The following is a 50,417-nucleotide window of genomic DNA, read 5'->3' on the forward strand; positions in this document are numbered from 1 at the left end:
GGGCGCTACTTGGCGACGGGGGAGGACGACGGGACGGTGCGGCTGTGGGACGTGGCGACAAAAAAATTGCCGGGCGCTACTGTGTCACCTGCCCGAAGGGGAATCCGCCAGCGCCGATCTCGATCGGGGCCGTTTCATCGCCGCCAGCCCGGACGCTTGGCGTTATCTCGGTTACGGCGGACTGATCGACGGCGAATGGCGAACCTATCCAGCGGAAGTGTTTGGCCCAATCCCGGACATGGCGACCGCCAGCGGACAACGCGAAGCCCAGCGCGGCGCTATTCCCTGAAAACCGCCTCCAGCGTTGCGGCGTCCAGCACTTGTTCGGCCCATTGCTCCAACTGGGCCGACGTTCCTTCCCGTAGTCGCGTTTCCACCCAGTCCGGCAACGCGCCGAAACGCTTCCGCAGTTGTCGCAGCAAGAGTGTCCTGCCCTGTTGCAAACCTTGTTGCAAGCCCAATTCATGCCCGCGTTTCATGCCGAGCCGCTCGGCGCTGCTGATGTAACGCATTTTCGCGTCCTCCTCCAATTCCTGAACTTCATCAAGATACGCCGCTTCCAAGGTTTCCGGCAAGACCAACAACCAATCCATGAACTCATAAAGATCAACGACTTCCTGCTTATTCCAACCGCGCTGATACAAACGCCGGGTCAGCGCCAGCTTGCTGGAAAAACGCTGCTGTTCATCGTGGCGGGTCGCCTGCGCCAACAGATGCGCCGCCGTCGCCAGCGCAAACGGATTGGCGGCGGTTTCCAATTCCGCCATGCGCGACTGGTAATCGAGTAGTTTGACCGTCGGGAATTGCATCTTGACTTCGCATCCCCACAGGTCGCGCTGATAACGATCAGGTCGCCATTGAGGCCGATCATCGGCCAACACCGCCAGACTGGCCAACGGCAGGCGGTAGCGGTCGAACAGGCGGTAGTAGTAAACGAACATCCGTTCGGCAAATTCCGCCTCGTAACCTGCCTGAATTTCGATATGAATCAGCACCCAGGTTTCCGTGCCGTCCCGCCGCCAGACCTTCGCCAACTTGTCGGCATAGCGGCGCTTTTCCTTCGCACGCCGGGCGATTCGTTGCAATTCCTTGTCGAGAAATTCATGGCCGCGCGTCCAGTCGATATCGGCGGCAATCGATGGGAAAAACCATTCCAGGAACGCCTTGAAGTAGCGTTCCAACAAGGTTTTCCAGGGTGAATCGTAATCGTTTTGGAAAAAAGGCGACTTTCCTGCATTCGGTTTATTTTTCACCCGCCAGCGCCTCCAATGTTTCTTTCTCCGGTCATTGCTTTCAACTGGCGAACAATTGAAGGCGCGGCTCCACTCGGGCAATCGCTTCGAAATCGCGGTCATCGTGCAACAACACCACGTCATGCTCGATGGCTTGGCACGCGATCAGGCAATCGTTTGAACTACGTGGGGTTACGCCCGCCCAGCGGCAACGACAATACAGATGGGCGGCGGCGATATGCGTTGCGGTCAAGTTGTTGGATGCGAGTAAAGGAAGGTCGGCAAAATACCGTTGCAGGGTGGCGAAATGAGCATCGGAACCCGCGCCTTGCAGGATTTCCTGAAGAATCAGCGGTGTCAGGGCGACGGTCGTTTCCGAATCCAATATCCGTTTCAAGTGATGGACCGCTGGCCGGTCAACATTCCGTAGCAGACCGATCCACGCCGAGGTATCAACCAAAATCATCGCCGGCACGAGCCGCTTTATGGTCGTAATCGGGATCGATGAGTTCCTGACCAACCAGTTCGAGAATCCGCCGCTGTTTCTGGCTCGCCACGAACCGCCGTAAGGCGATGTCTACTGCTTCCCGCTTGGTTTTGACTTTGGCCAGCCGCATGGCTTCATTGATGAGATCATCATTGAGTACGATATTGGTACGCATATGTACCTCCTAATGTGTGCAGTGTAAGTGCCTGAATGAGCGAGCACAATTGTCGATCATTCTTCACTCGCCAGTGCCTCCAACGCCTCCTGTGCCTCCAGCCATTCGCCTTCGATTTCCTCCAGTTCCTTGTCTACCTGCGCCTTGCGCAACAGTAATTCCTTCAGCCGGTTTTTGTTGGCATCCTCATACAGCGCCGGTTCCAATAGTTCATCATGCAAGCGGGATTGTTCGCCGTGTAACTTTTCCAGCCGTTGCTCCAGTTTTTTGATGCGCTGCTCCAGTGGTTTGCGCTTGACCGCCGCCTGCTGGCGGCGTTCCGCCTCCTGCCGCTTCTGTTCGCGACGTTCGACGGCGTTGCCGCCGTTGCCGGTGGTGCGTGGCGCGGCGTCTCGGTTGGCGGCCCGCTGCTGTTCGTTCAGCCAGTTGCGGTAATCATCCAGATCGCCGTCGAAGGGTTGCGCCCGGCCTTCCGCCACCAGCAGAAACTCGTCGGTGACGGTGCGCAACAAATGCCGGTCGTGCGAAACCACGATCAGCGCGCCCTGATAGTCCTGCAAGGCCAAGGTCAGGGCATGGCGCATGTCGAGATCGAGATGATTGGTCGGCTCATCCAGCAGCAATAGATTAGGCCGTTGCCAGATCAGCAACGCCAGCGCCAGCCGCGCCTTTTCCCCGCCGGAGAAGGGTGCCACCGGTTCCAGCGCCCGGTCGCCGTTAAAGCCGAAGCCGCCGATGAAATTGCGCAATGCCTGCTCGCTGGCGCGTTCGTCCAGCTTTTGCAGATGCCGCAGCGCGCTCCAATCCGGCCGCAGTTGCTCCAACTGGTGTTGGGCGAAATAGCCGACGGCCAGACCCTGACCAACGGTTATCCGCCCGGCTAGCGGTGGCAATACCCCGGCCAGCAGCTTGATCAAAGTCGATTTGCCGGCGCCGTTCGGGCCGAGCAGGCCCAACCGTGCCCCGGAACCGATGACCAGATTCACCTTGTCCAGTATCTTGCGCTCGCCGTAGCCAGCGGCCACTTTCTCGACCACCAGCAACGGATTGGGCAAGCGTTCCGGTTCGGCGAAACCGAAGGTGAACGGCGAATCCACATGAGCGGCGGCGATGCGCTCCATCCTCTCCAGCGCCTTGATGCGGCTCTGGGCTTGTCTGGCCTTGGTGGCCTTGGCGCGAAAGCGGGTGATGAAGCTTTCCAGGTGGGCGATTTCCCGCTGTTGTTTCTCATAGGCCGCCTGTTGCAAGGCCAGCCGCGCCGCGCGCTGGTCCTCGAAGGCGGCGTAGTTGCCGGTGTAAAGCGTGATACGTCGCTGGTCGATGTGGACGATGTGATCGACCACGTTGTCCAGCACGTCGCGGTCGTGAGAGATCAGCAACAAGGTGCCCGGATAGGTGCGCAGCCATTGTTCCAACCACAGCACGGCGTCGAGATCGAGGTGGTTGGTCGGCTCGTCCAGCAGCAGCAGGTCGGAACGGCACATCAGCGCTTGGGCCAGATTCAGCCGTACCCGCCAGCCGCCGGAGAATTCGGCGACCGGCCGTTCCAGTTGATCGGCGGCGAAACCCAAACCGGCCATCAGCTTGCCGGCGCGGGCGCGGGCGCTGTAACCGTCGATGGTGTCGAAATGCGCATGTAACTCCGCCTGCCGCGTGCCGTCGTGAGCGGCCTCGGCGGCGAGCAGATCGCGTTCGATCTGGCGCAACTCGGCATCGCCGTCCAGCACGAATTCCAGCGCCGGCGTCGGCAGGGCCGGGGTTTCCTGGGCGACGTGAGCCGGCGTCCAGCGCGATGGTATGTCGAGATCGCCAGTGTCGGGGTGCAGTTCGTCGCGCAGCAGGGCGAACAGAGTGGATTTGCCGCTGCCGTTGGCGCCGGTCAGCCCGACCTTCCAGCCGGGATGCACGGTCAGCGACACGTTGTCGAACAGCGGCTTGCCGCCGCGTTGCAGAGAGAGTTGGCGTAGGGTGATCAAGACCGGGATGATCCTGGATGTCGATGGAAAAGAGACAAGGGAAGATACCATGATTTGGTATCATTCCGAGCATGAAACGCCAATGCCAGCGTACGCTTGAGTCGTTGTTTGCACGTCCGATCAGCGCCAACATCGCGTGGCGGGACATTGAGGCGCTATTCCGCGAGTTGGGGGCGGAGGTCAGCGAACGAGAAGGGTCCCGTATTGGCGTGCGATTGTTTGGTGAGCGGCGGGTGTTTCACCGGCCGCACCCATCCCCCCATACCGACAAGGGGGGCAGTGGAGAGCATTCGCAAGTGGCTGGAACAGCACGGGGTAGTGCCATGATCAACTTGCTGGATATCGATGGCTACCAGGCCGTCGTCAGTTTCGACCCGGAACTCGGCCTGTTTCGTGGCGAGTTCGTCGGTCTCAGTGGTGGAGCGGATTTCTATGCCGACAACGTGGCGGATTTGCGCAAGGAAGGCGCCACTTCTCTCAAGGTGTTTCTGGACATGTGCGCCGAGGACGGAGTCGAGCCGCGCAAGACTTATTCGGGGCGCTTCATATTGCGGCTCGACCCCGAACTGCACGCCAGGGCGGTCGCGCGGGCGCAGGCCGAGGGTAAGAGCCTGAACGAGTGGGCGAAAGAAACCATCAAAGCGGCGGTCTCGTCTTAAGATCCTCGTTGACAAGCCGGCCTGAGGGCAATATGACCGACGACGAATTATTGCGCTACAGCCGGCAAATCCTGCTGCCGGAGTTCGACATCGACGGGCAAGAGCGCTTGCGCCGCTCCCGCGCGCTGATCGTCGGTCTGGGCGGATTGGGTTCACCGGTGGCGATGTATCTAGCCGCCGCCGGGGTGGGGCGATTGACGCTGGTCGATTTCGACCGGGTGGATCTGTCCAACTTGCAACGGCAGATCGTCCACCGTACCGCCGACATCGGCCGGCTCAAGGTCGAATCGGCTCGCGATACCCTGTTGGCGCTCAATCCCTCGGTTGCGGTGGCGACGCTTCCGCAAGCCTTGGACGAGACCGAATTGCGGGAGCAGGTCCGTCGGACCGACGTGGTGGTGGATGCCTGCGACAACTTGCCGGCTCGCTTGGCGATCAATGCCGCTTGCGTGCGGGCCGGCGTGCCGCTGGTCACCGGCGCGGCGATCCGGCTGGAAGGACAGGTGCTGGTCTGGCGGCCGGGCGAGGAGGGTGCCTGCTATCGCTGCTTGTACCGCGATGCCGATACGGCCCCCGAAACCTGCGCCCAGACCGGGGTGCTGGCGCCGGTGGTCGGGATCGTCGGCAGCATTCAGGCGCTGGAAGCGATCAAGGTGTTGACCGATTTCGGGAAGACGCTCGCCGGTCGGCTGTTGCTGTTGGATGCCAAGCGGATGGAATGGCGGACGCTGAAGGTACGTCGCGATCCGGCTTGCCCGGTCTGCGGCGGCGTGTCATGACCGCCGACGATTGGATCGCCCATCTGCGGCTGGCCCCGCATCCCGAGGGAGGCTATTTCCGTCGCGGCCACACCGCCGAACTCACTTTGGATCTCCCGGACCGGACCGGGCCGCGCCCGGTGGCGACCGCGATTTTCTACCTGCTGAAGGGTGGCCAGCATTCCCGCCTGCATCGATTGAAGTCGGACGAACTCTGGCATTTCCATCTGGGTTCGGCGCTGACCCTCCATCGCCTGGGCCGGCGGGAAGGTTACGTCGCGACGAAGCTGGGCGCCGATCCCGCCGCCGGCCAGCATCTGCAAATCGTCGTCCGCGCTGGCTGCTGGTTCGGGGCGACCGTCGACGATCCCGCCGGCTTCAGTTTGCTGGGCTGTACCGTGGCTCCCGGTTTCGATTTCGCCGATTTCGAACTGGCCAACCGCGCTACACTCATCCATCAGTATCCCCAACATGCCGCGCTGATCGAACGGCTCACCTGAACCGCGAGGAGAACTCCATGACTTTTTCCATCGTCGCCTTCGACCCGGCCAACGGCGATCTGGGCGTGGCCGTGCAATCCAAGTTCCCCAATGTCGGCATTTCCATCCCGTTCGCCAAGGCCGGGGTAGGCGCGGTGGCGACCCAGTCCTATTGCAACACCAGTTTCGGCCCACGCGGGTTCGCGTTGTTGGAAAACGGGGCTTCACCCGAACAGGCGTTGGAAATCCTGATCGGTGGCGATCCTCAGCGCGATTATCGGCAGGTGGGGATCATCGACGCGCAAGGGCGCACCGCCAGTTTCACCGGCGCGCGCTGTTTCGACTGGGCCGGTGATTACCATGGCGAATATTGCTCGGCCCAAGGCAATACCTTGGCTGGGCTGGGTGTGGTGGAAGGCATGGTGCGGGCGTTCGAGGAGACGCGCGGGCCGCTGGCCGAACGCTTGCTGGCGGCGCTACAGGCCGGTCAGGCCGCCGGCGGCGACCGGCGCGGCCAGCAATCGGCGGCCTTGCTGGTAAAACGGGCCGGTGGCGGCTATGGCGGTTTCGACGATCGCTACGTGGAAATTTCGGTCTGCGACCATCCAACCCCGATCACCGAACTCGAACGCCTGTACGCCATCCACCGGCTGACCTACTTGCGCAGCGATCCCGACAAACTGGTCAGGATCGATACCGCCATCGCCAACGAACTGCAACAGATCCTGCATGCTCGCGGCTTTTACAAAGGCGCGGTCACCGGCGTCTACGACGAGGAACTGCTCCGCATCCTGCGCGATTTCATGGGGTGGGAGAACTACGACGAGCGCATCCGCGACGATGACCGGATCGATCTGGAAGTGTTGGAAGACATGCGCCGGAAACACGCGCTCTGGCTCAAGCAACCCGGCCACGCTCGCTGACCGTCACCAGGCGTCAAGGTGGCGGGATGGGTGCTCGGCTGGCCCGTGGACAGCGGGCCGGCTCGTATCACTCCGCCAAGGCGTCCTTTTCCAGGGTGTCCATGCTGACGTGGCGCACGTCCTTGCCCTTGACCAGATAAATGATGTACTCGGCGATGTTCTTGGCATGATCGCCGATTCGTTCCAGCGCCTTGATGATGAACAACACGCTGATGGCATGACCGATAGTGCGCGGGTCTTCCATCATGTAGGTGATCAGTCGCCGCAGCGCCGACTGGAACTCCTGATCCAGATTATCGTCGCCTCGGGCGACGTTCACCGCCATCTCCACATCCACACGGGCCAAGGCGTCGAGGCAGCCGTGCAGCATGTCGGTCGCCAGCTTGGCCATCGGCGTCACGTCGCGCAACAGTTTGGCGCTGGGCGGGCTGCTGACGACATCGTAGGTCTTGATGGTCATCCGGGCGATTTTTTCCGCTTCGTCGCCGATCCGCTCCAGGTCGGTAACGGCCTTGGACAGCGACATGATCAGCCGCAGGTCACTGCCGACCGGCTGGCGCGTGGCGATCAGGGTGATGGTGTCTTCGTCGATCTTGACTTGCAGGCCGTTGATGATCTGGTCGCGGGCGATCACCTCGCGGGCCAGGGTCAGATCCTCGTCATCCAGGGACTTGACGGCATTCTTGATCTGGTCCTCGACCAGCCCGCCCATTTCCAGCACCAGGTTGCGCAGGTTGGCGAGCTGTGCGTCGAACTGCTTGACGGTATGGGCATCATGACTGATGGGCATTTTGGGGTACTCCCGATGGAGAGCGGGTATCAACCGAAGCGGCCGGTAATGTAGTCTTCGGTCAGTTTGTGCCGGGGATTGGTGAAAATCTGGTCGGTTTCACCAACTTCGATCAGATCGCCCAGGTGAAAATAGGCGGTGCGTTGGGAGACGCGGGCTGCTTGCTGCATCGAGTGGGTCACGATGACGATGGTGTAGTTCTCTCGGAGTTCGTCGATCAGTTCCTCGATCTTGGCGGTGGCGATGGGGTCGAGCGCCGAACAGGGCTCGTCCATCAGGATGACCTCGGGATTGACGGCGATGGCGCGGGCGATGCAAAGCCGCTGTTGTTGGCCGCCGGACAGGCTGGTGCCCGGCTCGTCCATCCGCTTTTCGACTTCCTTGATCAGTCCGGCCCGTTCCAGGCTGGCGTAGACCAGCTCGTCGAGTTCCGCCTTGCCGTTGATCATGCCATGGATGCGTGGCCCGTAGGCGACATTCTCGTAGATCGACTTGGGAAAGGGGTTGGGCTTCTGAAACACCATGCCGACCCGAGCCCGCAGTTGCACCACGTCGATGCTCTTGTCGTAGATGTTGTCCTGGTCGAGCTGGATATGCCCGGTGATCCGACAGGAAACGATGGTGTCGTTCATCCGGTTCAGGCAACGCAGGAAGGTGGATTTGCCGCAGCCGGACGGGCCGATGAAGGCGATGACTTCGTTGGCGCCGATGTCGAGGCTGACCTGCCGCAGCGCGTGTTTCTCGCTGTAATAGACGTTGACTTCGCGGCAGGCCATTTTCGGGTTATCCGCCGTGATCCTGCCGACGGTCTGCCGGTGATCGTAGTCGGTGATCTGGGCGCTGGACAGCGGAGCCTCCCGGACATCGGGATTCACTGCGCCATCCAGGGCGGTCTTGGTTTCGATCGTCGTTGTGTTCATTGCAATGAATCCTTGGGTTTTGGCGGCGCTTACCAGCGTCGTTCGAAGCGTTTGCGCAGGACGATGGCCAGTCCGTTCATGAGAATCATGAATCCCAGCAAGACCATGATGGCGGCCGAGGTTCGTTCCACGAAGGCGCGTTCCGGCAGATCGGCCCAAAGGTAAATCTGTACCGGCAGCACGGTCGCGGGATCGGTGAAGCCGCGCGGCACGTCGACGATGAAGGCGACCATGCCGATCATCAGCAGCGGCGCCGATTCGCCCAGGGCGCGGGCCATGCCGATGATGGAACCGGTCAACATGCCGGGCATCGCCAGCGGCAGTACATGGTGGCTCACCATCTGTAATTTGGACGCACCCATGCCCAGCGCCGCCTCGCGGATGGAGGGCGGTACCGAGGTCAGGGCGGCACGGCCGGCGATGATGATGACCGGCAAGGTCATCAGACTCAATACCAGGCCGCCGACCAGCGGCGCGGAGCGCGGCAGACCGAAGAAGTTGATGAATACCGCCAGCCCCAACAGGCCGAACACGATCGACGGCACCGCCGCCAGATTGTTGATGTTGACCTCGATCAGATCGGTCCAGCGGTTCTTGGGGGCGAATTCCTCCAGATACACCGCCGACGCCACGCCGATGGGAAAAGACAGCAGGAAGGTGATCAGCAGGGTGTAGAAGGAACCCATCAGCGCGCCACGGATGCCGGCCTGTTCCGGTTCGCGTGAATCGCCGTTGCTGAACAGAATGGTATTGAAGCGCTTTGTCAGCCGGCCGTCGGCGGTGAGCTGGTCGATCCAGGCGATTTCCTGATCGGAGATCGGCCGCAGCGATTCGTCGAGGGCACGATTGATGTTGCCCTTGACCAGGGTGTCGACCTCGGCGCTGGCCAGTACCTGGATCACTTGCGTGGTGCCGATCAGGGCGGGATCGGCCAGTATTTCGCCGCGCAGTCGATGCGGCGCGTTGGAACTGATCAGCCCATACAGCGCCCGCAGGTCGCGCCGGCCCTCGACCTGCGGGAACAGCCCGCGCAGGCTGGCGCGAATCAGCGCGGCGTAGTCGGCGTTGGCCAGCGTTTCCGGATCGCGGGTACCGGCGGGGTCGATCACCGCCGCATCGAAGGTGATCGGCAGCTCGATGTAAGTCTGCCAGAACGCCGGGTAGCCCTTGCCGATGATGTTGGCGAACATCAGCACCACGAAGGCTAGCCCCAGGCTGATGGCGGTCAGCCCGTACCAGCGAAAGCGCCGTTCGGCGGCGTGGCGGCGCTTGAGTCCGGCGTTGACCAGGGCCTTGATGTCGCGGCGTGGCGGCGTGGCGGCGGAATCGTCTGACTTATTCATACTGTTCTCGGTATTTGCGCACCACGCGCAGGGCGATGATGTTGAGGATCAGCGTGACGACGAACAGCATCAGCCCCAGGGCGAAGGCCGCCAGGGTTTTGGCGCTGTCGAATTCCTGATCGCCGGTCAGCAGGGTCACGATCTGCACGGTGACGGTGGTGACCGCCTGCAGCGGGTTGGCGGTCAGATTGGCCGACAGGCCGGCGGCCATGACCACGATCATGGTTTCGCCGATGGCGCGCGAGACCGCCAGCAGGATGCTGCCGACGATGCCGGGCAGGGCGGCCGGCAGCAGGACTCGCTTGATGGTCTCCGATTTGGTCGCGCCCAATGCGTAGGAACCGTCGCGCATCGATTGCGGCACGGCGTTGATCACATCATCCGACAGCGAGGACACGAAAGGGATGATCATGATGCCCATCACCAGCCCGGCGGCCAGCGCGCTTTCCGAGGCGACCTGCAAGCCCAGCGCGGTGCCGGTATCGCGGATCAGCGGCGCCACGGTCAGGGCGGCGAAGAAACCATAGACCACGGTGGGGATGCCGGCCAGGATTTCCAGCAACGGCTTGGCGGTGGCGCGAAACTTCGGGCTGGCGTATTCGGACAGGTACAGCGCCGACATCAGCCCGATCGGCACGGCGACCAGCATGGCGATGCCGGAAATCAACAGCGTGCCGGCGAACAGCGGCACCATGCCGAAGGCGCCGGAAGAGCCGATCTGATCGGCGCGGATGGCGGTCTGCGGGCTCCACTGCAAGCCGAGCAGGAAGTCGGTCAGCGGCACCTTGTGGAAGAATCGAATGGATTCGAACAGCACCGATAGCACGATGCCGATCGTGGTGAAGATGGCGACGGTCGAACTGACGATGAGCAACAGCGTGACCACTCGTTCGACCCGGTTGCGGGCACGCAGCTTTGGCGAGATTGCGCGCCAACTGTGAACGATGCCAACGGTGGCCAGGAGCAAGGCGACGATCCACAAGCAAACATGGCCGGTCAGTTGCAGGTTTCGGTAATGCTCGGCGGCGGCCAGGATGGTGGGGTCGGGCGTGCCGGACACGATGTTGCCACTGACCAGATTCTTGATGTCGTTGAGGACCAGACCGAGCCGATCCGGCGGTAATTCGCGCAGTTCCGGCGGCAGTCCGGCCACGACCAGTTCGAGGATGATGCCCGGTTGCAGCACCGCCCAGACCGTGACCACGATCAGTGCCGGGAGACCGCACCACAGGGCGGTGTAGGAACCGTAGAAACTGGGCAGGGAATGCAGGTTGCGAATATGGTCGCGGCGACCCTGAAGGCGCGGTTGCGCCCCAGATAGTAAGCGGCGCTGCTGAGCAGCAACAGGATAAGCAGGAGATAGGACAGCATGGGGCGGTCACCGGGATGCGAAAACGCCGCCGTCGTCGCGGAAAAGATCCGCGGCGACGGGCGGCGTTGCGGAAAGGACCGTTACGGGGTCATGGTCTTGAGGCTGTTGGCGTCGGCGGCGACCTGCTTGCGCTCGGCCGGCGGCAGGGGAATCAAGCCCTTGTCGGCGAGATAGCCTTCATTGCCGGCGGCTTTCTCACTGGTGAATTCGGCGATGTATTCCTTCATGCCGGGAATGACCGCGACGTGGGCCTTCTTGACGTAGAAGAACAACGGCCGCGAGACCGGGTACTTGCCGGAGGCGATGTTCTCGAAGTTCGGGGGGACGCCGTCGATGGTTTCGCCCTGAATCTTGTCCAGGTTCTCGTCCAGGAAGCTGAAACCGAAGATGCCCAGGGCGTTGAGGTTGGACACCAGCTTGTTGACGATCAGGTTATCGTTCTCACCGGCCTCGATGTACGCGCCGTCCTCGCGAATGGCGCCGCAGGCCGCCTTGGCTTTCTTGTCGTCGCTCTTTGCCAGATCCTTAATGGCGGGGAAATCCTTGCAGCCCTCGTCCATCACCAGTTCGACGAAGGCGTCGCGGGTGCCGGAAGTCGGGGGTGGACCCAGCACTTCGATCTTCTGGGCCGGCAGTTCCGGGTTGACGTCCTTCCAGGTCTTCAAGGGATTGGCCACCAGCTTGCCGGTGCCCGGCTCCGGAATTTCCTTGGCCAGCGCCAGCCACAGGTCCTTGCGGGTCAGCGACATCGGCTTGGTCTTTTTGGAGGACGCGACCACGATGCCATCGTAGCCGATCTTCACTTCGACGATTTCCTTGACGCCGTTCTTGGCGCAATTCTCCACTTCGGACGATTTGATCTTGCGGGAAGCATTGGTCATGTCAGGGTATTGCACGCCGACGCCGCCGCAGAACAGTTTGAGTCCGCCACCGGTGCCGGTGCTTTCGACCTTGGGGGTCTTGAATTTGCTGTTGGCCTTGCCGAAATGCTCGGCGACCGTGGTCGAAAACGGATAGACCGTGGACGAACCGACGATGCTGATATAGTCGCGGGCGGACTGAGCGTGGGCCACGCCAGCCAGCGCGCAAGTCGCGGCCATGGCGAGGATGATATTTTGTTTGCGCACGAATAGCCTCCGGGTACCTGATTTAGGGTGGGTAATTTGCTAGGGGTGACCTCATCCTGAGGATCGGTTGGAAACCCTAAAACAACATTACTACCGCAAGACGGCCTTTATATTTCATTTATATGTCAGTTTTATTGCAATGTAGGGATTGGCGGGCCATGACGAGCGGCGCGGGCGGCGGTAACGAACCAACGATGAGAGCCGTGGGTTTGCGGTTCCATCACGCGAGGTGGCGATGAGCAGTGGAAGTATTTTGATCACGGGTTGTTCTTCCGGCATTGGATTCCAGGTTGCCCAGGGTTTGCGGGCGCGGGGCTGGCGGGTGTTCGCCTCGGCGCGTCAGCCGGCTGACGTGACTCGCCTGCAAGCCGATGACTTGGAGAGTCTAGTATTGGATTTGCGCGATTCGGTGTCCATCCACGCGGCGGTGACGGCGGTGCTGGAGCGCACCGGCGGCCGATTGGACGCCCTGTTCAACAATGGTGCCTACGGTCAGCCGGGCGCGGTCGAAGATTTGAGCCGCGAGGCGCTGCGGGAGCAGTTCGAGACCAATCTATTCGGTACCTTGGAACTCACCAATCGGCTCATCCCGGTCATGCGCCGGCAGGGCGGGGGACGGATTCTATTTAATAGTTCGGTGCTGGGGTTGGTGGCGTTTCCCTATCGGGGCGCATATGTCGCCAGCAAGTTCGCGCTGGAAGGCTTGGCCGATACCTTGCGGCTGGAACTGACCGGTACCGGCATTCACGTTTGTCTGATCGAACCGGGGCCGATTCTCAGTCGGTTCCGCGACAACGCCCATGCGGCTTATCGACAGCACATCCGTGCCGAGGACAGTCCGCACCGGGAAAAATACGCGGCAATGGAAACACGCTTGCGCAAGCAAGGACCAGCGGTGCCGTTCACCCTGTCGCCGGAAGCGGTGCTGAAGCGGGTGATTCACGCGCTGGAAAGCCCACAGCCGAAAGCGCGCTACCCGGTGACCGTGCCGACTTACTTCTTCGCCGTGCTGCGACGTTTGCTACCGACCCGCGCATTGGATGCGATCCTGCGACGGGCCGGCGGCGAGGGCCGGCGCTAAAGAGCGCAAATCCGGGTCTGCCCGGAAACTGGCCGGTCATCGCCGGTTAAGCCATCGGTTGCGCCATGATCTGCATGATCGAGCGCAAATCCAGCCCCCGCTGTTTCGGTGGTCGGCGGTGCTTTAGATCGACCACATCAAGCATGTGCTTGAGCGGAGAGACCACATCACCTTGCCATCGACCAGACAGATGTGGATCCCGGTCGCCAAACCCCGCTCCAGGTCTCAGCTCAGGAAATCGATGGATGCAGCGCAGCGCCCCGCCAGCCGGGTCGCCAGCATGCGGTCGAAGGGAGCTTCTCCTTGACCGATCAAATTTTAGCCTTCTGTCCTGGTTGTTTTACTAAGCAGATTTTTTTGCTTCAATAGTGACTTTTTTTTTGTCACATTTGGTCATTTTTGGCGCGATTTGAGTTTATGACGTTTAAATAAAATATATATAAAACATGTAATTAATAATACTTGTTAATATGGTCCTATTTTTTGCTAATACACGATTTTGACCAAGACGGACTTGCCTGTGAAGGCGCTAGGGCGAGTTGGTTTGTGCTGATTAGTCAAAATTCGGCTAAAGTAATATATAGGTTATATATGTATTATTATTTATACAAAAAAATGATGTTTTTATTAATATTTATGGTGGCTTAAGCCAACAAATAACTCATTGTTATGTATTATAATTATACAATTGACAAAATTTAAAGGCAATCGTAGTCTCGCAATAAGAACTATGAGGCGTTCATGTACGCTCTTCAATACTCGAAAGGAATTCCTGTGCAGCAAGAGAATCAACCAACCTTCTTTTGTAAGCTTGTCTGGGAATTACAACGGCTATGCGAGGAAAAGCAGAGCGGTACTTTATTTATCACCACCGAAGAGAATCAAGCAGCCAGGTTTGTCATTAAAAATGGAGTTATTATTGGCATAACTTACAGGGCTAAACATGGGGCCAGCACCATACCATTTATTAGAAATATAACGGGCGGTACCTATTCTTTTGCGAGCAAGCGTATTTTCCTATCCTATGCCGAGTCGAGCATAGGGCCTTTGCCGAGTACGTCCGAAATAATTCGCTTATTAAGTGTTGCTATTGAAACCCCTGCTCAACCCACTCTTTCGCAACCGGCGCAACCGGCCGTTTCCGCGCAACCCACGCTTTCTCGGACGACAGACGATCCAATAACCAGACACTTCGGTGGCATTACCACGGCACCGGCCAAGAAAATTCTGATAGTGGAAGATAGTGCCGTTACTCGAAAATTGATCGGGAAGACCCTGCTTGATAATGGATACGTTGTTGTGGAAGCGGAAAACGGTTTGGCTGCCTTTGCCCGGTTGAACGATGAAAAACCGGACCTGATGTTGCTCGATATTATCATGCCGGGTATAGATGGTTATAAAGTTCTTTCCATGGTCAGAAAACACGATAAATTTAAAAACCTGCCTGTCATTATGTTGACCTCCAGAGATGGTCTGCTCGACAAATTGCGAGGAAAAATGGGTGGCTCGGATGAGTATTTGACCAAACCCTTTACTCCTGATCAATTGTTGGAAAAAATTAACAAGTATTTGTCGAACCAGTAGGTCTCTTTATGAACGATCCCTGTAAACTGCTGGTGGTTGATGACTCAAAGATCATGCGCAGGCTCATTACCGATCTTTTCGAGTCAGATGATAAAATTCATGTTGTTGGAGAGGCTGCCGACGGCCTCGAAGCGCTGGCCAGCGTTTCCCGACTTGTTCCCCGACGTGATTACGTTGGATATCAACATGCCGGGCATGGATGGATTGACCACGCTCAAGCATTTGATGATTCGCAGTCCAACACCCACCGTGATGCTGAGTACCCTGACTCGGGAAGGGGAGAAGACCACATTCGACACCCTGCGTTATGGAGCGGTTGATTTCATCACGAAACCGACTCGACTGGATGGTGGCGAATTGGAAGCGCAAGCTCAGGACATCATCGTCAAAGTCAATCATGCCGCAGCCGTGGCGCTTGATGCGGTGCGCTACATTCGCGCCGTTCCACGTAACCATGCCATCGCACCTTCCGAATTGCAGTCTTGCGACTGTGTGGTGGCACTCGGGGCGGCCGAAGGTGGCTACGGCGCTTTGTTGAAAATCATTCCGCAATTCCGCCCGGATTCGGCGGTCGCTTATGTGGCCGTCCTCTACGCCGCGCCGCGGCACGTCGATGCCTTCGCCCGCTACCTGGACGATCACAGTGGCGTACGGGTCAAGCGGGCGATCGATGGCGAACCGGTGGAGGGTGGCGTCTGCTACCTCGGCGCCGGCGTGGAGTATCTCACCGTCGCTGCCCACAGTGGTCGGCTGATGTTGCAGGTTCACCGCGCGCCGTTCGCCTCGCGGCGCGGTTCCATCGATCGGCTCATGTTTTCCGTCGCCGAAGCGATGAAAGGGCGAGCGGTGGGCGTCGTCCTGTCCGGTTCCGGGGAGGATGGCAGCGAGGGTTTGGAGGAAATTCATCGCATGGACGGGGTCGCCATCGTGCAAAACCCGCAAAGCTGTCTGCATAAGGGCATGGCGCAAGCCGCGCTGGCCCGGTGCCAACCCGACTTCGTGCTTTCGGATGTCAAAATCGCAACCGTCGTTAATGGCCTACTACCATGAGACCGCCATGATCACTCTACCCATTGGCTTTGTCGGCATCCCAGTTCAAACCCGTCTGGAGGTTAAATAATGAATAAATTATGGTTATGGTTTAACAACCAAAGTCTCAGGGTGAAGCTGATCACGCTGTTCCTCATTACCGGTCTCATACCCTTTGGTGTCGCCGTTTATTACGCTCTGAATCAAGCCAGCCAGGTGTTGGAAGCCCAAATCGTTCAGGCGACGGAAGGCGTGCGCGATGCTCGGAAGCTACTTGCGGCAAACTATTTTAATAATCGGACGGTCGGTGCCACCATGATGGCCCAGTCCGTGAAGGACTTTTGGGTGGAGGCGCTAAGCAAGCAGCAAGCCTTGCATGATGCTAAGAAAAAGAGCATCGAGCAATATTTCGCCGATTTCTATAAAGCAGTGGAGGATACCCGCCAAAACCCATCCACGGTGGATGACCTGAAGCGCTTGACCGCCGCTCTCGCCAAGGGGCTAGACAGCCCCGAGTACAAGCAGGCCAACACCGTGGCTCAAAAGAACGTCGCTGCGATCGCGCATCTCACCGGTGGCAGCGAAGTCATGCTGATCGATGCTGCTGGCAACGCAGTGTTTGCTTCCGCCGGCAAGGGGGATTTGGGCGGCAACGTAAAAACGGGTTCTCTCAAGGATTCCGGCCTGGCTCGCCTCTTCAACAAGACCCACGACCGGGTGGGGATCGAGGATTACAGTGCCTATGAAGGAGCAGGCAATGCACTGACGGCATTCATTGGCGGGCCGATCGTGGACGGTAACGGCCAATATTTAGGTATGTTGGCGTTCGAAATTCCCACGGAGTTCATTGACAGCATCATGCAGGATCGCACCGGCATGACCGAGTCGTTCGAAAGCTATCTGGTAGGCAAGTTTGGCGATAGGGTGACGCTACGCAGTGACCGTGTAGTCCTCAAAGGTAAGATTGGCGATCCGAAAGCTGGCGCTGATGTCGACGCCATCATGGCAGGCAAGTCTGGATATGAAATGAAACGTGGTGAGATTGACAAGGTGTTTAAGCTCACTCTGTATGCGCCTTTGCAGATTGCTGGCTTGCAATGGGGCATCATCACTGCCGGTACGATGGAACAATTATTTACACCAGCTAACTTCGAGAACACCAAGACCAGCTATTATCAGGACTACATCAAGCGCTTCGATATTTCAGACTTACTGTTGGTCGCGCCGGACGGTGAAGTGTTTTATTCAGTGGCCCATCGTGCCGACTATCTGACCAACTTAGTCAATGGGTCGTACAGCGATACCAATTTGGCCAAGCTGTTCCGGAAGGTACGCGATTCCAAACAGATTGGTTTCGCCGACTTCGAAACCTACGCACCCTGGAACAACGAAGCTCGCGGTTTCATCGCCGTCCCGGTCATCTCACAGGGCGAGGTGCTGATGGTGATGATCGAGCATGTATCTGCTGCAGAGACCAACAAGTTGATGGCGGATCGCTCGGGTCTGGGTAAATCCGGTGATTCCTACCTGATCGGTTCGGACAAGCTGGCGCGTTCCGACTCGCTCCAGGATTCCGCGCGTAACGTCAAGGATTCGTTCGCCGATCCAAATAAGCATCTCATCGTCAACGCTTCGGTGGACGCGATCGTGGCGGGAAAAACCTCGGAAATCAATGAGTTTTATCAGGATTACCGAGGTCACCGAGTGGTGGGTGCCTTCACGACGATCGACGCGCTCGGCTCGAAATGGATCGTGTTCGTCAAGCAGGATCTGACCGAGGCCTTCGAGCCGGTGACGGCGCTGCGAAACGCCATGACCGTCATGGCGGTCGTGGTCGCTGTCGCCGTCGCGCTCTTGGCGCTGTTCGTCGCCGGTCTGATCGCCCGACCGATCACCCGCATGGCTGGCACCATCACCCAGATTGCCGCCAACCGCGACCTCACGCTGGCCGTGCCGGTGGAAAGCAAGGACGAAATCGGCCGCATGTCGGCGGCGTTCAACCAGATGATGCAGGTCGTTCGCAACGCCTTCGGGGTGGTGAGCAGCACGGCGACCGTCGTGGACACCAGCACCAGCGAAGTCGCCAAGCGTGCGAGCGCCAACCGCGAACGCGCTCGGGTCGAAGCGGAACAGTCCGAAACCGCCGCCAAGATCATTTCGGAGATGGGTGCCACTGCTGGCGAAGTATCGCAGGCGTCGGTCGCCCAGAAGGAAGCGGCGGACCGTTCCAACACCACAGTCGTTTCGCTGCTGAAGGCCATGCAGGACGTGGCGACGTCTGCCACCGCGCAGAACCAGGAAGTGAACACCACCATGGATCGTGTCGCCGAAATGGGCCAGACCGGTGCCAAGGTGGTGGAAACCGCGCGGCAACAGGGTGAGAAGGTGGTGGATGTGACTCAATCCGTCAACCAGATCGCTCAGGCGGTGGAAGAGATGAACAAGGCGGTGGCGCAGGCCACCGAGTACGGCCGGTCGGTGGCGCAGGCCGCCGAGGCCGGCAGCCGGTCGGTGGCTTCCACCGTGAGCGGCATGCGCTCCATCGCCGAATCCTCGGAACAGATTTCCGAGATCATCGGTGTGATCACGGAAATCGCCGAACAGACCAACTTGTTGGCGCTGAACGCCGCCATTGAGGCCGCTCGTGCGGGTGCGCACGGCCGAGGATTCGCGGTGGTGGCCGATGAAGTCGGCAAGCTGGCGCAACGGGCTTCGGAGGCCGCCAAGGAAATCACTCGCTTGATCAAGGACTCTACCGCCCGCGTCAGCGAAGGTACCAAGCTCAGCGACGAGGCGCAGCAGGCACTGGTGAAGATCGACGAGAGCGGCAAGATCAACATGCAAGCGATCGAGGGCATTGCCAAGACCGCCGGTTTATTGGTCTCCAACACCCAGCAGGTGCGCAACTTGGTGAGCGAACTCAACGCTTTGGCGCAACAGATCGCTGGCATGGCCGGCGAGCAGGGTTCTCGCCGCGAAGCCGCGCAGAAGGCGCTGGCGACGCTGCTGGAACAGTCACGGATCATCGCTCAACTGGTGACCGAGGCCAACCAAGGTGCTAGCGCCATCGGCGACGAAATGAAAGGTATCGTGGAGCGCACTGCGCACATGACCAACCTGACGGGCCTGCAAGCGCAACGCTCGAAGAAAGTCATGGAAATCGCGCAAGCCTCCGCCGAAGGCGCGCGTCAAACAGTGGAACGTGCTGGCGGCGTGGTCAAGCTTAGCGAGGAATTGCAGGATGGCTCCCACCGGCTCAGCGAGCAGGTGCGGCAGTTCAAGATCGTCAACAGCGAGGCTCCAATCACGCCGATGGCGTCCACGAACTGGCAGGCCGGTTAAAGCGGCGCCGGATCGAGCCATGGTCGGCTAGTAATCAGCCGACTGGCCCGGTCCGGAACGCAGACCCAAAGGAGCGCGAAAATGGCTGATGTACATACGACCAGGCGAATGGATGAGGCTGAGGAGAAAGACCACCTCATGCAGTTGGTGGGCTTCATGAACGGCAAGGAAATGTTCGGCGTGGATATCCTGATGGTTCAGGAAATCATTCGAGGCGCGCCGATCACCGCCGTGCCCAATACGCCAGCCTTCGTTGAAGGGGTCACCAACTTGCGAGGCAACATCATCCCGGTGATCGACTTGCGCAGACGACTGAGTTTACCGACTGATCGGGAAAAATCTGGCAAAAACTGGGTATTGATTCTGGACATCGCTGGCAGGGTCACCGGTTTTGTCGTGGATGCCGTGACCGAGGTTCTCAAGATCGAGCGGGATTCCATCGAGCCGCCCCCCGAAATCGTCGTGGCGGGATTGGAGAGCCAATACGTTCAGGGGGGTTTGCGATATTGGCGAACGCTTGCTTATCCTGCTCGATTTCAATCGTATTCTGCTGGTGGAGGAAATCAAGCGGCTCAAGGAAGTGAACATGGGCGGACAACGTTCGAGTGGTTTGGCGGGATAATCGCAAGGAATGAGAGGCGTGGAGTAGGGCAATGGGTATACGCATTCTGGTTGTTGACGATTCTTCGATGATGAGAAAATTGATTTCAAAAGTGTTGAAGCCGCCAGGCCATACGATTGTCGGAGAAGCCAAAAACGGCCTCGAAGCCTTGGAGCTTTACAAGTCGTTGCGACCGGATTTGGTGACCATGGATATTACCATGGACGAGATGGACGGCCTGAGTGCCGCTCGGGAAATCCTGCGGCACGATAGCGCCGCTCGTATCCTGTTTCTTTCCAATCTGGAAGAGGAGAAATACCGCGACGATGTCAAACGGTTGCACGCCATAGGCTTCATCAACAAGCATAAATCGCAAGAAATTCTCAAGCTGATTGAAAATCTGGAAAGAACCGAGATAACTGGAATCGAGGATTAGCCGGATCGCCCGATTCCAATCCTAATACCGCTTTTGATAGAAGAGCATCCCATGATCGAGCTTGATCCATCGCTGATTAATGATTTTGTTGCCGAAGCTGGCGAGCATCTCGAAGAAATCGAATCGACGCTGCTGCGATTGGCGGATGATCCGGCTAATCAGGATCTGTTCAACACCATCTTTAGACCAGTTCACACGATCAAGGGTGCCTCTCAATTCATGGGGCTGACCAGGATTGCCGCGCTTTCCCACAAACTGGAGGACCTGCTCGATTTGCTTCGCCAGGGAAAGAAGTCTTCGAGTCCAGGTATTGTGGAAACCCTGATCGTTGCGCGCGACCGCGTTGCCATGTTGGTGGCCGATCTGGCGAATTCCCAGACGGAGGAAACGCCGGTTGACGATCTGATTGCCTTGCTCGAACAGATCATCGAAGGGCGAGAAGAAACGGAAGAGACGGTGGAATCGTGGGAAGCGATGGAGATGGATCCTGTCGCCGAAACCTCGGATCGATCTCCCATGTTCCCGCCCGAGCGGGAGATCGAAACCTATGAGGAAGAATACGACAAGGAGTTGTTTGCTATATTCCTGCAGCAATTGCAGGAAAAACTGGATTTTTTGGGCACGCAAACCAGTATGCTGTCCACCGCGACCGATAAATTGGAGATTCTGGAGCAGTGTCTCAATTGCATTAATAGCCTCAGTTCTTCCGCCAATTACATGGGTTACCAAGCGCTGGCCCTGATTTACGAGCAGTGGTGCGATGAAATCCTCGCGGCCCAGCAGTTGGTCGCGCTGGATCAGGAAGTTTCCATGGACTTCATGGAGACCTACACGGCCAGAGTGATCAAGCTCTTTCCTCAGTACGGTGACCGCTTACTACATGGAGATGAACCGCTGGTGGCGCCTTCAAGCGTTGGCGGAGGTGACGCGCTGGAGATCGTCGAGGAATCCTTACCGAAAGATCGCTCGGAAGACGAGGAATTACCGACGAAATTGACTGAAACTCTGGCCTCTTCCGTGAAAACGGGCCTGGATCAGGCCGAGCCGGTGCTTGCCAAGCAGCAAGTGGAGCCTGCCACGGATGCGGGGCTGGCTGGGGAAGTGGAGAACGAGCCCCAGAAGACAGACTTGCCTCAGGGCACCGGTGAGCGGGTATTGAAGAAAAGCGTGCGAGTGGATGCGCACAAAATCGACATGCTGATGAATCAGGTGGGGGAACTGATCGTCGATCGTTCCTATTTTTTTTCAGTTGTTTAACGAGATGAGAAATCTTCAGCAGCATCTGAAAGTCAATGCCGGACTCGATCCAAAGGAAATGAAGCTGCTTAGGGCTTTTACCTATCGATTGGGCGAGGCCATCGTTTCCCTGAGCCGGACTTCCAACGAACTCCAGGAAGGAGTAATGAAAGTGCGGATGTTGCCAATCGCCCAACTTTTCAATCGTTATCCCCGTTTGATTCACGATCTCACCCGGAGTACCACCAAACAGGTGCAACTGGAAATTCGGGGCGAGGAAACGGAACTGGACCGGATGATTATCGAAGAAATCTCTGACCCATTGATTCATCTGATCCGGAATGCGGTCGATCATGGTTTCGAGACTGTGGCGGAGCGTAAACGCTCGGGTAAACCACCAACTGGTACGCTGCTTCTTGAAGCTTATCATGAAAGCAATCATATCGTCATCGAGATTACCGATGACGGTCGAGGCATGGATCCTGAATTAATCAAGTCCAAGGCTTTGGAAAAGAGATTACTTTCCAAGGAAGAATTAGAACGGATGGGAAGTCGAGAATTGCTTCGACTGATAATGACACCCGGTTTCTCGACAGCTTCGGAGGTGACCAATACTTCCGGTCGTGGGGTAGGCATGGATGTAGTGAAGAAGAATATCGAAAAATTGAATGGCATGATTGATATTGAATCCACTCTCGGCCTTCAAACACGAATTCGACTGAAGATTCCGCTGACATTGGCGATCATCGCGGCGTTGATGGTGCGGGTTGGCGATAATCTGTTTACCGTGCCATTGGCCAATGTCGAAGAAACGCTGCGGATTTTTTCCAAGGAAATCACGACGGTGGAGGGCACGGAGGTCATTCATCTTCGTGGTAGAACCACGCCGATATTCCGTCTATCGGTTTTGTTCAATATCCCATCAAGCTATCAGGAAAGCGATAAGTTTTTCGTGGTCATCGTCAATGCCGGATTGCGGAAAATTGGACTGGTGGTGGATGAATTGCTGGGACAGGAAGAAGTAGTGATCAAACCACTGGTTGATTATTTGCAAGAAAAAAAGTGGTTTGTCCGGTGCTACAATTATCGGCGATGGTCGGGTTTCTCTGATCTTGGATGTATACGAACTGGCAAATATTGCCATGAATCGGCAGGTTGCCCGATATCAGGAATTAAACCTGGACAGACGGAAAGCCAATATTGATAAAACCGGTTATCCAGCAGCAGGCAAGTTGAATTAAGCTGCTCAAATCCAACCTTGTTATTGGGCGATATTCTGGTTGCCTCTGAGCTGCTTTGCTCCCGATCGGTGGAGAGTTCAAAATGGTGGAAAAAATAAAAGTCCTGGTGGTGGACGATGCCGCTTTCATGGTCAAGGCAGTTAGCGAACTACTCGAATCCGATCCAGGAATCAAGATCGTCGGGCATGCCAGGAACGGTCTGGAGGGTTTGGAAAAAAATAAAAACATTGCGGCCTGATGTGATCACGCTTGACATGGATATGCCGGTGATGGACGGTATCACAACCATTCGTCATATCATGATCGAAGCGCCAGTTCCTGTCGTGGTGCTGAGTTCGCTATTCAGCGATGGCAACATTACCTTTGAGGCGTTACGATTGGGTGCGGTGGACTTTCTGCCCAAGCCATCAGGAGCTATTTCCCACGATATCCATCGTGCCAAACAACAATTGATTGATCGGGTCAAACTGGCGGCTGTGGTGAATTTGCATAATGTCCGTCGGGTCAAGTTAAATCGCTGGGATAGTCGTGAGGATTTAGCTGAGCGTTATGGATTTCAATCGCTCGATTATTTATTGGCCATAGGTACTACACTGGGTGGACCGAATACATCCTTGCGTCTGTTTTGCAATCTTTCACCAAAACTACCCATTGCGGCGGTAGTCGTACAGGAAATCTCTCCAAAAAATATTGCCGGCCTTCGTAAAAAAAATTTGATGAGTATGTTCCTTGGAAAGTAGAGGTTGCTCGTGACGGAGCAGTTTTGGAACAAGGCGTTTGTTATGTCAGTTCCTATGAAAATACGATTACCTTTCAAGTGAATTCCAATCGAGAGGTCTGCTTGCAGATCGGTACGGCATCGGATAAACCATTGGATGCGTTATTCTCATCGACAGCAGATATTTTTTGGACGCCATGCCATCGGACTTTTATTGACTGGAATTGGCAATGATGGTACGGAAGGCTTTGCTAAAGTCAAGAAAAATTCCGGTACCACCATCGCACAAGAAGTAGAGACTTGTGTTTACCCCAATTTGATTCAATGTGCCGTAGAGCGAGGAGTTGTGGACTGGGTGGTGAACGAAAACGAACTGTCTACCACCATAGCGGCGCTGATAGAAAATACTGCTCATGCCGAGGTGTGAGGTTGGAATTATCGGTATGAACAGGCCGCTAGCCCATTATTGTCACCTCATGATCAGTGAGCGCATGCCAAAACTGATGATATGGTGTTACGACAATCGACGTACTGTTTTGCCCTTCATCACGCTTGCAGTAATGCTCCTGATTTGGGAGTTGACAGCCCGGTATAGCGGTTGGAGTCCCCATGTTTTTCCCAGTCCATCGAAAGTGGTGTACAGCATGGGAGAGTTGATCGCTAACGGTGCTCTTTTGCGACACTCGATCGCCAGCCTGTTTCGAGTGACAGTGGGATTCTATTTAGCAGTCATCTTTGCCATACCCTTGGGCATTTTCCTGGGGCGGATGGAAATCTTCAATCTGATGCTGAACCCACTTATTCAGTTTTTACGGCCTATATCACCGCTGGCCTGGATTCCCTTGGCGGTGCTGTGGTTCGGAATCGGAGATAAGCCCGCTGTTTTTCTGATCTTCCTCTCCTGTTTTTTTCCCTCTTGTGGTGGCCACGGCGATAGCGGCTCATGCCATTTAATCCGATTTTTTTTCCAAGTTGCCGCCAATTTTAAATTTAACCATTGGGAAACCATCACTAAAATTATCCTTCCCGCTATTATGCCGAACGTATTGACAGCTTTGCGCCTCACGATGGGGATTGGGTGGTTGGTTGTCGTGGCTGCGGAAATGCTGGCGGTCCGCTCTGGTTTGGGGTATCTGATTCTGGATTCCAGAAATGCCTTAAGGATGGATTACGTCATGGTGGGTATGATGATGATCGGGTTACTCGGAATCGTGCTCGATGAGTTGATGCGACGATTGGTGCATCTACATCCGTCGTTGCAGAGGCCTTACTAGCGAAAATGATCGTACATCCAGCATGACCTGGATTGTTCCGGTTTTTCTCCAATAAGATGACAAGAGTAGCGAGCAACACCGTGGGGCACATCCTGATTCAAGACGTATGCAAATCATACAAGAACCGGCGGCTTGAACGCCGTGGTCCCCACGATTTGTATCAGCCTAACGAGATGATGCATGTTTTGGATCACATCAGTCTCGAATTTCTGGAAGGTGAAATGGTGTGCCTGTTGGGTCCTTCCGGCTGTGGGAAATCGACTTTGCTGCGCATTATTGCGGGCTTTGATACGCCGGCCTCGGGTGAGGTTACGATTGATGGTGAAAAGGTGCGTGGTCCCAGCCCACACCATATCTTTGTTTTTCAGCACAGTGGCTTGCTACCCTGGATGACGGTCTGGCAAAACGTCGAATTGGGTGTGCGAAACGTGGGGGATGTTCGGGCAAGAGGGGAAATAATCCAGGAAAATATTGATATGGTCGATCTGACCGGTTTTGAGCAGCACTATCCCTATCAATTATCGGGAGGGATGCAGCGCCGGGCCGAATTGGCAAGAGCGCTGGCTGCGAACCCGGATGTCCTGATCATGGATGAGCCTTTTAACGGCCTGGATTTCCTGAGTCATATGAAAATTCGCGAGGAAATCGTCAATATGCATGAACTATTGCGCAAGACCACTTTGGTCGTGACTCATGATATCGACGATGCCTTGTTAATGGGTGATCGAGTTGTGGTCATGAGTGGCAGGCCCGCCCAAGTCACATTGAATCGCCAACTCGATTTTCCACACCCGCGTGATCCCAAGAAAAATACGGTTTTGGGCGACGCTCGCGATGAGTTGTTCCTAATGCTCGGAGTGAGTTATGCCATCTGAATGGATTCGCCACTGGCGTTTTCCCTTGGTTTGGCGTATTGCCATTGTCGCCGCTGGTTGGTTGATCCTGATTTCCTTATTGCACTATGCGTTTAACATGGAGCGTGACAGCAAAAGAATAGTGCGTTTGGGCTATATGCCGGTGATTAGCAATCTGGCGGCGCCATTGCTGGATTATGCCAGTCGGGATCAAGGCGATGTGCGGTTCGAGGCGTTGAAGTTTTCGTCTTTCGCGGAGATGGGGGAAGCGCTACGCAACGGCCTGATTGAAGCCGCTTTTATAATCGGACCCTTGGCTATCGTACTCAGGCAACAGGGAGAAGATGTCAAAGTGGTCTATATCGGCAACCGGCACGAAAGCACGCTAGTCGCCAGGAAAGATTTACAGGTAACCACGCTAAATGATCTGATCGGCAAAACGATTGCTGTCCCCCTACGTTATTCAGGACACAATCTGAGCATCCGCCAATCGATGGAAAAGCTCGGGCTAACCGGAAAAATAAAAGTGGTTGAAATGAACCCGCCGGATATGGCGGCCTCTTTAAGTGCCGGTTCCTTGGATGCGTATTATGTTGGCGAACCGTTTGCGGCTAAAACCTTGAAAAGTGGTGACGCCAGTTTGGTTTATTATGTCGAAGCGGTATGGCCGAATTTTATTTGCAATTTGACTTTGGTCAAACAAAAATTTATTCAAGAAGAACCAGGCATTGTAAAATTACTGGTCGAGGGAGCCGCTCGTTCTGGAGTTTGGGCCGCTCAAAATACTGATGAGGCCGCCAGAATCGCCTCGCAATATTGGAATCAATCCGCTGAGTTGGTTCAATACGCCTTATCGACCCCCGCCAACCGAATTCGCTACGATCAGTTTATTCCAAGGCAGGAAGAAATGCAGCAGATGGCTGATTTGATGGTGCACTTTGGATTGTTGCCCAACGGCGATATTACCGGTTTGGTGGAAGACCGGTTCGCGAAAGCGGCTAACCTGGCTGAAGTGACCAATATTGAAAGCATTCTCCAGCCATTGAAGTCGAAATGATCTCGATTATCTTGCTAAGTAATCCGCCATGTTTTCCAGGTACTTTTTGAGGGCTTTGTATTCATCCTCATAGATATCCAGAAATTTCACGCCGATTTCATATCCATTGCCATCGGGGGGATGGAATCATCCAGACGACTTCCGCAATTGCAGTCAAGGGAGTATTTTCAACAGTTCCGGCCGAGTCATCGATGATCGATGCCACGCTCTTAACATAGCGCCGCCAGCCTTTTAGATTGATTTTCAAGCTCAGTCGGGTGCCAGGTTCATAAACATTGGCAACGGTAAATCCGATCCCACCTTTTGCTATATCTCGCAAAACTCCTGATTCGTCCACTTCGGTCGAAAATGGGTATTCAAGCTTGGTGATTGTTAAAGGAACCTCCTTTGGAAGTCTCGGGTAGTCGCGTTTGTCGTGATCGATTTGCGCTTGAGCCATGGGGTGTTCCTCGGATTTTGATGATCGGATTCCTATTATTATATTTTTGCGATGAGGGAGCTTCAAGAATAAACTGTATTAATATGAGGCGCATGCCAGTCATCCTTGACTGGAGTGTTGTGTTCCGCTGTCTAAATCGAACCGCTGCTATCCGCGAGCGTCGGTTGCGCCATGGCCTGCATGACCGAGCGCAAATCCAGCCACCACTGTTCCAGCGGCCGCCGATTGGTGATATCGACCATGTCCGCCATCTGCTTGATCGGGAAGGCGGTCAGCTTGCCTTCGGCCAAACCCATGAACACGCCCACCGCCGTACCGCGCTCCAACTCCGTGGTGAGAAAATCGATGCCATGAGCCGCCAGCCGGGTGGCGAGGATGCGGTCAAATGGCGAGGGGTTGCCTCCCTGCTGAATATGGCCTAGCACCGCCTGGCGCACATCGAACAGCTGACCACCTTCTTCTTCGAACAATCGTGCCAGAAAGTCGGTGGTGTATAGCGCGTTGGCCTGTTCATTGCGAATGGTCAGATACAGCCGCCGTCCGCCGCGAAAGCTCTCGACCATGCGCTCCACGTCGGCCTGTAAATCCTTGAGAGTGATGCCCTCCTCAGGCAGGTAAATCCGTTCGGCGCCGCCCGCCAGGCCGCTCATCATCGCCAGATAACCGCAATGTCGACCCATTACCTCGACCACGAAACAGCGCCGTGCCGCCATCGCCGATTGCTTGATACGGTCGAGCGCTTCGACGATGACGTTGAGCGCGGTGTCGGCGCCAATACTCAAGTCCGAGCCGGGCAGGTTGTTATCGATGGTGGCCGGCAGGCAAACCATTGGGATCTTGAAGGCTGGATAGCGCTCCCGTTCGCTGTCCAGCCGATGTAATGCCTGATAGGCCTTCCAGCCGCCGATGACCAGCAAAGCGTCGATGTCATGTGTTTCCAGCGAACGGGCCACGGCGTAGAGTTGTTCGGTGGTCGGTATTTGCCGGCTGGCGCCCAGCTCGGCGCCGCCCAGCGCGGTCCAGCCTTCGACATCACCCCAGGTGAGTTCCTTAATGCGCCCATCGACCAGTCCAGCAAAGCTGCCATGTACCCCTAGCATCACATGCCCGCGATCGCGACCCAGACGCACGGCGGCGCGGGCGGCCGTATTCATGCCCGGCGCCAGGCCACCGCCGTGCAGCACGGCGATCCGGCGCGGACGAACCGGCGGCGTCACGCTGGGCAGCGCTTCGGCCATGGCCCTGAAGGTTTTGGTCATTTCGGTAAAGCTGCCGCCGCGCAGCTCCACGGCCTTGGCGTAATCCTTTTCGGCAATGGTCCGGGCGATTGCCCGGGTCTGCTCGACGCATTGCATCAAAGGTAATCGTCGAACCCGGTTATAACGGACGCCGATCAGTTGCGGCTCGCTGTCTGGCGTGGCCGCCAGTAGTTCCTGGACGGCGGCATGGCCGACCAGGGTGCTCATCCAGCGGTCATAGGCGCTGGGCGTGCCGCCGCGCTGGACATGACCGAGAATGGTCACGCGGGTATCTTCGCCCAACCGTTCTTCCAGAATCCGACGGATGTAGTCGCCGCCGATGCGATTGCCGGCCCGATCGGTGGCGCCTTCGGCCACCACCACGATACTGTCGCGGCGACCTGCCGCCCGGCCATGGCGCAACAGTTCGCACATGCGGTCTTCCCAGCCCTCCGCCGGGGGATATTCGGGAATAAGCACGTAATCGGTGCCGCCGGCGATGGCGCTGGTCAGCGCCAGGTAGCCACAATGCCGCCCCATGACCTCGACCACGAAACTGCGCTGGTGGCTGGCGGCCGTGCTGGTCAGCGCATCGATGGCTTCGATGATACGGTGCAGGGCGGAATCGGCGCCGATGGTCATGTCGGTGCCGACCATGTCGTTGTCGATGGAGCCCACCAGCCCAGCGATCATCAACGCCGGGTGAGCTTGGGCGGTGGCTTCATCGATTTCCCCAGCTTGAACCAGCTCCGTTAACAGTTCCGGCCATTCCTGACGAAACAGATTGGCGCCGGTCAGGCTACCGTCACCACCAATGATCACCAACCGGTCGATGCCACGCTGGAGCAGATTGCGAGCGGCGCGTCGGCGACCCTCCCTCTCACGGAATGCCGGGCAGCGGGCGGTGCCGATGACGGTACCGCCCCGATGCAGGATGCTGCCGACATCGTCCCACGACAACGAGCGGATGCGATCGCCACCGTCCACCATGCCTTGATAGCCTTCGAAAATGGCGTGGACGGCGGCGCCCTGATGCAGCGCGGAGCGGACCACCGCGCGTACCGCGGCGTTCATGCCCTGAGCATCGCCGCCGCTGGTCAGGACGCCGATGCTGGTTGGGAGATTGCTGGCCATGGAGTCGATTTTCCTTCGGCTGGTGAAAGGGGATGGGAGGAAGTGTAACGCCGTTGCATAACCGCTGGATTACCGCAGCAACGCCAGGAACATGCCAGCGGCCACCGCCGATCCGATCACGCCGGCCACGTTGGGACCCATGGCCGCCATCAGCGGGTTGACCTCCCCGTCGGTCTGCTCGGAAACGAATTTCTGCACCACCCGGGCCGACATTGGCACCGCCGACACCCCGGCCGCGCCGATGCAGGGGTTGATGCGCTTGCCTTCCGGGAGGATCAGGTTGAGCAATCTGGCGAACAAAATGCCGCCCGCCGTGCTACAGGCGAACGCCACCGCTCCCAGCACCAGGATAAACAGGGTCTGCGGGCTGAGGAAGGTGTCACCCTGCATGGTGGCGCCGACCACCAGGCCAAGGAAGATGGTGACGATGTTGATCAGCGCGCCGCCGGCGGTCTTGCTCAGCCGGTCGGTAACGCCAGATTCCCGCAGCAGGTTGCCGAACATCAGCATGCCGATCAGCGGCGCGCTGGACGGGATGGCCAGGGCGGTCAGCACGGTGATGAAGATCGGGAAAGCGATGACCGCCGTTTGTGATACCGGCCGAGCCTGGGGCATGTTGATGGCGCGCTCCTCGGGAGTGGTCAGCAGACGCAGGATCGGCGGTTGGATCACCGGCACCAGCGCCATGTAGCTGTAGGCGGCCACCGCCACCGCGCCCAGCAGGTGCGGGGCGAGAATGGCGGTCAGGTAAATGGAGGTCGGTCCGTCCGCCCCGCCGATGATGCCGATCGATGCCGCTTCCTCGGCCGTGAAACCGAACAGGTAGAAAGCGCCGAGCGCGGCGACGAAAATGCCCAACTGGGCCGCCGCGCCGAGCAGCAGGGTGATCGGTCGGCTCAGCAGCGGTCGGAAGTCGGTCAGCGCGCCCACCCCCATGAAAATTACCGGTGGCAACAACTGGGTCTTGATGCCCATGCTGTAGATCAGTTGCAGCAGCGGCACGGTCTGACCGGGCTCCGCATGAAAGCCGCTGGAGGCACTGAGCATGGCCGCCGGCAGATTGGCGAGCATCGCGCCAAAGCCGATGGGGATCAGCAGCAGCGGCTCGTAGTTTTTCTTCACCGCTAAATAGATCAACAGCCCGGAGATCCCGAACATGAACAGATTCTGCCAGGTCAGGCCGCGAAAGCCGCTTTGGGCGATCAGTTCCGACAAGGTATCCATGTCAGCCGCCGAGGGTCAGGATGGGTTTGCCGGCGAAGACCTCGCTGCCGAGTTCGGCGTTGATTTCCACCACCGTGCCGTCGCGGGGCGCGCGTACGTCGTGTTTGGCCTTCATGGCCTCGACGGCGGCCACCACCTGTCCCTTACGCACCGTGTCGCCCACTTTCACGTTGATGTCCACCAGTTCGACCTTGCCTTCGAACGGCGAGAAGACCGGCGTGCGCTGCTCGGTGGCTGGCGGTGGGGATACCGTGACGACAGGGGCGGGGGGTAGGGGGCGGGAGTGGCGACGGGAGTGGTGCTCGCCGGACTCGTTCCCGTCGGAGGTTCGATGGTAATGCGGAAGGTCCGGGTCACGGCGCCTTCGACCACCGTGCATTGGGTGGTGACCGGCCCGGTGAAAACAGGGGCGGGAGCCGCTGAAACGGGAGCCGGCCTGGGCGGGAGTGGGGGGTCGCTTGAGCGAGAGCGGCCTGAGCGGGAGCAGGGGGCGGGAGCGACTGGAGGAACGGGGGGGGCCGGCGGTCGTCGGAGTGGGGGTTACCGGGACCGGGGTCGGAGCGGTTGCGGCGGTAGGCTGTTCCTTGGTTTTCAGCGGCAGGTTGATCTTGGCTTTACCGGCCAATAGCCGGATGCCTTCGTTCAATTCCATGTTCTTGCCTGGCACGATGGCGGAGGCAACCAGAAAGACGTTCTCTTCGGTCAGCGGTAGCTTGCGCTCGCGCAGCGCCTCCTCGGCGGTGGCGATGCTGTCCGGGGCTTCTTCCAGCGGATCGCCGGTGAACGGCTCCAGCTTGAGTTGCTCGGCGGCGACCTTGATCACCGTGGGGTCCGGTGGCTCCGGCGTGCGGCCGAAGTAGCCGAGCACCGAGCGCCCGTAACCGGCGTCGATTTTTTGCCAGCGGCCGTGCAGCACGTTGTTGAAGGCTTGTAGCCAGTACTGCTGACTGCCAGGCGTCACGCTGGTCCAGGCGCCACCGGCCCGCACCACTTCGGGGAACTCGGCCAGCACGTCGCCGTAGCGATCGAGAATGCCGGCTTCCGCCATCATATGGACATTGGGGCCGATGGCGCCGCCCGGCATCGGAAAATTGACGACTCGCGCATCGGCCGAGGTGGTGACCGGATTGAACGAATAGTCCTTGAGCCCCTCGTCGAGCAACTTTTCCAGCTCGTTCATCTTGCCGGCGTCGATGTCGAGCGTATAGCCGGTGCCCTTGAGCGCGTGCCACATCGAACGCACGTCCGGTTGCGAGGTGCCGGAGGCCAGGGGCCGTACCGACAGGTCGATGCGGTCCACACCGCCGGCGATGCCGGCCATGTAGCAGGCCACGGCCATCGACGCGGTATCGTGGGTGTGCATGGACAGCGGCACTTCGGGCGGCAGGATTTTCTTCAGGCCCTTGGCGGTTTCGTAGCAGGTGTGCGGGTCGGTGGTGCCGGAGGCGTCCTTCATGCACACCGAGTCGAAATGGAGCCCCGCTTCCAGTAGCCGTTGGATGATCCCGACATAAAAATCAGGGGTATGGACCCGATCGGATCGGTACGGCAGGCCCATCATTGCCACGCAGACCTGATGATGCATGCCGGCATCCACGATGGGTTTGCCGGTCTTGATCAAGTTGTCCACGTCGTTCATGAAGTCGAAGTTGCGATCGATGGTGGTGCCGTGTTTCTTCATCAACCGCGCCTGCATCTCCAGCGCCTTGAGCCGCTGGGTGGTCAGGGTAACGCCGGACACCGAGCGAGTGAGGATTTGCAGGTCGGCGTCCGGGCCGACCGCCTCGCGCATCTGGTCCATGCAGGTGAACGGGTCCTCGCCGGCGTAGAAGTAGGGTGCCTGGTAGCGGGCGCCGCCGCCGAATTCGAAATGGCGCACGCCCATGGCGGCGGCGGCCTGCATGGCGGGTAGCACGTCCTTGACGCGCACCTTGCCGCCGAACACGCTTTGCAATCCGTCGCGGAAGGCGGTCAGCATGACATGGATTTTTTTTGGAGTGGGTGCAAAGATCATGGTGGCTCTCGGTGTTTAACGGATTTCTTCGATGTGGGTGACGCGCGCGCCGGGTGCGGCGGCGTTCACGGCGGTGGCGATAGCGACGGCGATGGCCGTGTCGGTCCACGGTTGCCAGGCGGCGGCTCGCGGCGGTGGCGCGATGGCGGTGGCCGGTCGTATGTCGATCCGTGGCGGTGGCGCGGTGGCGCTGGGTTGTTCCGGGAACAATTCGAGCAGTCCCCGCAGAGCGCCGGCCAGTGCGGCAAGCAGGCCGATGACCGCCACGAAGGCGTTCAGACAAATCAGGAAAAGATTGGGTTCTTCCATACAGTGGTCCTTGACATGATCATGCTTGGCTGGCGGTCGAGCCGGATGCGGCTCATGGGGAATTGTAGGAAAACTGTAACCGTACTGCCCGACAGCGGGCAAAATTCCCTCGAACTGAATCAAATCGACCCTTTTTCCGGGCGTACTTGGTTCGCCTTTTGCGAGGTTTGATCATGGCCTACTACGTTCAGAACGAACCCCAATCCATCCCCACGCTGGTCGATGCCCTACAGAGTTGGACGGTCGATATTCTAAAGAAACTTGCCGCGCTGGTGGGAGACGGCAAGAACTTGCCCACCCGCAAGGCGGATTTGATCGAATACATCCGCCGACACACCGAAGGCGAGCGGCTCCAGACGCTCTGGAGCCGGCTCGATCCCGTGCAACAGGCGGCGGTGGCCGAAGTCGTGCACGGGCCGGATGCGCGTTTCAATGCCGGGCGCTTCGAGGCCAAGTACGGCCAGTCGCCGAATTGGGGCGAGAACCGGTTCTATAACAGCAACCCCTCGTTGTTGGGCGTATTTTTTCACGGCGGCATCATGCCGGATGACCTGCGTCGGCGCTGCGGGTCCTTCGTGCCGAAACCCGAACCAGCGCAATTGTCGCCTCAGGAGGAGATCCTCGACGAGTGGGCGTTGACATACAAGGAATGGGATCAGGAAACCCGTAAGCTGAAGGTTTATCAGAATAGGGTTCCGATCATCCGCTGTCTGACTGAGCGGGGGGCCATTCACGATCTCAAGGCGGTGTTGCGCCTGATCGACGCCGGCAAGTTGGCGGTCAGCGACAAGACCCAACAGCCCGGTGCCGCCGCGCTCCGAACCCTGGGCGGGCTATTGCTCGGCGGCGATTTCTACGATGACAGCGAGTATGGCGAATACGACAAGATCGGCCCGATCAAGCCGTTTGCCTGGCCGTTGCTGGTGCAGGCCGGCGGATTGGCTCCGCTGAGCGGCAAGACGCTGCAACTCAGCAAAGCCGGACAAAAAGCGCTCGGCGAACCGGTGGAGAAGACCATCGCGCAGATATGGCGGCGCTGGCAAAAAACCACTCTGATCGACGAGTTGCGGCGCATCGACTGCATCAAGGGCCAGACCGGCAAGGGTAAGCGTGGGCTGACCGCCGTCGCCGGCCGCCGCGCCGCCATCCACCAGGCGCTGCAACATTGTCCGGCTGGACGATGGATCGCGGTGAACGACCTGTTTCGCCAGATGCGGGCTACCGGGGCGGATTTCGAGGTGACCCGCGATCCCTGGAACCTCTACATTGCCGAATCCGGTTACGGCAGCCTCGGTTACGAAGGTTTTCACGACTGGAAGATCTTGCAGGCCCGCTACGCGCTTTGTCTGCTGTTCGAATACGCCGCGACTCTGGGGTTGCTGGACGTGGCCTATATCCCACCGCACGACGCGCGTCCCGACTATCGCGGCAACTGGGGCACCGACGATCTGCCGTTCCTCAGTCGCTACGACGGGCTGCTGTATTTCCGCATCAATCCCTTGGGTGCCTATTGCCTGGGGTTGGCGGATCGCTACCAACCGGTCGCGCCGGAAGTATCTTCCACACCGGTATTACGGGTGCTGCCGAATCTGGAGATCGTCGCCATCGGCACGTCGCTGGAGCCGGCCGATACCATGCTGCTGGATAGTTATGCGGCCAAGACCTCGGACGCCGTGTGGAAGCTGGATCAGGCTCGTCTGTTGGAAGCCTTGGAAGAGGGGCATGACATCACGGTGCTGGCGGAGCTGCTGGTCTCACTCGGCGGCCAACCTTTGCCGGAGACGGTGGAGCGCTTTCTGGAGGACATGACCCGCCGCGCCCGGAGTCTGAAAACCACCGGAACCGCTCGGTTGGTCGAGTGCGCCGATGCGGTGCTGGCGACGCTGATCGCCAACGACAGCCGCACCAAGCCATTTTGTCTGTTGGCCGGCGAGAGGCATCTCGCGGTCGCCACCGAATCCGAGGCCCGTTTCCGCGGCGCGCTGCGCAAACTCGGCTACAGTCTGCCCAAATGAGCGATTACTTTCCCGAGAATCCGCTGATCGTGCAGAGCGATCAGACCGTGCTGTTGGAAGTGCATTCGCCCCGCGCCGAGGCGGCCCGCGACGCCATCGCGCCTTTTGCCGAGCTGATCAAGAGTCCGGAGCACGTCCATACCTACCGCATTACTCCGCTGAGCATCTGGAACGCCCGAGCCACGGGTTTGGACACCGGGGCGATGATCGCCACCTTGCGCGAGTACGCCAAATATTCGGTGCCCGAAGGTGTGGCCCAGGAGATCGAGGCGCTAGGCCGGCGCTACGGACTGGCGGTGATCGAACGCGATGAAGCGGGATTGGGACTGATGTTGCGGGTCGCCGACCCGCCGCTGGCGGAATTGCTGGCCCGCGACCGCAAAGTGGCGCCGCTGTTGGGCGAGCGGCTGGCGGAGCGGGTGTTTCGCGTCCGTTTGGGGGTGCGCGGCCTGCTCAAGCAGGCGCTGGTCGCCATCGGCTATCCGGCCGACGATCTGGCCGGTTACAACGAGGGGCAGGAACTGCCACTGCGGCTGCGCGAGCGGAGCGGCGACGGTGAGCCGTTCCTGGTTCGTGATTACCAGCGGGCGGCGGCGGCGGCTTTTCATCAGGACGGGCGGATGCAGGGTGGCAGCGGGGTCATCGTGCTGCCCTGCGGCGCCGGCAAGACCATCGTGGGCATGGCGGTGATGGCGCTGATTCAGGAAAACACCCTGATTTTGACCACCAGCCAGACTTCGATGGAACAGTGGCGGCGGGAATTGCTGGACAAGACCGATCTGCCGACGGATGTGGTCGCCGAGTACAGCAGCCAGCGCAAGGATACCGGGCCGGTGACGCTGGCGACCTATCAGATGCTGACCTACCGACCGAGTCAGGATGCCGAATTCGTCCATTTCGGTCTGTTTCACGCCCGGTCCTGGGGGCTGATCATCTACGACGAGGTGCATCTGCTGCCGGCGCCGGTGTTCCGTATTACCGCCGAGCTGCAATCGCGCCGCCGGTTGGGGTTGACCGCCACCTTGATCCGCGAGGATGGTCTGGAAAAGGACGTGTTCGCGCTGATCGGTCCCAAGCGCTACGACGTGCCCTGGCGCGAGCTGGAAGGGCAAGGCTGGATCGCCGCCGCCGATTGCACCGAGATACGCATTGCCCAGACCCCGGAGCGGGATATGGAATACGCGCTGGCGCCGCGTCGCAATCAGTTCCGCATTGCGGCGGAGAATCCCCGCAAGCGGGCGGTGGTGGTGGACTTGCTGAAACAGGAGGTCGGGCACCGGATTTTGGTGATCGGCGAGTACATCGATCAGTTGCAGGATTTGGCGGCGGACACTGGTTTTCCACTGCTGACCGGTAAGACTCCGCAGTTGGAGCGGGAACGCTTGTATCAAGGTTTTCGCGAGCGGACGGTGCCGGGGCTGGTGCTGTCGCGGGTCGGCAATTTTGCGGTGGACCTGCCGGACGCGGATGTGTTGGTGCAGGTGTCCGGCAGATACGGCTCGCGCCAGGAGGAAGCGCAGCGTTTGGGACGGGTGCTGCGGCCGAAGAAGGACGGCCGGCGGGCGCGGTTTTATACCCTGGTCAGCCTGCGTACCTGCGAGGAGGATTTCGCCCGCCACCGGCAACTGTTTTTGACCGAACAGGGCTACAGCTATCGGATCGAGACCTGGGGGAAGGGTTGAGACGCCGTGCAACCTCCTCTCGCGGTGAGGAGGAGGGTCGCAAGCGTTTGGCGCCCAAGCGATGGCACGAACACCGTCCTCAGTCGAAGATCAACACCAGATAGGTGATGAAGAGCATGAGGTGAACGATGCCGTGCAGGACATTGGTGCGCGCGGCGCTGAAATTCACGACGGTGACCAGCAGGGTCAGGAGCAACAGATGGATGTTGGCGGGGCTGAGTCCGAGTTCCACCGCCTTGCCCGTGACCATGCCGATGACCAGCACAGCCGGAATGGTCAATCCGATGGTCGAAAGCGCCGAGCCCATGGCAATGTTGACGGTGCGCTGGAGTTGGTTTTCCAGGGCGGACTTGATGGCCGCGACGCCCTCCGGCGCCAGCACGAGCACCGCGATGAAAAGACCTCCCAAGGCTTGGGGTCCACCCAGGTTGGTGAGACCGTGGTCGACCAGCAGCGCCATTTTCTTCGAGAGCAGCACGATCGGGAGCATGGTGAGTGGCAGAAAGAAAGCGTGATAGCCGATGGAACGCACGGGCGGATGAGCATGGTGATCGGCACAGACCGCTTCGGTGCCGTCGTGAGGCTGGAGTTGGGTGAAATAGTTGCTATGGCGCAAGGTCTGAATCCATAGGAAGGCCCCGTACAACCCAACCGAGACCACGACCAGCCATCCCTCCACCAGCAGCGTCACTTCGCCGCCCGGTGCGCCCTCCATGTAGCGCGGCAGGATCAGGCTCAGGCCCGCCAGAGGGATGAGGACGCCCAGGTAGGTGGCGGCGCCCTGAAGGTTGTAGCTCTGCTCGCGGTGTCGGAGACCGCCCACGAGCAGCGTGACGCCCAGCATGCCGTTTAGCACGATCATCAGGACCGAGAAGAGGGTGTCCCGCGCGAGGGTGGGATTATCCGCGCCGGTGAGCATCACCGCGGAGATCATGGCCACCTCGATGACGATCACCGAGAGCGTGAGGATGATCGTCCCGTACGGCTCGCCGAGCAGGATGGCCAGCGCGTCGGCGTGTCGGACGACGCTGAACGCCAGCCATGCGATCACCACGAAGAGCCAGACGAAGAGCAGGCTGTACCAGAGCAGGTTCGACAAGTCGGCCACCCAGCGATCCCCAAATATCAGGAAAAGCAGGGTGGTGATGATGCCCGCCCAGAGTGCGAGTTCGGTGCGTATGACGTTGGGTACGGGCTGCGGTTGTGGCTCGGAACTCATTATACCTCCTTGATTGTAGGGAAGCCGTTGTCGTAGGCATGAAGCATCCGCGACGACGCCTCAATCATCTGAGGTTTTAGTGGTCGGCCGAATTGATTCGCAAGAACTTAAGCTGGCACGAAGTACGATATAACCAAGAAAACCGGAACCCAGCGAGCCCAATATAATTCCAAGTCTTTCATCGAAAAGTAAGTTAACTCCGGTTTCTTCAAATGCCAGTGATCCGATAAATAAACTCATTGTGAAACCAACTCCACAAAGAGCAGATACTCCATATAGGCTCAGCCAATTCATGCCTTTAGGTAAGGATGTGATCTTGAGGGTAATAAATAGATAGCAAAAAGGTAAAAAACACCAATCTGTTTTCCAAAAAAACAAACCAAAGGCAATTCCTATGGGTACACCATGAAATAGCTGTCCAGCGGTTACTCCGCTAAAAATTGATGCCGGCATTAGCAAAAGCAAATACAGGGAGTACAAAAAAATGCGACCACAGAGTGTAAGTCATGCTCCATGCTTTTGAGTGGCGAATACTCAGGGTTGGAATTTGAACGCATAGGTATAAACATGGCTAACACTACACCAGCTAGAGTAGCATGCACACCTGACTTCAATGTTGCTATCCACATAATAATTCCGATTAAAATATATGGACTTTTAGATAGTACGTTGCGTTTATTCATATAAAACAGAATGGGAATGCATACAGCCACCACGCCTAAGGCTGAAAGAGATATTTTTGATGTATAAAAAAAATGCAATAATCAGAATTGCGCCAATATCATCAAATATTGCTAGAGAAGTGAGGAATATTTTTATTGAGGCAGGGACACGAGAGCCAAGTAAAGTTAATACACCTAAAGCAAACGCAATATCGGTTGCCGAAGGTATGGCCCAGCCTTTTATTGCAATTGGGTCTTCGTAGTTAAAATAAAGGTAAATTAGTGCAGGTATAGCCATGCCACCCACGGCGCCTATTCCAGGTAATATGATGTTTTTTTTTTGTCCGAAAGCTCTCCTTCAATCAACTCGCGTTTTAACTCCAAGCCTACCAAAAAAAAAGAATATAGCCATTAGGCCGTCATTAATCCAAAGCAATAAATTTTTGGAAATATTTAATGCGCCAATACGTATCTCAACTGGTATTGTAAGAAAAAAGTTGGTAGTATGGTTCAAGAAATGAGTTTGCCAGAATAATTGCAAGTACGGCTGATAAAAAAAAGTAGAATCCCGCCAGCAGATTCGAGTCGAAAAAAAAGACGTAATAAATGTGTTTTGGTGGTTTTGCATAATGCGCTCAGAGCTCTAAGTAGGTAAATTTTTTTGTTGATCTGTTGGTTGTGTGGCGCTTCACGCCGCGTAATTTCCTCTAACTCTCTATTTAAAGATAAATGACTTCTTATTTTGGTTGGTTAATTAATAAAGTTTGGGTTCATGTTAGAAAAAACGGGGCGACAGATAAGCCGTGAGGACGGAAAAGCCGTGAGGATGGAAAAGCCGTGAGGATGGAAAAGCCGAAGACTTTGACGACTGATATCGGCTTAATCCATGTGGTTGCGCGGCGCAAAGTACCAAGCAACCAGTGAATTATTCAGCGGCGGGCGTCTTTCATCCGTCCGCCGCGTCAATTTTTTTTATGCCACTCGTGGCTAGTTCTTCTCAGGCATTGCTGAGGAATGGTGACTGGAAATTAGCCACTCGGAACCATTCCAACGGTAGGTGTAGGTGTAGCGTCCGCTTACCTTTTGTCCTGTCTTCGCGAACGTGAATGTGTAAAGACCTGCATCGAATGCCGTGTTGCAACCAATTTCGATGAATTGTAGGTCAATCTTGCCGGAGGGTTTGTTCTCCAGAAAATGGTGGAAGTAATCTTCCTTCTCGGCTGGCGTGAGACGCGGCTTGTTTGAAACCGTGGGTAAGAGTATTGAGTGCTCCGCATAGTTGGCGACCACTTTGTGTTGGATCGCCCGTCTGCAATGATTGATTCCAGCGATCGAACAGCGCTGCGATTTCCGCTTCGGAAGTGGCTTTGCAACTTTCTGTCCGCGTGCCCTGCTCGCTGGTCTGTGCGACTTGGTTTGATGCACAGCCCGCAAGGGCGGCGGCAACAAGAACAAAACCGAAGGACTTGATTTTCACGAAAGTCTCCTATTGAGGTGAGGGTGCATTTGAGGTATTACGTGCCTCTAGCCGAACTGTTAACTGCGTAGCGAAGTGCAACAGTTGCGAGTCTAAGTTAGCAGAGAGTTCAATGACTCCTGGCTTCGCTGGGAGTCATTGAACTGGAATCTATATTGAGCCATGATATCTTTGCTCACGGCGCATTCGCTCCCTAATTGGAGTTGATAACCTCTAAGACCATAAGAATACGCCACATTTCCTTTCATCTCTCAGCAACAAAATTCAAGTATGATTCCATCGGTCAGTAACGCAAGCAATGAACTTATTAACAGGAACACTAATACGGACCATTCGAGCGCCTTAATTGAGTATATTCTATTATGTAGGCGATAGTTTTTGGTGCGCTCCAACCAGGTTTTAATATATCCTTTAAATGATGTTTTGTATGTAAGTCGAATTTTCCCATCCCTGTGGTTTAGATAGTAGCCTTTACAATCTTTCATCAGGATATTATGTGATAATGAGTTGCGAGTATATTCAATGGTTCCGATGCTCCACACTCCAGAACGACACCTCAACTTGTCTGACAAATAAATCGCTTTCCAGTGATCAGTACAGCGCAACACATGCCACAAATGTTTAATATCCCATTTATCCCAATCAAGCTTCGCTCTGTATTCCTGCGGGGTTAGACGTTTGCAATTATCAGGAAACTTAACAGTAGGCTGTATCTGGGCATTTATAATGCCGGCCTCCATTTGTCTAAGAACCTTTTTTTAGCAGAGGGACACCTAATTCATCGATCGCTACGCGCTCTACCACACATTCATGCGTCCCCAGGGGAATATGAAATGCGGCCTGTGCCAATATCGCACCAGTGTCCATACCCGTATCGACTCGATGGATGGTTACGCCGCCCTCTTGATCCATATTTAGATGCATCCACATGATCGGGTGTGCACCCCGGTATTTCGGTAATAAGGAGGGATGAATATTGATCGTGCCATATGTCGGAATCATGAAAATTTCTGAGGGTAGCAGCGGAGCCACATAAGTTACCAGAATGTCTGCGCTCAGCGCTCCCAGCCAAGCACCCAGTCTTTCATCAATCCTGTTCTTCAGATCTAAGTAAGGGATTCTTCGCTTTTTCGCTTCAAGGAATAGGTAATCTGGTCTTTTGAAATTAAAAAAATAAATGATAGCAGTTTTTAATAAACCTCGTGTTACGAGGCTGGCTGCTATAGGCATCAATTAACTCTGCAATGCCAACGACATGAAAACCATCCTGAAGAAGTGGGGAAACGATCCTCGTCCCGGCTCCTGTTAGGACGGCAATTCGCAATTTATTTTCTTTTGATAAGAAGGCTCGCGCACTTGGCAGACATGATTTTTTCATAAAAGAGCCTCCACAATTCAAATGCCGCAACTTATATCTAGTATCCAGTTTGTCGGCGCCTAGTGACGAGATTGCCCAACTTTGCCCACTTCAGCGATAGAGCCGATCTCGTGGGTCAGAAGTCAATCAAGTCTTGCTTGCTGGCTTGATTCGAAGGTGATAATGTTGATCGTGATTCTTATATTTGGAACAAAGTCCACGCTTGATTAAATCGGGATCGTTGAACAAGACCAATTGCGTATCCATGGCTAATTTGATGGCGGTAAGTTGCATGATCGCCGCGTTTTTTGTGAAACCGCTTGTTTTTGTAGCCATTGCTACCTAGGTCGTCCCATTTATCGGTATCGGGCGGCAACAATGGCAACCGCATATCCATGTCGATACCGGTTTCATGGCTGGCATGTCCGACCGCATCACCGCCTTTTGTGGGTGAGCATTCCCTGACCCACATGGGCGGTGCGTCTGCGATCTGATAGAAAAAGCAAAGCCCTCTGTAGATAATTCCGGCCCACCAAAGCCTATTATAGAGCCAGCTTGAGCAATATCCACCATTGCTCTCCTTAAAGTCACTGGTGCATTTCCAGCCAGGCCCATCTTGATTGAATATCTTGACCCACCTTGGCGCGTTTTCGGACTCAAGCCACTCATGGGTATTTTTCTTCAAATCGATCCGGCCATCACCAATGAGCTGGCCACTACCCGCGCAAATCGACTGAAACAGCTTGATCGCTCTGATAAATTCCTTTTCATCCCCTTTGGCGGCGCCACCGGCCCAGGTAAAGCCAAGATTAATCAGGCGATCTCTAACCAGGATGACATCGGCCGGGGCATTGTGAGGTGCGCTGCCCTTGGCCTTGCCGGTACCAACCGAACCTGTCAATGCTAGAATAGGCATGAAGCTTTCTCCGTCGGTAGCGGGTTGATTTAACAGGGATCTCCCCAATCATCGCGTTGTTTACGCCACTGGTTGTTTTTTTTCGATAAGTAATATCTTTCCATGGAAATCGCCTTGATCGATGAGTAATACATCGGCTAGGCCATCCTGATCGATGTCGGCCATGGCGGTGAAGTTAGCGATGAGATCGCCTGAATCTCCACGCGATTTACGGTATCGGTATTTTTCCCGAATATTGTCGCCATCGATATCCGCAACCGAGACCACAACTCGGTCAATTGCCTCCGCTTGATCACGATTCTTGCTCGTCAAAATGACGACCATTCGCTGTGTGTGATTCTGGTAACCCGCGTTTCGAATATCGTGAGCAGTATTCGTCAACTTTTCGGCTCTGGCGATGTCGCCGACATAATTCGACAGCAGTGCCTGATCGAGATCGGGCGGCTTGGTCGCAACAGCCCTCAGCTTGGTTTTGACGTTGGATTCGATGACGATGACTAATGACGATGCTCGATTGAGAGAAACAGCGCCATCGTCCGGCAGCAAATACCAATGCTTTTTCTTGTCGCTCAGGCAGAGATCGTCTTCGAGTTTTTTCCAAGATCTTGGCGACATACAAAGTTTCACCGGTGTTGGTGAGTACATGATAATACTTGTTTTTTTTTCGGAACAGAGAAAATCTGGATGCCTGGCGCGCTGGGAAAACTCCAGCCAACGATCACCTTTGTCGCCTGTCCACCGATTTCGCGCGCCGCCAGATTCACGCCTGGGGAAAAGGCGATGACCAGTCCAAACATCAATGAAAAAAAACTTCGACATTTCAAGTTTCTCCATTGCTGGTTGGGTGTCTATCGATTAGCCGAAGCCCATGTCGCTCTACAAGCTTAGCAAGCCAGATAGGGATTACCAGCAGCCCCGATTGCTGACGCGGCGGATGTCGGCACCATGGCCTCGATAACGACCGCTCACCAGTGAATTTCGGCATTATATTGTGAGCATTTCGCCAGACTTGGATTTTTTCGAACCCTCGTGTCGCCTTCGTGCTCTTGACCAGCTTGCTACAATCATTCAATCCCCATCGTCAATATCGCGACCCATGAAAACAAATTCCGCTTCAGACGGCGACCGGCTGACCGCGACATCTTCACGTTTCGAGCCCTCCCGCGTCACTCCCCTGGACCTGGACGACTACCGGTGGTTGGTTCGCTTGGATGAGCCATTCACCGCGCCGCCTCCCGCGCCGGTGGCGGCGGATCGGCGGGCCGTTCTCGTGGATGAACTTTTGGCTTACCTGCATGCCGAGCGCGGCGAGACCGGCAGCGGGGATGGGTCATCCGAAGACCAGAAGCGACGGCTGCTTCGCGCGCTCCTGACCGTGCGTGGCCCCGACCCGTTGCCGGACTGGTTTCATGATCGATTGGATCGGCTCCTGAGGCGCGAGGTCCTCGACAGGGGGGTGACGGATATCGCGAATCTGCCGCGCCTTCCTCGGGATTGGCTGGGCGCCGATCGTGACACCGCGACCGCCGCCATCCTGTGGCGGGGGGATATCACCACCTTGAATGCCGACGCGATCGTCAACGCCGCCAACGCGCAAATGCTGGGTTGCTTCCAGCCTTTTCACGCCTGTATCGACAACGCCATCCACTCGGTGGCGGGTCCACGGGTCCGCGAGGATTGCGACAAAATCATGCAGCGTCAGGGCGGTGCCGAAGGGACGGGTTGGGCCAAGGTGACGCGCGCCTACAACCTACCGTCCAGATACATCCTGCACACGGTTGGCCCCATCGTCGCGCCGGACCGGTTGCGGCCCGAGCACGAACGCTTACTGGCCGCTTGCTATCGATCCTGCCTGGATCTGGCCAGTCGCGTGCCGAACATTCGTTCGGTGGCTTTCTGCGGCATATCGACCGGCGTGTTCGGCTTCCCGCGCGAGCCGGCGGCGCGGGTCGCGCTGCGCGCCATCGGCAACTGGCTGGACGAGCATCCCGGCGTGATCGATTTGATCGTTCTGAATGTGTTCAGTCAGGACGACCTGCAAATCTACCAGCGCCTGTTGCGGGGCGAAGGAACGGAGGAAACCCATGTTTGACGATCATGACATCCAGCGTTGCCGCGATTTGCTGCGTCAGGCCAACGCCGTGCTGATCGCGGCCGGTGCCGGTTTGGCCGTCGAAGCCGGCATCGATTACATGGATACGAAATCGTTCGCCCGGGATTTTCCCGGCATGGTGAAACTTGGGTTCCACCGCCGGGCCGAGTTGATGGGTTATTCGGACTGGAGCCCCGAACTGAAATGGGGTTATCTAGCGGCGAACGTGAATCAGGTGCGGTTTCAGGTGCCGCCACACCCGGTCTATGCCCGGCTGTTGGATTTGGTGCGAGAAAAGGATTATTTCGTCGTCACCTCCAATGTGGATGGGCTGTTTACCAAGAACGGTTTTGCCGAAGATCGACTGTTTACGCCGCAGGGCGACTACGCGCTGATGCAGTGTCAAACGCCCTGTTCGAACGCGGTCTGGCCGAGCTGGCCGGTGATCGAGCGCATCCTGCCGAAGATCGACCCGGCGACCCAGAAGGTGACGGATAGCAGCGTGCTGCCTCGCTGTCCCAACTGCGGCGAGGACGTGATCATGAACGTGCGTGGCGGCTACTGGTTTATCGAGGACCCCTATCGAGAACAGGCCGAACGCCTTGACCAATGGCTGGACAACAATCGCGAGCGGGATTTGCTGGTCTTGGAAATCGGCGCCGGCTTCAACACGCCCAGTGTCATCCGTTGGCCGATGGAGCGCATCGTGCACGCGCATCCTCGCGCTCATCTCATCCGGGTGAACCTGCAATACCCGCAAGTGCCCCGTGAAATCGCCGGCAAGTCGATTTCCTTGCAAGGCCCTGCCATGGGCGCGGTCACGGCAATCTGGAAAGAGATGGGGCTGGAAAAATCGGGTGCGCTAACATGAGATCGACGCGGCGAGGCTTGTTCGGCAATCCTCGCTTTTCCCCATCCCGACTTTTTCAGGCGACCCATGGCCCATCCACTCAACCTGCTGGTCATCGATCTCGAAACCCGTTCCGATACCGCCATTCTGCCGGAGGATCGCGATCCTGAATCGTTTCCCAAGCCGATCCAGCATGAAATCGTGACCTTGGGGTTTCTGCTGGCCCGCATCGAGCGGGACGGCGAATACGAACGCTATAACGTGCGCAAGCTGGGCGCGGCCAGCATCGCCGAACGCGGCGAACGGGAGATTCTGGCCGGGTTCTGGCAGATGATCGACAAGCAGCACCCGCGACTGGTGACATGGAATGGCCGGAGCTTCGACGCTGCCGTGCTCAAGCAGCGTTCGTTGATCCATGGATTGACCGCCCATAACTGGCATCGCACCGATCCTCGTTTCGGTTACGACTATCGCTACGAATCCAACTGGCATTGCGACCTGATGGATGCGTTGAGCGACTTTGGCGCTTCACCGCGATTGGGTTTGGACGAAGCAGCCCGTGCCCTGGGTCTGCCGGGCAAGTGGAACGGTTGCGGCGCGGTGGTGGCGGAACAGGCCGCCGCCGGTGATTACGCCGCCATCAATCGCTATTGCGAGGGCGACGTGCTCAATACCTACGTGCTCTACCTGCGCTGGGCCTATCTCAGCACCCGGCTCAGCGCGCGAAGTCACAACGCCAGTGTGCAACACTTGCTGGATTATCTGGAGGCGAACCGCGAGTTGCATCCGCACTGGGGCGAGTTCGCCGACCGCTGGCAGAGCAGCGACCGGCCGTGCCCGGTGTTCGTGAGCGAGCCGCTCGGCGGGTCGGGACCGCAGTCGCCGGAGTCGCACCTGAGAAGTGAGGATGTGATGCCGTGACCTCTCGTCGCCACCACCGAAAATGAGATTCGGGTTGCCGTCCATGACTTGGACTTGGCGGAGTCCATAAGTGTTTTTAACTTAAGACTATTCTTGGCATTTTTATAATTCGTTGGTGTATGCCGATGAACGATCTTGGGCCGGTTCGTTCAATAGCACGCTTGAAGTCCTTAGATCCACGGTATCGTGACCTTCGGTGAACCATTCGTAGACCTGAGCCAGCCGGTCCAGCCCTTCTTGACGCCTGCCCTGCTCTCTCCAAAGACGGGCCAGACTATTGGCGGCGCGCAGCATGAGCATTCGTGCCTGTTGGCGCTCGGCAATCGCAAGAGCCTGGCGAAAATCTTCGGCCGCCGCCGCTGTGTCCGTGATGTTGCCGCGCATCAGGCGCAGTTCACCCCGAAGTCGGTGTAGTTCCGCCTCGTACCAGCGCTCTCCCGTGCGCTCGACCGCCGCCAATGCCTTGGTTACCGCATTGAGACCCTTATAGGTCTGGCCGCTCGTACCGTAGGCCTCGCCCAGTAAGGCAAGAAAGTAGGGCTGTATCAGCAGGGTACCCGTCGCGTTCCACTCGTCTAGACCCTGGTGGATCAAGTCAATTCCAATTTCGGGTTGTCCCTGCTTGGCTAGTACCCAACCCTTTAAGATATGACCACCCGCGAGCCAGTAGCCGATATCCTCTCGCTCGCACAGGTCTATCAGGATTTCAGCCCGTGAGTGAAGGGTTTCAAGGTCGCCGCGACCTTGCAGGATGAGCAGGTTGACCCAAAGTATCTGCGCGATCCCAAAAGGCTGACTTAAATCCCGCGCCAATTGCAGCCCCATGTCGACTTGCTGCAGTGCTTGATCGGGGTAGCCCAGCAGCCAGCGTACCTGGGCGGCGTACATACGGCACACCACGCCAGGATCTTCGCCATATTGTGCAGCCAGGTAGCGGTGTTTTTCGAAATGATAGTGGGCCACCACGGCGTCAATGTGGATCAGCGCGCGCGCCGGATCACCGGTGTACAAATAGGTTTGACCGATCGCATTGTGGGCTGGCAAAAGCTCCTGTGTGTTTTCCTGCTCGGTCAGATCCGACAACTCCACCGCCAATGCTCGCACTTGTGGAAAGTCAGCCTGAGTTAGGAAATAGTTCCACAATCCGCAGATCGTCGGTAATAATGCCACGCTATTCGGAACTTGTCGCCGCAGTTCGCGGGCACGTTCGAAATGGCGAGCGAGTTGATGCCCGCCAAATCCCTCAATCGTAATGAGCGCCGCGCCGAGCAAAATCCGGATTGATAACTCTTGATTTAAGCGCACGGTATTCTCGGGGCACTTCTCAAGCAGGGCGAGCGCTTTCTGTAAATAGGCGTGTGCTTCACGGGCGGCGTAACGGCTGAGCGCCTTCTCTCCCGCCATGTGATAGTAATGGGTCGCCCGCTGGTAATCGTGGCCTTGCTCAAAGTGTTTGGCTAATTCGGAGACCATATCCGCAGTGTCTGCTTCGGGGATGGATTCCAGCCACTCGCCGATGGCTTGATGCAGGCGCGCGCGTCGATTGCTGCTGACGAGCCGGTACAACACCTCTTGATAAAGTCCGTGTCGAAATTCATAGCAGACGCTGGCGGTACCATCGGCCCGCTCGGTGAATCCCTGTTCGGCGATGAAGAGGTGGCGTCGCGCCAAGCTATCGCAGATATCGTCCACGCGGGACTCCGGCAAATCCAACGCAGTCGCGATTGCGGCGGTTGTGAACGCGACGCCGGCGATGCTGGCCGCTTCCAGTACCGGGTACTCGATCGCGTTCAGGTGCCGAAGCTGGCTCTCGATGAACTGTTGAAGTTCTTCGGGTAGGGTTGCCGCAATTTCAGCCAATCTGTTGGCATGATCGGCAGTGATCAACGCCGAGTGGCGCGCCAGATACTCGGTTATGGTGGCCATGAACAATGGCTGACCGCCGGTGCGTTGGTACACGAGGGTTGCGGCCGTATTGGCCAGATCGCCAGGCAACCTTGCGGCGATGTAAGCGCGCACGGCTGTTTTGTCCAGCGAAAGCAGCGGCAGTTCGCGGCATTGTCCGCGCACTTGCAATTCCCGCTTCAGCGTTAGGAGGGCATGGTTCCGGACGCTCAAATCGAGTGGCCGGTAAGTGGCGATGACTAGCAATCGTGCTCCCTCGGGGCGGCGCGCCAACACCGCCAGGGCCTCGATCGTGGAAAGATCGCTCCAATGTAGGTCTTCCAACAGAAGAATCACCGGCCACTCGATGCCGAGTGTTTCGAGCGCGCTCATCAGTTCGAGCTGGTTATGTCGCATATCTGTCGGAATATGCTGCTCGCGCCATAGTGCCTCCCGTTCCTGCCGTTGCAGGATGCCCGGTAAATACGCCAGCCAACTAGGGGCTTCGTGGCGTAGTCGATTTATCACGGCATCGCCATCCGGTCCCCGGCACATGCGGTTCAACGCGTCCAGCAGCACTAGGTAAGGCTCGCCGGTACCGTAGTGCTCGACGCATTGCCCGTAGCCCAGCCAGACCTTCTTACGAAGACATAGTTGTCGCAGCCATGCGGTGACCAAGGTCGTTTTGCCGATACCGGCTTCGCCAGTCACGAACAGCATCTGGCGTCGACCTTGTCGGACAAGGGCAAAGCAGTCCTCCAGTTGCCTCAGTTCCGGGTTGCGCCCCAGTAGGACGGAGGCATCCGGCAAGGATCTTGTCTCGTCATCCAATGACACGCTCTGATGTAGGGGAAAAATGCGGGGATAGGTGTTTTCTCGGGTCGTTTCCAGGGCTTGAAGTGCGTCCAGATTCTGGTAAGGCGAGCGATTTTCGATGGATTCGCTGGGCGTAAGGATGCTGCTGCTAGGTAAGGGATCGTGGATCTCTTGAGTGGTGACCTCGGGAACACCACGACCGATGCTCTCCAGTGCCGTAATTCCGCGGGATTCCATCTCAAGGGCGCCAATAAAGCGATAGCCATGGCGTCCGACCGTTTCGATGAAGCGGGGATGGCGGGTGGAATCACCCAGCAGCTTGCGCAATTCCAGGATGCACTGCCGGGGCGCGGCATCGGCACCAAAGCGATCTGGCCAGATTGCTTGGATTAATTCGTTTCGGCTAACCACCCGTTCGCGATGTTCGATGAGATAGTGCAACACCGCGAGGGTTTTGAGGCGAACTGGTACGCACTCTGAGTCGCGATACAGGCGACCATGTGCCAAGTTCAGTCGAAAGGGGGTGAAAACCAGTTGTGGTAACTCGGACATTCTCACCCAGCATGCATCGGATTGTTTAGTGTGGGTTAGGGATAACCAATCCATTCCTTAAGATCTTCAAAAAAAATTATACCCAAATTATATCCAAATTAGACAGTATGTTTTTGGTTATTCATCCACGATAAAAAGAGGTTTTCTAAGCTATGGAGGACGCCTGGAGCAGCAAGCGGTCATACTGGGAACCTTAGAAGCTGTACAAAAAACTCAATTACCTAAGCTACCTCTAAAGCAGTCCCTTGTAATAATACTCGTTCTTTACAAATTCTTCGTAACATTAGTCGAATTGAGGCCATATAAACATGACCCGTACTCGATGTGGGTTTCCGTTCGTAATCTTTGCTTAAGCGGCGAGATCGCCCGAGCCAAGCAAAGGTTCGCTCTACAACCCATCGCCGAGGTAAAACCTGAAATCCCTTATCCGTTTTCTTTTTTTTCAACAACTTCAAAAATGCAGTCGAACTGTTCCTTGACCCATTGAACAAACTTTTCACCTCTATAACCACCATCCGCCCAGATTTTTTTGACGCTATCCACGATTGAAAACAAGGTGGTCAAGACTTGGCGAGCCGCATGACCATCGTAGATATTTGCCGCATGAACCAGAGCGACAATAAGATAACCCGTTGTATCTACTACAATATGTCTCTTGCGGCCCTGAATCAACTTACCACCGTCGAACCCGGATTCCCGGGTTGATTCCGGTGTCCCCTTAACGGTTTGGCTATCGATAATCCCTGCACTCGGATGCTCATTTCGACCCATTTCTTTTCGGAGTTGCTGATGGATCGCTGTATTGATTTGCTCGATAGTATTGTTGTCAACCCATTTGTGATAATAGTAACTTATTAAGGTATAGTGGGGAAAATCTTTAGGCAAACACCGCCATTGACAACCCGTCTTGTTCAGGTAAAAA

The 50,417-nt window shown here is 56.9% G+C and carries 48 protein-coding genes and 4 pseudogenes; 25 read left to right on the forward strand and 27 right to left on the reverse strand.

The window, feature by feature from the left end; all coding sequences use genetic code 11:
- Nucleotides 1-289: hypothetical protein (locus tag E4P82_RS15420; RefSeq protein ID WP_169249719.1), on the forward strand; the 289-nt coding region annotated here is incomplete at its 5' end.
- Here E4P82_RS15420 and E4P82_RS23250 read toward each other — a convergent pair.
- The 4 genes from E4P82_RS23250 to E4P82_RS15440 are packed head-to-tail and all read right to left on the reverse strand — an operon-like array spanning nucleotide 279 to nucleotide 3,870.
- Nucleotides 279-1,253: a DUF4351 domain-containing protein gene (locus tag E4P82_RS23250; RefSeq protein ID WP_312915303.1), complete on the reverse strand. Its 975-nt coding sequence runs from the start codon at nucleotides 1,251-1,253 to the stop codon at nucleotides 279-281. The genes E4P82_RS15420 and E4P82_RS23250 overlap by 11 nt on opposite strands.
- A gap of 40 nt (nucleotides 1,254-1,293) precedes the next feature.
- Nucleotides 1,294-1,698 (reverse strand): type II toxin-antitoxin system VapC family toxin, encoded by a 405-nt coding sequence (vapC, locus tag E4P82_RS15430; RefSeq protein WP_169249721.1) that lies wholly within the window; start codon nucleotides 1,696-1,698, stop codon nucleotides 1,294-1,296.
- On the reverse strand, nucleotides 1,685-1,894 hold the full coding sequence (locus E4P82_RS15435) for a type II toxin-antitoxin system VapB family antitoxin (protein WP_169249722.1): 210 nt from the start codon (nucleotides 1,892-1,894) through the stop codon (nucleotides 1,685-1,687). The genes vapC and E4P82_RS15435 overlap by 14 nt, the downstream gene beginning before the upstream one ends.
- Nucleotides 1,895-1,950: 56 nt before the next feature.
- Nucleotides 1,951-3,870: an ATP-binding cassette domain-containing protein gene (locus E4P82_RS15440; RefSeq protein WP_169249723.1), complete on the reverse strand. Its 1,920-nt coding sequence runs from the start codon at nucleotides 3,868-3,870 to the stop codon at nucleotides 1,951-1,953.
- A 71-nt stretch (nucleotides 3,871-3,941) separates the two neighbouring features.
- Here E4P82_RS15440 and E4P82_RS15445 point away from each other — a divergent pair.
- The 5 genes and pseudogenes from E4P82_RS15445 to E4P82_RS15465 all read left to right on the forward strand — a co-directional run bounded on the left by E4P82_RS15445 (nucleotide 3,942) and on the right by E4P82_RS15465 (nucleotide 6,689).
- A pseudogene (locus tag E4P82_RS15445) lies at nucleotides 3,942-4,197 on the forward strand (type II toxin-antitoxin system HicA family toxin).
- Entirely contained in the window at nucleotides 4,194-4,529 is a 336-nt protein-coding gene (locus tag E4P82_RS15450) for a type II toxin-antitoxin system HicB family antitoxin (RefSeq protein WP_169249724.1), read from the forward strand. The pseudogene E4P82_RS15445 and the gene E4P82_RS15450 overlap by 4 nt, the downstream one beginning before the upstream one ends.
- A 32-nt stretch (nucleotides 4,530-4,561) precedes the next feature.
- A complete protein-coding gene (locus E4P82_RS15455) occupies nucleotides 4,562-5,308 on the forward strand; it encodes a HesA/MoeB/ThiF family protein (RefSeq protein WP_169249725.1) in 747 nt (248 codons plus the stop codon).
- A complete protein-coding gene (locus tag E4P82_RS15460) occupies nucleotides 5,305-5,787 on the forward strand; it encodes a cupin domain-containing protein (protein WP_169249726.1) in 483 nt (160 codons plus the stop codon). Before E4P82_RS15455 ends, E4P82_RS15460 begins: the two co-directional genes overlap by 4 nt.
- A gap of 17 nt (nucleotides 5,788-5,804) precedes the next feature.
- On the forward strand, nucleotides 5,805-6,689 hold the full coding sequence (locus E4P82_RS15465) for a DUF1028 domain-containing protein (protein WP_169249727.1): 885 nt from the start codon (nucleotides 5,805-5,807) through the stop codon (nucleotides 6,687-6,689).
- Nucleotides 6,690-6,756: 67 nt separating this feature from the next.
- Here the strand turns inward: E4P82_RS15465 and phoU are convergent, their stop codons facing one another.
- From phoU to E4P82_RS15490, 5 genes and pseudogenes are all read right to left on the reverse strand, one after another.
- Nucleotides 6,757-7,479 carry a phosphate signaling complex protein PhoU gene (gene phoU / locus E4P82_RS15470; protein WP_169249728.1) on the reverse strand — a complete coding sequence of 241 codons (723 nt, stop codon included), beginning with the start codon at nucleotides 7,477-7,479 and terminating at the stop codon, nucleotides 6,757-6,759.
- A 29-nt stretch (nucleotides 7,480-7,508) separates the two neighbouring features.
- Entirely contained in the window at nucleotides 7,509-8,399 is an 891-nt protein-coding gene (gene pstB / locus E4P82_RS15475; RefSeq protein ID WP_169249729.1) for a phosphate ABC transporter ATP-binding protein PstB, read from the reverse strand.
- Nucleotides 8,400-8,428: 29 nt separating this feature from the next.
- On the reverse strand, nucleotides 8,429-9,742 hold the full coding sequence (gene pstA, locus E4P82_RS15480; protein ID WP_169249730.1) for a phosphate ABC transporter permease PstA: 1,314 nt from the start codon (nucleotides 9,740-9,742) through the stop codon (nucleotides 8,429-8,431).
- Nucleotides 9,735-11,113 (reverse strand): annotated as a pseudogene (pstC, locus tag E4P82_RS15485) (phosphate ABC transporter permease subunit PstC). The gene pstA and the pseudogene pstC overlap by 8 nt, the downstream one beginning before the upstream one ends.
- Before the next feature lie 81 nt (nucleotides 11,114-11,194).
- On the reverse strand, nucleotides 11,195-12,241 hold the full coding sequence (locus tag E4P82_RS15490; protein ID WP_420887125.1) for a PstS family phosphate ABC transporter substrate-binding protein: 1,047 nt from the start codon (nucleotides 12,239-12,241) through the stop codon (nucleotides 11,195-11,197).
- A gap of 235 nt (nucleotides 12,242-12,476) precedes the next feature.
- Here E4P82_RS15490 and E4P82_RS15495 point away from each other — a divergent pair, with 235 nt between their 5' ends.
- The 14 genes from E4P82_RS15495 to E4P82_RS15560 all read left to right on the forward strand — a co-directional run bounded on the left by E4P82_RS15495 (nucleotide 12,477) and on the right by E4P82_RS15560 (nucleotide 26,694).
- Nucleotides 12,477-13,322 carry an SDR family oxidoreductase gene (locus E4P82_RS15495; RefSeq protein ID WP_169249731.1) on the forward strand — a complete coding sequence of 282 codons (846 nt, stop codon included), beginning with the start codon at nucleotides 12,477-12,479 and terminating at the stop codon, nucleotides 13,320-13,322.
- A 741-nt stretch (nucleotides 13,323-14,063) separates the two neighbouring features.
- Entirely contained in the window at nucleotides 14,064-14,906 is an 843-nt protein-coding gene (locus E4P82_RS15500) for a response regulator (RefSeq protein ID WP_169249732.1), read from the forward strand.
- A 99-nt stretch (nucleotides 14,907-15,005) separates the two neighbouring features.
- Entirely contained in the window at nucleotides 15,006-15,956 is a 951-nt protein-coding gene (locus tag E4P82_RS15505; protein WP_169249733.1) for a chemotaxis protein CheB, read from the forward strand.
- A gap of 69 nt (nucleotides 15,957-16,025) precedes the next feature.
- Entirely contained in the window at nucleotides 16,026-19,277 is a 3,252-nt protein-coding gene (locus E4P82_RS15510) for a methyl-accepting chemotaxis protein (RefSeq protein ID WP_169249734.1), read from the forward strand.
- An 81-nt stretch (nucleotides 19,278-19,358) separates the two neighbouring features.
- Nucleotides 19,359-19,970: a chemotaxis protein CheW gene (locus E4P82_RS15515; protein WP_312915313.1), complete on the forward strand. Its 612-nt coding sequence runs from the start codon at nucleotides 19,359-19,361 to the stop codon at nucleotides 19,968-19,970.
- A complete protein-coding gene (locus E4P82_RS15520; RefSeq protein WP_169249735.1) occupies nucleotides 19,931-20,314 on the forward strand; it encodes a response regulator in 384 nt (127 codons plus the stop codon). Before E4P82_RS15515 ends, E4P82_RS15520 begins: the two co-directional genes overlap by 40 nt.
- Nucleotides 20,315-20,365: 51 nt before the next feature.
- Nucleotides 20,366-21,571: an Hpt domain-containing protein gene (locus E4P82_RS15525; protein WP_169249759.1), complete on the forward strand. Its 1,206-nt coding sequence runs from the start codon at nucleotides 20,366-20,368 to the stop codon at nucleotides 21,569-21,571.
- A gap of 4 nt (nucleotides 21,572-21,575) precedes the next feature.
- Complete coding sequence (locus E4P82_RS15530; protein ID WP_169249736.1) at nucleotides 21,576-22,754, forward strand: chemotaxis protein CheA; 1,179 nt, start codon at nucleotides 21,576-21,578, stop codon at nucleotides 22,752-22,754.
- Between the two features lie 119 nt (nucleotides 22,755-22,873).
- Nucleotides 22,874-23,029, forward strand: a complete 156-nt coding sequence (locus E4P82_RS15535; RefSeq protein WP_169249737.1) for a hypothetical protein — start codon at nucleotides 22,874-22,876, stop codon at nucleotides 23,027-23,029.
- A gap of 28 nt (nucleotides 23,030-23,057) precedes the next feature.
- Nucleotides 23,058-23,531: a chemotaxis protein CheB gene (locus E4P82_RS15540; RefSeq protein WP_312915315.1), complete on the forward strand. Its 474-nt coding sequence runs from the start codon at nucleotides 23,058-23,060 to the stop codon at nucleotides 23,529-23,531.
- Nucleotides 23,532-23,654: 123 nt separating this feature from the next.
- A complete protein-coding gene (locus tag E4P82_RS15545; RefSeq protein ID WP_338140969.1) occupies nucleotides 23,655-23,936 on the forward strand; it encodes a chemotaxis protein CheB in 282 nt (93 codons plus the stop codon).
- Between the two features lie 64 nt (nucleotides 23,937-24,000).
- A complete protein-coding gene (locus tag E4P82_RS15550; protein ID WP_246327620.1) occupies nucleotides 24,001-24,783 on the forward strand; it encodes an ABC transporter permease in 783 nt (260 codons plus the stop codon).
- 80 nt (nucleotides 24,784-24,863) lie between these two features.
- Nucleotides 24,864-25,658 (forward strand): ABC transporter ATP-binding protein, encoded by a 795-nt coding sequence (locus E4P82_RS15555; protein ID WP_312915317.1) that lies wholly within the window; start codon nucleotides 24,864-24,866, stop codon nucleotides 25,656-25,658.
- A complete protein-coding gene (locus E4P82_RS15560) occupies nucleotides 25,648-26,694 on the forward strand; it encodes an ABC transporter substrate-binding protein (protein ID WP_169249740.1) in 1,047 nt (348 codons plus the stop codon). Before E4P82_RS15555 ends, E4P82_RS15560 begins: the two co-directional genes overlap by 11 nt.
- A 97-nt stretch (nucleotides 26,695-26,791) precedes the next feature.
- Here E4P82_RS15560 and E4P82_RS15565 read toward each other — a convergent pair whose 3' ends face one another.
- The 5 genes from E4P82_RS15565 to E4P82_RS15585 form a co-directional block, all read right to left on the reverse strand.
- Nucleotides 26,792-27,133, reverse strand: coding sequence for a PilZ domain-containing protein (locus tag E4P82_RS15565; RefSeq protein ID WP_169249741.1), 342 nt, complete (start codon nucleotides 27,131-27,133; stop codon nucleotides 26,792-26,794).
- Between the two features lie 131 nt (nucleotides 27,134-27,264).
- A complete protein-coding gene (locus E4P82_RS15570; protein ID WP_169249742.1) occupies nucleotides 27,265-29,505 on the reverse strand; it encodes a 6-phosphofructokinase in 2,241 nt (746 codons plus the stop codon).
- 69 nt (nucleotides 29,506-29,574) lie between these two features.
- Nucleotides 29,575-30,729 carry a sodium ion-translocating decarboxylase subunit beta gene (locus E4P82_RS15575; RefSeq protein WP_169249743.1) on the reverse strand — a complete coding sequence of 385 codons (1,155 nt, stop codon included), beginning with the start codon at nucleotides 30,727-30,729 and terminating at the stop codon, nucleotides 29,575-29,577.
- A gap of 1 nt (nucleotide 30,730) precedes the next feature.
- A complete protein-coding gene (locus tag E4P82_RS15580) occupies nucleotides 30,731-32,743 on the reverse strand; it encodes a biotin attachment protein (protein ID WP_169249744.1) in 2,013 nt (670 codons plus the stop codon).
- Nucleotides 32,744-32,758: 15 nt separating this feature from the next.
- Entirely contained in the window at nucleotides 32,759-33,052 is a 294-nt protein-coding gene (locus E4P82_RS15585) for a hypothetical protein (protein WP_169249745.1), read from the reverse strand.
- Nucleotides 33,053-33,225: 173 nt separating this feature from the next.
- On the opposite strand from E4P82_RS15585, the gene E4P82_RS15590 reads away from it, so the two are divergent.
- Nucleotides 33,226-35,067 (forward strand): hypothetical protein, encoded by a 1,842-nt coding sequence (locus E4P82_RS15590; protein ID WP_169249746.1) that lies wholly within the window; start codon nucleotides 33,226-33,228, stop codon nucleotides 35,065-35,067.
- Nucleotides 35,064-36,749, forward strand: coding sequence for a DNA repair helicase XPB (locus E4P82_RS15595; protein WP_169249747.1), 1,686 nt, complete (start codon nucleotides 35,064-35,066; stop codon nucleotides 36,747-36,749). Before E4P82_RS15590 ends, E4P82_RS15595 begins: the two co-directional genes overlap by 4 nt.
- 79 nt (nucleotides 36,750-36,828) lie before the next feature.
- On the opposite strand, the gene E4P82_RS15600 is transcribed toward E4P82_RS15595, so the two are convergent.
- From E4P82_RS15600 to E4P82_RS15625, 10 genes and pseudogenes are all read right to left on the reverse strand, one after another.
- A complete protein-coding gene (locus E4P82_RS15600) occupies nucleotides 36,829-37,968 on the reverse strand; it encodes a calcium:cation antiporter (RefSeq protein WP_169249748.1) in 1,140 nt (379 codons plus the stop codon).
- Nucleotides 37,969-38,028: 60 nt separating this feature from the next.
- Nucleotides 38,029-38,421, reverse strand: a complete 393-nt coding sequence (locus E4P82_RS22900; protein WP_281383706.1) for a Na+/H+ antiporter NhaA — start codon at nucleotides 38,419-38,421, stop codon at nucleotides 38,029-38,031.
- On the reverse strand, nucleotides 38,402-38,476 hold the full coding sequence (locus E4P82_RS23755) for a hypothetical protein (RefSeq protein WP_420887127.1): 75 nt from the start codon (nucleotides 38,474-38,476) through the stop codon (nucleotides 38,402-38,404). Before E4P82_RS23755 ends, E4P82_RS22900 begins: the two co-directional genes overlap by 20 nt.
- Nucleotides 38,477-38,486: 10 nt before the next feature.
- Nucleotides 38,487-38,928 (reverse strand): annotated as a pseudogene (locus E4P82_RS23760) (Na+/H+ antiporter NhaA); the annotation flags it as partial.
- Nucleotides 38,929-38,942: 14 nt separating this feature from the next.
- Nucleotides 38,943-39,023, reverse strand: a complete 81-nt coding sequence (locus E4P82_RS23765; RefSeq protein WP_420887128.1) for a hypothetical protein — start codon at nucleotides 39,021-39,023, stop codon at nucleotides 38,943-38,945.
- The gene (locus E4P82_RS23770; RefSeq protein WP_420887126.1) at nucleotides 38,989-39,258 is read right to left on the reverse strand and encodes a Na+/H+ antiporter NhaA; all 270 of its coding nucleotides are present in this window, start codon (nucleotides 39,256-39,258) and stop codon (nucleotides 38,989-38,991) included. Before E4P82_RS23770 ends, E4P82_RS23765 begins: the two co-directional genes overlap by 35 nt.
- A 359-nt stretch (nucleotides 39,259-39,617) precedes the next feature.
- Nucleotides 39,618-40,107, reverse strand: a pseudogene (locus tag E4P82_RS15610) (nuclear transport factor 2 family protein).
- 744 nt (nucleotides 40,108-40,851) lie between these two features.
- The gene (locus tag E4P82_RS15615; RefSeq protein ID WP_169249749.1) at nucleotides 40,852-41,337 is read right to left on the reverse strand and encodes a formyltransferase family protein; all 486 of its coding nucleotides are present in this window, start codon (nucleotides 41,335-41,337) and stop codon (nucleotides 40,852-40,854) included.
- Between the two features lie 326 nt (nucleotides 41,338-41,663).
- Nucleotides 41,664-42,380 (reverse strand): hypothetical protein, encoded by a 717-nt coding sequence (locus E4P82_RS15620; protein ID WP_169249750.1) that lies wholly within the window; start codon nucleotides 42,378-42,380, stop codon nucleotides 41,664-41,666.
- A gap of 60 nt (nucleotides 42,381-42,440) precedes the next feature.
- On the reverse strand, nucleotides 42,441-43,199 hold the full coding sequence (locus E4P82_RS15625; protein WP_169249751.1) for a hypothetical protein: 759 nt from the start codon (nucleotides 43,197-43,199) through the stop codon (nucleotides 42,441-42,443).
- Nucleotides 43,200-43,476: 277 nt separating this feature from the next.
- On the opposite strand from E4P82_RS15625, the gene E4P82_RS15630 reads away from it, so the two are divergent.
- From E4P82_RS15630 to E4P82_RS15640, 3 genes are all read left to right on the forward strand, one after another.
- Complete coding sequence (locus E4P82_RS15630; protein WP_169249752.1) at nucleotides 43,477-44,472, forward strand: protein-ADP-ribose hydrolase; 996 nt, start codon at nucleotides 43,477-43,479, stop codon at nucleotides 44,470-44,472.
- Nucleotides 44,465-45,343 carry an SIR2 family NAD-dependent protein deacylase gene (locus tag E4P82_RS15635; protein WP_169249753.1) on the forward strand — a complete coding sequence of 293 codons (879 nt, stop codon included), beginning with the start codon at nucleotides 44,465-44,467 and terminating at the stop codon, nucleotides 45,341-45,343. The genes E4P82_RS15630 and E4P82_RS15635 overlap by 8 nt, the downstream gene beginning before the upstream one ends.
- Nucleotides 45,344-45,409: 66 nt before the next feature.
- Nucleotides 45,410-46,243 (forward strand): 3'-5' exonuclease, encoded by an 834-nt coding sequence (locus E4P82_RS15640; RefSeq protein WP_169249754.1) that lies wholly within the window; start codon nucleotides 45,410-45,412, stop codon nucleotides 46,241-46,243.
- A gap of 102 nt (nucleotides 46,244-46,345) precedes the next feature.
- Here E4P82_RS15640 and E4P82_RS15645 read toward each other — a convergent pair whose 3' ends face one another.
- The 3 genes from E4P82_RS15645 to E4P82_RS15655 form a co-directional block, all read right to left on the reverse strand.
- Entirely contained in the window at nucleotides 46,346-49,495 is a 3,150-nt protein-coding gene (locus E4P82_RS15645; RefSeq protein ID WP_169249755.1) for an AAA family ATPase, read from the reverse strand.
- A gap of 221 nt (nucleotides 49,496-49,716) precedes the next feature.
- The gene (locus tag E4P82_RS15650; protein ID WP_246327307.1) at nucleotides 49,717-50,010 is read right to left on the reverse strand and encodes a transposase; all 294 of its coding nucleotides are present in this window, start codon (nucleotides 50,008-50,010) and stop codon (nucleotides 49,717-49,719) included.
- The coding region (locus E4P82_RS15655; RefSeq protein ID WP_169249757.1) for a transposase at nucleotides 49,919-50,417 on the reverse strand (499 nt) is incomplete at its 5' end. The genes E4P82_RS15650 and E4P82_RS15655, both read right to left, overlap by 92 nt.

This window comes from Candidatus Competibacter phosphatis (assembly GCF_012939995.1).
Lineage (GTDB): Bacteria > Pseudomonadota > Gammaproteobacteria > Competibacterales > Competibacteraceae > Competibacter > Competibacter phosphatis.

What these genes read in the sequence shown, in the direction of transcription:
- vapC (WP_169249721.1), bottom strand. Translation starts at nt 1,698, where the DNA reads ATGATTTTGGTTGATACCTCGGCGTGGATCGGTCTGCTACGGAATGTT.
- E4P82_RS15435 (WP_169249722.1), bottom strand. Translation starts at nt 1,894, where the DNA reads ATGCGTACCAATATCGTACTCAATGATGATCTCATCAATGAAGCCATG.
- E4P82_RS15450 (WP_169249724.1), top strand. Translation starts at nt 4,194, where the DNA reads ATGATCAACTTGCTGGATATCGATGGCTACCAGGCCGTCGTCAGTTTC.
- E4P82_RS15455 (WP_169249725.1), top strand. Translation starts at nt 4,562, where the DNA reads ATGACCGACGACGAATTATTGCGCTACAGCCGGCAAATCCTGCTGCCG.
- E4P82_RS15460 (WP_169249726.1), top strand. Translation starts at nt 5,305, where the DNA reads ATGACCGCCGACGATTGGATCGCCCATCTGCGGCTGGCCCCGCATCCC.
- E4P82_RS15465 (WP_169249727.1), top strand. Translation starts at nt 5,805, where the DNA reads ATGACTTTTTCCATCGTCGCCTTCGACCCGGCCAACGGCGATCTGGGC.
- phoU (WP_169249728.1), bottom strand. Translation starts at nt 7,479, where the DNA reads ATGCCCATCAGTCATGATGCCCATACCGTCAAGCAGTTCGACGCACAG.
- pstB (WP_169249729.1), bottom strand. Translation starts at nt 8,399, where the DNA reads ATGAACACAACGACGATCGAAACCAAGACCGCCCTGGATGGCGCAGTG.
- pstA (WP_169249730.1), bottom strand. Translation starts at nt 9,742, where the DNA reads ATGAATAAGTCAGACGATTCCGCCGCCACGCCGCCACGCCGCGACATC.
- E4P82_RS15495 (WP_169249731.1), top strand. Translation starts at nt 12,477, where the DNA reads ATGAGCAGTGGAAGTATTTTGATCACGGGTTGTTCTTCCGGCATTGGA.
- E4P82_RS15500 (WP_169249732.1), top strand. Translation starts at nt 14,064, where the DNA reads ATGTACGCTCTTCAATACTCGAAAGGAATTCCTGTGCAGCAAGAGAAT.
- E4P82_RS15505 (WP_169249733.1), top strand. Translation starts at nt 15,006, where the DNA reads ATGTTGTTGGAGAGGCTGCCGACGGCCTCGAAGCGCTGGCCAGCGTTT.
- E4P82_RS15510 (WP_169249734.1), top strand. Translation starts at nt 16,026, where the DNA reads ATGAATAAATTATGGTTATGGTTTAACAACCAAAGTCTCAGGGTGAAG.
- E4P82_RS15515 (WP_312915313.1), top strand. Translation starts at nt 19,359, where the DNA reads ATGGCTGATGTACATACGACCAGGCGAATGGATGAGGCTGAGGAGAAA.
- E4P82_RS15520 (WP_169249735.1), top strand. Translation starts at nt 19,931, where the DNA reads ATGGGTATACGCATTCTGGTTGTTGACGATTCTTCGATGATGAGAAAA.
- E4P82_RS15525 (WP_169249759.1), top strand. Translation starts at nt 20,366, where the DNA reads ATGATCGAGCTTGATCCATCGCTGATTAATGATTTTGTTGCCGAAGCT.
- E4P82_RS15530 (WP_169249736.1), top strand. Translation starts at nt 21,576, where the DNA reads ATGAGAAATCTTCAGCAGCATCTGAAAGTCAATGCCGGACTCGATCCA.
- E4P82_RS15535 (WP_169249737.1), top strand. Translation starts at nt 22,874, where the DNA reads ATGGTGGAAAAAATAAAAGTCCTGGTGGTGGACGATGCCGCTTTCATG.
- E4P82_RS15550 (WP_246327620.1), top strand. Translation starts at nt 24,001, where the DNA reads ATGCCAAAACTGATGATATGGTGTTACGACAATCGACGTACTGTTTTG.
- E4P82_RS15560 (WP_169249740.1), top strand. Translation starts at nt 25,648, where the DNA reads ATGCCATCTGAATGGATTCGCCACTGGCGTTTTCCCTTGGTTTGGCGT.
- E4P82_RS15565 (WP_169249741.1), bottom strand. Translation starts at nt 27,133, where the DNA reads ATGGCTCAAGCGCAAATCGATCACGACAAACGCGACTACCCGAGACTT.
- E4P82_RS15570 (WP_169249742.1), bottom strand. Translation starts at nt 29,505, where the DNA reads ATGGCCAGCAATCTCCCAACCAGCATCGGCGTCCTGACCAGCGGCGGC.
- E4P82_RS15575 (WP_169249743.1), bottom strand. Translation starts at nt 30,729, where the DNA reads ATGGATACCTTGTCGGAACTGATCGCCCAAAGCGGCTTTCGCGGCCTG.
- E4P82_RS15580 (WP_169249744.1), bottom strand. Translation starts at nt 32,743, where the DNA reads ATGATCTTTGCACCCACTCCAAAAAAAATCCATGTCATGCTGACCGCC.
- E4P82_RS15585 (WP_169249745.1), bottom strand. Translation starts at nt 33,052, where the DNA reads ATGGAAGAACCCAATCTTTTCCTGATTTGTCTGAACGCCTTCGTGGCG.
- E4P82_RS15590 (WP_169249746.1), top strand. Translation starts at nt 33,226, where the DNA reads ATGGCCTACTACGTTCAGAACGAACCCCAATCCATCCCCACGCTGGTC.
- E4P82_RS15595 (WP_169249747.1), top strand. Translation starts at nt 35,064, where the DNA reads ATGAGCGATTACTTTCCCGAGAATCCGCTGATCGTGCAGAGCGATCAG.
- E4P82_RS15600 (WP_169249748.1), bottom strand. Translation starts at nt 37,968, where the DNA reads ATGAGTTCCGAGCCACAACCGCAGCCCGTACCCAACGTCATACGCACC.
- E4P82_RS22900 (WP_281383706.1), bottom strand. Translation starts at nt 38,421, where the DNA reads ATGCCGGCATCAATTTTTAGCGGAGTAACCGCTGGACAGCTATTTCAT.
- E4P82_RS23770 (WP_420887126.1), bottom strand. Translation starts at nt 39,258, where the DNA reads ATGCAAAACCACCAAAACACATTTATTACGTCTTTTTTTTCGACTCGA.
- E4P82_RS15615 (WP_169249749.1), bottom strand. Translation starts at nt 41,337, where the DNA reads ATGCCTATAGCAGCCAGCCTCGTAACACGAGGTTTATTAAAAACTGCT.
- E4P82_RS15620 (WP_169249750.1), bottom strand. Translation starts at nt 42,380, where the DNA reads ATGCCTATTCTAGCATTGACAGGTTCGGTTGGTACCGGCAAGGCCAAG.
- E4P82_RS15625 (WP_169249751.1), bottom strand. Translation starts at nt 43,199, where the DNA reads ATGTCGAAGTTTTTTTTCATTGATGTTTGGACTGGTCATCGCCTTTTC.
- E4P82_RS15630 (WP_169249752.1), top strand. Translation starts at nt 43,477, where the DNA reads ATGAAAACAAATTCCGCTTCAGACGGCGACCGGCTGACCGCGACATCT.
- E4P82_RS15635 (WP_169249753.1), top strand. Translation starts at nt 44,465, where the DNA reads ATGTTTGACGATCATGACATCCAGCGTTGCCGCGATTTGCTGCGTCAG.
- E4P82_RS15640 (WP_169249754.1), top strand. Translation starts at nt 45,410, where the DNA reads ATGGCCCATCCACTCAACCTGCTGGTCATCGATCTCGAAACCCGTTCC.
- E4P82_RS15645 (WP_169249755.1), bottom strand. Translation starts at nt 49,495, where the DNA reads ATGTCCGAGTTACCACAACTGGTTTTCACCCCCTTTCGACTGAACTTG.
- E4P82_RS15650 (WP_246327307.1), bottom strand. Translation starts at nt 50,010, where the DNA reads ATGGTGGTTATAGAGGTGAAAAGTTTGTTCAATGGGTCAAGGAACAGT.